This window comes from Streptomyces sp. NPDC058257 (genome assembly GCF_042881845.1).
GTDB lineage: Bacteria > Actinomycetota > Actinomycetes > Streptomycetales > Streptomycetaceae > Streptomyces.
On sequence record NZ_JBHVXJ010000002.1, the window covers coordinates 109,744 to 166,301 of the forward strand.

Sequence of the window (56,558 nt, forward strand, 5' to 3'; positions counted from 1 at the left end):
GAGGACGCGGAGATCGAGGTGCGTTTCAACTCTGCTGAGCTGGCCGACCTGGTGGCTCAGGGCAGGGCGGCGCAACTGACGCTTGCTCAACGTGCCCGCCGGGAAGCGGAGATGGCCGGCACGGTGGCCGAGGCCACGCAGCTCGCGCACGGAGGTGTGGCGCAGGACGACGCCGCGACGCTGGAGCGCGTGGTCGTGGGCTTGCGCGCGATGCCGGACGAGGCGCCGGCCAAAGACTCCTCGCAGCGCGGGGCGGCCCCCCGTGCCGGCGGGAGCGCGAACGGGAAGCCCGTGGGGGGTGACGAAGTTCGCGAGTACGTCCAGGAGACACCGCGAGTCTCCTGGACGTGCAAGCCGCCCTTGCCGCGCCGCCAGCCCGGCAAGGGCGGCCTATAGCTGCGGCGGAGGGGTTGAGACGCAGCAGGAGCGTTTTCACATCGACCTATTTGGGATGTGCGCCCCGGAGAAGTCCCCTTCCGCCGCTTTGACGGGTCCGGTCGGTGCTCTGCGCCGCGCCGGCCGGGCTCATTCATGGATGGAGATCAGCACGATGCAGCGACCGAGAAATGTAAGCGCTGGCACGGCAGTTTGTGCCCTCGCGGCGATTTTCGGCACGGCGATATTGGTTGGTCTCTTATCCGCTCTACGCGCGGCGGGATCGCACCAGGAATGGTGCCCCTGCCAGGTCGAGGCGGATGAATTCCTGGGCCCCGAGCCCGACACCAGACCCACCGTGCTTCCGCGCGGTGATGCAGGGCCCGCCACCGGCCCCGACCGGGAATGACGGCGGAAGGGCGGTGGGCGGCCCTAAGCAGGTCGTCCACCGCCGCACCGGCCCCCGGCCGCACAAGTGTCGGTGGGGGATCTCCTTCACATGGAGGGACAGCCGTGCAGAACGTACTCGTGACCGGAGGGGCCGGCTTCATCGGCTCCCATCTCGTCAAACACCTGCTCAAGCAAAGCGACATCGTCAAAGTGACTGTGCTCGACGCCCTGACATACGCAGGACACATCGAGCATCTCAGCGCCGAACTTCACGATCCCAAACTGGAGTTCGTCAAGGGCAACATCGTCGACCGGGACCTCGTGGACTATTACGTCCGACGCCACGACACCATCGTTCACCTGGCGGCCGAGTCGCACGTCGACCGGTCCTTCTTCGAGGCCGGCACCTTCGTCGTCACCAATGTCCTGGGGACACAGACTCTGCTCGACGCCGCCCAGCGGCTGGGCGTCGAGCGGTTCGTGCATGTCTCCACGGACGAGGTGTACGGGCCGCTGCACGAGGGCTACGCAAACGAGTCGTTTCCGCTGCGGCCTACCGTGCCGTACGCAGCTTCCAAAGCGTGCAGCGACCTGATGGCGCTGTCGTACCACCAGACCTTCGGGGTGCCCGTGTGCGTCACCCGCTCTAGCAACAACTACGGGCCCGCTCAGCATCCGGAGAAGATCATCCCGAAGTTCATCACCAGCCTGCTCCATCACGAGCTGGTCACCCTGCACGGCGAGGGCCAGCACGTACGCAACTGGCTGCACGTGGACGACAACTGCCGTGGCATCGAGGCCGTCATGCGTCACGGGGCAGCCGGCGAGATCTACAACGTCGGCGGCGGCACCGATCTCTCGAACAAGGACCTGACCGCACTGCTCCTGCGTGTGTGCGGCGCCGACTGGGACGCGGTCACCTACGTCGAGGATCGTCGCTGCAACGACATCCGCTACGCCATGGACTGGTCCAAGATCCGCGAACTCGGCTACGAGCCGGAGCGGGCCATGGAAGACGGCTTAGCGGAGACCGTGCAGTGGTACCGCGACCACCCCGCCTTCCGGCCTCCACTGCATCGCAATCCGGACGCAGAGATGCCGGAGATCACCGTCGCCAAAACTGCCGAGCGGGGAGCGGAACATGCCTGAGCACTGGCCCCAAGACGCGCTGGTTGTTCTCGGCGCTTCCGAAGAGATGATTCCGCTCTACCAGGAGGCGAGGCGTCGCGGAATCCCGACGATCGCGGTGGACATGCGGCCGGACGCTCCCGCGTTCGCCTTCGCGGACACCAGGCTCAAGGTCTCCACGCGAGACACCGAAGCCATCGTCAAGGATCTGGGCGACGTGCACCCCGCCGGGATCGTCGGCGGTGCAAGTGATGCCGCACTGGCCAGTTGGCACGACCTGGGTGTGCAGTACGGCGCCCGCTACGTGTACCCCAAGCGCGCGCTCACGGCAGGTGACAAGGCCGCGTTCCACGCGGTCGCCGCGTCCTGCGGCGTCACCGGTTACGGATGGACAGCATCTGACAATCCGGAGGAGGTGGCCGTGAAGGCGGCGCAGTTGCGCTTCCCGCTCGTGGTCAAGCCTGCGGACGGCTCCGGCAGCAAGGGCGTCACCCTCGTCACCGCCTCGGGTGACCTGTCCGCCGCCATCTCCTACGCCCACTCCTACTCCGTCTCTCAGATCGTGATCGCTGAGGAGTTCGTCCAAGGACGCCCACTGGCCATCGAAGTCTTCATGCGGAACGGCCAGGCCCTCTTGATCTGCATCAAGGACAAGGAGTTCATCGACGGGACCTTCGTCGTCAGGCGGCTGTGTACTGCGCAGTTGCTGCCGGAGACACACCGCAGGCTGGAGAGCACGGTCGAGCGCCTGTGCCGAGCCTTGGGCGTTGTCGACGGGCCGGCGAACTTCGACGCCGTCCTCGGAGCGGACGGTCGGGAGCGTGTCATCGAGGCCAATACGCGTCTTGGTGGTGACGGCGTTCCCCGGCTGCTCGCCGCCGCCTACGGCGTGGACGTCGTGCGCGCGCTCATCTCGCTCGCGCTCGGCGAACGGTTCGACAGCCACCTGGCGCCCACGCGCACCGCACATGCGGCGCTGGAGCTGCTCGGCTCTCCACTCGCCGTGGACGGCGAGCTGGTCGGGTGGGAGGGCGCTGCCGAAGCCCGCGCTATCCCTGGCGTCACCGATGTCGCGCTGTATGCCAGGCCAGGCGACGTTGTACGGCCGCATGACCAGTCAGGTCACAAGATCGGCCTCCTCGTAGCTGCCGGGCCGTCCCCTGCGGAGGCACGCTCGGCTCTGGACACGGCCCGCGCGTTGATTCGACCGGTCGTCCGACCGCTCATAGGCGTGAAGGAGGACTCGTGACCACTTCCCCCAGGCCGGATGCCGGACGCAACGCGAGCCCGTATCTGTACGGGCCCGAACAGGCTGCCATGGAGCAGGTTCTCGCCAGCGGGCACTTCGGGCACGGCCGCGCGACCGAGGACTTCGAGGCCGGCGTCGCCCGCTTCCTCGGCGTCAGGGACGCTGTCGCGGTCAGCTCGGGCACCTCCGCTCTGCACCTCGCGCTGCTCGCCGCCGACCTGGGCCCCGGCAGCGAGGTGATCGTGCCCTCGCTGACCTTCTGCGCCACGATTCAGGCGATCGTCGCCGCTGGCGCCCGCCCCCGCTTCGTGGAGGTCGACCCTCGAACCTTGTGCATCACGCCCGAGATCGTCGCCGAGGCCCTGACACCCGCGACCGGCGCCGTGCTGCCCGTCCTGTTCGGCGGCCGGGCCGTCGACCTGACGCCACTGCACGGCACTCTCGTGCAGCGCGGCGTCACGATCGTGGAGGACGCCGCCCACGCGTTCGGCTCCCGACAGGGTGCCCGATGGGTCGGCTCCACCGGTGATTTGACGTGCTTCTCGTTCGGGCCGATCAAGAACCTCACCTGCGGTCAGGGCGGCATGGTCATCCCGCGCAGCGCGGCAGAAGCCGAGCGACTGCGCAGCCTGCGTTCGCTGGGAGTGCCGGCGACAGCGGAGCGGCGCGCTGCCTCGACCAGCTACGAGGTGACCACCTTTGGATTCCGTGCGCACATGTCCACGCTCAATGCGGCGATCGGCATCGTGCAGTTGGCCCACTTTGCGGTCGCTGAGAGCAGCCGTAGGCACCTGTGGCGCGTCTACGAGCGGGCGCTGAACGACGTGCCCGGCGTCGAGCTTGTGGACGTGGACGCGGACAACTCCGTCCCCCACCTGGCGGTAGTGAGGGTCCCCGCCCGCGACCGCGTATGGCGGTTCATGCGTGAGCGCGGAGTCGGAGTGGGTGTGCACTATCCGCCCAACCACGATCAGCCGGCATTCGCCCCCTGGCACCGGCGCCTGCCGGTCACGGAGCGACTAGGGCAGCAGATCATGACCCTGCCGTTCCACCAGCACCTGACCGAGGACGACGTTCGCCATGTCGTCTCGGTGCTCCGGCAGGCGCTCCGCTAGCCGTCGACAACGGAGAGCAGAAGATCCACAAGCTGATCAGCGGCATCGGGACGGCCGAGCGCCTTGGCGCGTGCGGCCATTTCGATGCGCTGTTGCGGGTCGGCCAGCAGGGGCGCCACCGCGTCCTTCAGCCGCTGCGGCGTTACCTCGCCCACCAGTGCGCTCGCCGCCCCGGCCTGCTCCAGGTGCTGGGCATTGTGCACCTGCTCGTTGCCGGCCGAGGTGGCGAGCGGCACCAGGACGGCTGCTTTGCCCAGTGCGGTTAGCTCGGCAATGGTTCCGGCACCGCTGCGGGAGATCACCACATCGGCGAGGGCGAGCACGTCCGGCAGTTCGGCGCCGACGTAGTCGGTCAGGTGGTGCCGCCCCGCCAATTCCGGGGGAAGGCCGGCCGAGTCGCGGCGCAGGCCCGCTACGTGGTCGGGGCCGCACTGGTGGATCAGGTTCGCGTGGCCCAGCAGCCACGGCCGCAGAGCCGCGACGAGATCGTTGATCTGCTTGGAGCCCTGGGCGCCGCCTGTGACGTAGATCGTGGGAAGGCGGCGGTCGAAGCCGCTCAGCCCAAGTGTCGCGATGACTTTGTCAGGCTGCCCGGTGAGGATTTCGGGCCGTACCGGGTTGCCCGTGACCACGGTCCGGCTGCGGACGGCCTCGGGCAGCAGGGGCACCGTCGATTCCGACGACACCGCCACGCTGGTGGCGGCGCCGGCGAGCGTCCTGTTGGCCAGGCCCAGGCGCACGGTCTGCTCGTGCACCACCAGCGGGCGATGGCACAGCCGGGTCGTGGCGACCCCCACCGGGACCGCTACGTATCCGCCGGTGGCCAGTACGACGTCTGGCCGGAAGGCGTTGATGGCTTTACGCGCCTGAAGTACGCCGAGCGGCACCCGGGTCATGTCGGCCATGTTCGCGGGGGACGCCAGCTTGATCGGATTTTTTGAGCGGCGGATCTTCCCCACGGCGACGGCGGTGAACGCGATCCCCTCGCCGGCAGCGACGCGCTCCTCCAGGCTGTCGGCCGCGCCGACCCATAGGACGTCCAGGCCCCGACCCGCCTCAGCCAGACGGGCGCGCAGCGTGCGGACGGCGGTGAGCGCCGGGTAGGTGTGGCCGCCGGTTCCTCCTCCGGTGACGATCAGCCGCATGGCCCGCGTGGGGGCGCTGGAAGAGTGCGAACGGTTGCCGTGGTGGTCCACGCGGAGGCTCTCAATCACTCATGCTGCGCGGGTCTCACCCCGCCCCGGATGAACGGACGAACGGGACGATAGCAGTGTCATGCCCCCTGCCCGGCCGCGATGAGCGGGCCCGTGCGCAACGCGCTCCGACGCGCTCAGGTCGTGATCTGGCCACTCATGCGTTCGCGCACGGCCTGGAGGGTGGCCATGGCCATGTCCCATTCGCTGAGGTCGTCGGCGAGGTGTTCGGCCGGGTTCTCGGCGACACGCATCCCGTACCCCCAGATAGTGACGCTGTACTCGCGGGCCGCCTGCGGGGACATCTTGCTGATCCTGCGGCGGGCGTCGGCCAGGTAGGGATTGCTGGGGTCTCGTTTGCTGAACACGGCTAGTCATCCTGGGAGTTGCGGCGGTAGTTGGGCAGGAGCTGGCCGTCGGAGGCCAGGAGGGCGGCAGGGCGCGCTCCCAGGGCGTCGGTGAGGGCCTGGTGCTCGTCCTGGGCGCGGGAGGTCCAGCGGCCGACGACGAGGCCGCGTGTGCCGAGCCGGTAGACCGTGGCGGGTTCGGCCCTGCGGTACGGGGGCTCGGTCTCCTGGTAATAGGTGCTGTACCGCCAGGGCCACTCGCGCCGGCAGCGGGTGAAGGTGAAGAGGGGCATCGGGATCACCAGGTCGCGGGCGTGTAGGGCTTCCCATTCAGGACCCGGTTGACGTACCGGCCGGGCGACCAGTTGTCGCGGAACTTCGCCCACTCCTGCGGGGTGACGTTGTAGTACTCGTAGCCGACACCGTCCGCGTACTGCTCGGGCCCGGTCCGCTGCCCCCGGAAGCGGACGAACAGCGTCTGCGACTGGTCGTCGTAGCCGGCCGCGAGCGTGCGGGGCCGGGGCGGGTACGAGGTGTTCGTAGGCCGGGTCGTCAGGAGCTGCTCGTCGTCCCACAGCCACTGGGCCCTCTTGAGTGCCTCGCGCTTTTCCGGGCTGAGGTTCTGCGACGCCTCGTCGATCGCGGTGTGGATGTCGGCGCGGCTGTAGCCGGGGCGGGAGTCGACGTTCGGGGTGCGGGGCTGCTGGCCGGCGCCGTAGAACTCCTGCTCCTGGATTGTCCTGTACGGGGTTGTACCCGAATTCGGCGCCCGGTTCTTTGCTGCTCGGGGGTTTCGGGGTCCGATTCGCCTTCGCCTGGGCGGCATGAGAAAACCCTCCTCTGCTCGGTACGAAGACCGTAGGCAGGGAGGGTTTTCCCGCGATATTCGCCAGGCTCAGGCGGTCAGCCGCCAGAACTCGCGGCATTGGGCTGGGGTGCCCTGGACCGGGTTGTAGATGGGGTGCTTGAAGGTGTCCTTGGCGAAAGCGTCGTACTTCTGGTGGTCCTTGAGGGTGGCGTGCCCGAAGAAGACCATCGTGGTCTCCAGGGCGAGGCCGGGGATGGTGCGCGCCATGGTGATGGCCGTCTTGCGGCCGAGGTGGCTGTGGAAGTCGTGGGGGCGCACCTGGACGTCTGCGGTGAGGCGCTTGAGGATGTCGTCGATCCCGGTATCCGTCAGGTGTGCCTTCTCGCGGATGCCGTCGTCGGTGACGGTCCAGCGCGGCGAGGGAAGCAGGGCGCCGCGCGTGCGGTCGCCGGCCTGGAGGTGGACGGCGGCGGCCACGGGGACGGGGAGGTTGATGGTCTGCCAGTACCGGCCCTTGACCCGCCAGAACCTCAGCGTCGGGCCGAAGCTGTTGCGGCCGAGGTTCTCGACGCGGACGAGCCGTGCCTCTTCCTTGCGCATCCCGCATCCGACCAGGAGGGCGATCAGGGCGCCCTCGCGGTGGGAGCGCCTGCGGGCGCCGTTCCACAGGACGTGGGTCTCCTCCTCGGTGAGGTGGTCGATGTAGTCCGTGGCGGGGACGTAGACGGAGAGGCCGGTGCAGGGGTTTGCGGCCAGGGGGAGGCCGTTGGCGATGGCGTGGTCGTAGAACGCGCTCAGCACGTCGAGGCGGTGCTGTCGGGAAGAGGCTTCGTAGGGCAGGTGCTGGCATTCGTGCCAGCAGTCGCCGGGGTGGTCGGGGTGGACCTTGGAGGCGAGGTAGTCGAGGTACCGCAGGACGTGGGGCTGGGTTGGAGCTGCCGGGTCGGCGCCGAAGCGGCGCATGAAGTTGAAGAAGAAGCCGGTCTCTGCGCGGTAGCGCTCGGCGGTCTCAGGGTGCCGGTTGGCCTTGAGGTCGCGGAAGCCGTCGGCGAGCTGGTCGATGGTGCGCTGTTCCAGGCGGTCTGAGTTGAGCGCCGAGAGGTCGAAGAAGTCCCCGTTCATGGGTCGACTGTAGCCCTGTACTTGGCGTTAGGTCTGACGAACTGCCAAGTACGGGAACAACAGAGGATTATTGCTCCCATTTTGTCCGACTTTAGCTTCGGGCCATGGGGACTCCACTCGATGCCACGGACCACGAGCTGACCCTTGGCCTGCCCGAAGAGCCCGAGCCCGGAGTCGAGAGCGCCGGCATCGACCACGCCCTGGTCTCGGACATCATCGACAAGGTGGTCGTCGTCATTGACGAGCTGAGCGGCCACCCCCTGCGCCCCTATCAACTTCCGTTCGCACGACGGATCTTGGAGTCTTTGATCATCGAGGACTCCGCCAAGCTCACCGCGCTGTGGAGCCGCCAGTCCGGCAAGAGCGAGACCGTGGCCGACGTCGTCGCCGGCGCGGCCATCATGCTGCCGAGACTGGCCAAAGTTTTCCCCGACCTGCTCGGCAAATTCAAAGAAGGGCTGTGGATCGGCGTATTCGCCCCGACCGACGAAATGTCGGAGACTCTCTTCTCCCGCATCGTCGGCCGCCTGTCCTCCGAGCGCGCCCAGGACATTCTCGCGGACCCCGAGATCGACGAGAAGCTCGTCGCCCGGGGAAAAGTCCTCCACCTCAAGCGCTGCGGCAGCTTGATTCGGAAGCAAACGGCCCACCCGAAAGCGATGATCGAGGGGCAGACCTATCATCTCGTCGTCATTGACGAGGCCCAGGCCGCCGACGACAAAGTTCTGAACAAGTCCATCGGCCCCATGCTGGCGAGCACTGCCGGTCTCATGGTGATGACCGGCACCCCCACATACACGAAGTCGGGGTTCTACGAGCAAATCCAGAAGAACCGCCGGAACGCGAACCGCAAGGGCCGCAAGCAGGATCACTTCCAGGTGGACTGGAAGACCGTCTCGAAGCACGTCCCGAGGTACAAGAAGTTCGTCCAGAGCGAGATGGACCGCCTCGGCGAAGAGTCCGACGAATTCAAGCTGAGCTACCGCCTGATCTGGCTTCTCGACAAGGGAATGCTGGTTACCAGCGACCGGTTCGACGCCCTCGGTGACACCTCCATGCGCGTCGTCCAGGAATGGCACCGCTCCCCGGTCGTCGTGGGCATTGACCCCGCCCGTAAGACGGACTCGACGATCGTCACCGTCTGCTGGGTGAATTGGGATTATCCCGATGAGTACGGGAACTACGAGCACCGGGTTTTGAACTGGCTCGATTTGCAGGGCATGGACTGGGAGACGCAGTACTACCGCATCGTGGAGTTCCTGAACCACTATTCGGTCTTCGCGATAGGCATCGACTCCGGGGGGCTGGGTGATGTCGTCGCGAGCCGGCTGCGGGTGCTCATGCCGTACGCGCAGATCGTGGACCTCAAGTCCGACCGGACCAATCAGACGAAGCGCTGGGCGCACATGATGGACCTCATGTCCAAGTCGCTCGTCGTCTGGCCGGCGCACGCGAAGACCCGGCAGACGAAGAACTGGCGGAATTTTCGCCAGCAGATGGAGGACGCCGAGCTGAACTATCAGGGGCCGCACATCATCGTCGCCGCCCCAGAGGTCGACGCGGCACACGACGACTACGTGGACTCCCTCTCCAACGCCCTCTACTTGACGGCCGACCTCACGATGCCCGAGGTCGAAATGCACAACACCCCCTGGTAGCGAATTATCGGGCCGGAAAACCCCGCCTTTAGCGTCCTGGTGAGACGTCTCAATCACCGGGAGGAACACCATGGCGAACTCCCCTCTCGCCCCGGACCCCGAATTCCAGGAGAGCAGCGACCGCTTCTACGAGACCAAGCACGCGCAGAACACGTCCCGGCGCGGTCCGCTGCGGTTTCAGGAAGGCGTCGCCACCGACACCGACATCCCTTCGGAGTTCGGCACCGGCATCATGCAGGGCTACCGCACGCCGGCCGGCCGCATGAACCACAACGCGAACGTCTTCGAGAAGCCGCCGGAGGAGACGATGCGCGAGCGCGCGCACGTCGGTAGCGCGAGCTGGCCCGAGGCGCCGACGTTCATCTCGGAGATGGCGCAGGGCGCCTCCGAGCCCGAGCAGTCCTACGCCCAGGTCGACCGGGGCGAGGGACGCAAGCAGCGCCGGAACTACGCCCGGGTGGACTGACGTGACCGCTCCCGGCCAGTCGACGCCCTGGGGGAAGATCCCCATCCCCACCGAGGGCAAGGTCCCGGACGTCCCCGTGGACCTCGCGGCAGTGGCTGACCCCATCGACACGCTCCTCAAGAACGTGATCGGTGGGGCGACCGCGCCGTCCGGGCCGCTCAGCCCCACGCTCATCGAGGCGTCGGCCTCCATCGGCAGCCTGAACACCACGCAGTCGAGCCAGCAGGCCGCGATCACCACGATGCAGGGGCAGATCTCGGCTCTCAGCGCCGCGCCCTGGGCCATCGGGACCGCGCGGACGAGCCTGTTCTCCCTCGCCGGCAACGTGAAGACCCCCACCCTGGTCCACAGCTACCAGGTGCCGTCCTTCACCCAGCGCCGCCTCCTGATCGCCTGGGCCAACATCGCGGTCGGCTGGACGGACACGACGACGGCGGCCGTGCGCGCTCGCCTCCAGCTCCGCGCCGACGGTGCCACCACGTACGTAGATCGCAACCAGCACATCCAGACCGGGACGGACCAGTCCCACACGCTCTTCTTCATCGAGACCGTCGAGGCCGGCAAGTCCGTGCGCGTCGGTCTGTCTGTCGACATCTACGGCGCGGCCACCTCCTCGAAGGCCATTCAGACCCAGGAGGTCGACCCGCGCATGTACCTCATTGCCCTGCCCTGGAGCGGCGCCACGGTGCCTTATCTGCCGACCACCTGACAGGGATTTCCCTGCCGACTCAGAAAGGAGGTGATGCCTGATGTCCATCGCTTTCGCATCCCCGTCCATGCGCGCCGCCGCCAGCGACCTGACGATCTCTGTCAGCCCGCTCGGCCTGGTGGAGCTTTTACCTCGCTGACGAGGAATTCGAAGTCCATGGCCCTCGATTACGTCTGACACGCTACTCGAATCACTGGTCCTGGTACCTCGGATATCACTTACCACTGGGCCTACAAGCGAGAGGCCGGCGAGCCCAACGTCACCATCAACTACACGGGCGCGCTCTCTCGGTACATCACCAACTTCACTTTCGGCAGGGGCGTGCACTTCCAGTCCGAGAAGAAGTACGAGCACATCGTGCCCGCGCTCCTGGAACGGGTCTGGACCGTTGACAACGACAAGAAGTCGACTCTTTGGCAAATGGGCGAGAACGGGTCCGTAGCCGGGGATTGCTTCGTCAAGGTCGCTTATGAACCCGCCTGGAGCGACACCGCAGGAAACGCGCACCCTGGGCGGGTACGCATCCTTCCGTTGAATGCGGCCCAATGCTTTCCCGAGTACCACCCGCATGACCGGGATCGCCTACTCCGCTTCAAGATCAAATACAAGTTTTGGGGCACCTCTCTGGAGGGGACTCGGCAGGTCTACACGTACACCGAGATCATCACGGACGAGTACATCGAGGAGTACGTCAATGACGAGTTGCTCGATGCCCGGGAGAACCCCCTCGGCACCATTCCGATTGTGCACATCCGAAACATCGAGATCTCCGGCTCCCCTTGGGGCCTGTCCGACATCGTCGACCTGATCCCGCTGAACCGCGAGTACAACGAGAAGTGCACCGAGATCTCGGACATCGTCAACTACCACGCGGCTCCCGTCACCATCATCACCGGCGCCAAGGCGAGCCACTTGGAAAAGGGCGCCCGGAAAATCTGGGGTGGTTTGCCGAAAGACGCCAACGTTTTCAATTTGGAAAATGGCGTCGACCTCAACGGGCCACTCGCTTACCTGGAGCTGATCAAACGCTCCATGCACGAGCTGACCGGGGTTCCGGAAACGGCGCTCGGGCAGGCGCAGGCAATCTCGAACACCTCTGGTGTCGCGCTGTCCATTCAGTTCTTCCCGCTGATGCAGCGCTACGGCCTCAAGCAGACGAACTACACTCACGGGCTCCGCCGGATCAACGAGTTGGTCCTGCGCACGCTCTTTCTCTACGAGCCGGAATGCCGGGTCTACGATCCCACCACCCAGGGAATCCGGGTCTCCGAGGAACAGCCTCTCGTCATCGACCCGCGCGACCCCGAGGTCTACGACACCACCGTGGACTGGCCGCCGCCTCTCCCGGTCGACGTCCTGGTCAAGTTGAACGAGGTCCAGGCGAAGTTGGCCTTGGGGCTGGAATCCAAGCGCGGCGCTCTGCGCGACCTCGGGGAGACCTTCCCCGGGGAGAAGATGCAGGAGATTTTCGACGAGCAGCTCACCGAGGCAAAGGAAACGGGAGCCCTCGAATATATCAAGGCGCAAATTGCCTCAGCTATCTTGCGCACAACGGGATTGCCGCCGGAAGGCGTGGAAAGCCCACCCCCAGCCCCTGCCGCCTCTTCCGGTTCCGGAAGCGCCGGAGCGACAAACACCGGCCCCCTTCCAGGAGTTCCGGGCGTCGGGCAAGGCAAGGACACCGACTCGGTCCTCAGTGAACTCGTGACGCTGTCGAAGGGCACGAAACTCGCCCAGAGACGGAACCCGGAAAACGACTGAACCGTCCGCCACTCATTTCTATTCGTTCAGGCGGCCCCACCAGCCTGGAGTGAACCACCGTGGCAACAAACCCCGCACCCAACGGTCCGACCGAGACCCCCGCCGGCAACCCGGGCCCCGCGACGGGCACCGCCGTCACCCCCGAGGGAACGGTCACCGTGCAGGACCCTCCCAAGCCCTCCGAGCCGCAGAGCACCAGCCAGGAGTCCCGCTTCACGGCGGCCGACCTGGAGCGTGTGCGCCAGGAGGAGAAGGACAAGCTCTACTCGCGCCTCAGCAAGGTGGACGAGCGCAGCGCGGCTCTTGAGGCCGAGCTGAAGCGGCTCACCGAGGAGCGCCAGGCGCGCGAGGCCGAAGCGGCTGAGCGCGAGAAGGCGGAGGCGGACGCGGCCAAGCAGAAGGCCGAGTCCGAGATGAGCGCGAAGAAGCTCCTGGAGGAGCGCAGCTCCGAGTGGGAGGAGCGCTTCAAGCAGATCGAGCGGGAGCGGGAGCAGGAGCGGGCAGCGCTCGCGAAGGAGTCGGAGTACAACAAGCTCCGCGCCTATATCCAGGAGCGCGCCGGCGCCGAGCGTGAGGCCATCGCTCCGGAACTCGTGGATCTCATCTCTGGGAACACCCCGGAGGAGGTTGACGCGTCCATCGAGATGCTCAAGGACAAGACGTCGCAGATCTTCCAGTCCGTGCAGTCCGCGCAGGAGGCCGCGCGTTCGCAGATGCGCGGTGTGGCCGCTACCGGATACACGGGGAATGGCCCCACGGACGGCGATGCGGGGTCCCGTCAGCTTTCTGCTGACGACATCAAGAGCATGCCTATGGCGGAGTTCGCGAAGTACCGCTCGCAGCTTCTCGGCGCCGCTGCCAACAAGTCCAACAATCGCGGCCTCTTCGGCTGACCGCGTCCACCTGAAAGCTAGTCAGACCGCCTCTCATTCCCATTCATCTCGGCGGGTCCGTCACGGGATGAGAGGTACATCGTGGCAAGCGGAATCACTGGGACTCCGGTTCTGTCCCCCACTCCGACCGCCTACCAGGCGGCGAACTCCAGCATGCTCACTCCGGCAATCCAGCATATCTGGAGCAAAGAAATTCTGTTTCAGGCCATGCCGGTTCTGCGTTTCGAGCAGTTCATGGTCAAGAAGACCGAGCTGGGAACTGCCCCCGGGCTGAGCGTGTCGTTTATGCGCTACCGCTCGCTGGACGGTGCGCAGCAGCTCGTTGAAGGCGTGCGGATGGAAACCCACGCACTGTCGGCCGAGCAGATCACCATCACTGTCGCGGAGCACGGATTCGCCATCGCGGTGACCGAGCTTCTCCTCAATGCGTCGTTCGACGACGTAATGGCGAGCGGGGCTCGTCTTCTGGGGAGGAATCTTGCGACTTACCTGGACTCCATGTGCCGAGACACCCTCCTCGGCGCCCCGTCGGTCCTTTACGGATACGACAAGATGGCGTCCTGGTCGGCCGGTGCGTCGCGTACTCCGCTTTCTCCGTACGACCGGGGAATGTTTGCGGATTCGGAGGCGACGCTCGCTGCGAACGGTGGCTTCCACTTCACTGCGGCCCTGGTCAAGGACGCTGTGGAGACTCTGGCGACGAAGAACGTCCCCCGTCTGGGTGAGACATATGTCGCTTTTGTCCACCCGCATCAAAGCCGCCGGCTTCGCGACGATCCGGAATTCATCGAGGTCACAAAATATGCGGCCCCGGGGAATTTCATGCTCGGCGAAATCGGCCGGCTGAATGACGTCGTATTCATCGAGACGACCCAGGTCTTCCAGGGCAACACGACCCCTCCGGCCACCCCGCAGCTCGGCACGAACATTGCCGAGGGCGACGCCCAGAAGTGGGGCGGGCAGCCCGCCCGCAACGCATCCGGATCGACCCCGGCAATTCCGGCCGTGAATGCACAGCCGTCGAACCCGAGCGCCCCGTCGAACCCCATCTACCGTGCGCTGGTAATCGGCGACAATGCCGCCGGCCACGCCATCTCGCTGCCCGTCGAGCTTCGCGATGGCGGCGTGCTCGATTTCGGCCGCGAACACGCGCTTGCATGGTACAGCGTGTGGGGTCTCGGGCTGATCACGGACTACGCCGTAGTTCAGTGCGCCACGAATTGATCCCCCCGCAGGAAAGGGCGGTGGCAGCACCTACGCCACCGCCCCGAATTCAGCACCCGATTCGCTAGGAGAACACTCATGCCCGCCAACCCGCGCACCAAGCGCAATCCGAAGGATCACACCGGGAACAAGAAGGCCATCCTCGCCGAGCAGCACGCCGAAGACCTGGCGAAGCGCAAGGGCGAGATTGCCATGCACCAGGCAGAGCAGCGGGCCGGACTGGACGAGCCGATCGCCCTCGATGAAAAGGGCCGCACGCTCCAGAACGTGTCCGAGGAAGCTGCCGAGCAGGGCCCGGTCGAAATCCCCCCGGAGACCGTCAATATCCGGATCGCTTGCGACCTGGAAAAGGTGACGATCGGGCAGGGAACTCACTTCGATTTCAAGGAAGGCCAGGTCTATCAGGTGCCGCTGAATGTGGCGCAGCACCTGGACCGCCTCGGTTACGTGTGGCAGTGGCTCTGACGGAAGGGAAGTGGCCCTCTCATGGCGGCCTTGCGCAGCCTGAAGGATTCCGGTTCTTCCCCTCAGAAGGGGAATTGGTACCGACTGCTGTCCGACCACGGCGACGGCGTCGGGATGCTGACGAAGTCCTGGCACTACACCAGCCCCTCGGGTGAGGAGTACCGCGACAACCCCCGGCAGCTCTACGTCCTGGAGGTCGTCGAGCCGGCCACCTACGGCGTCGGGTACAGCCCGGAGGACTCGGTGCTGTGCATGTGGCTGAACGCGCCGTCCCCCGGCCGGATCACAGTGCACCACCTCTCCTTCCCCGTGCCCCAGTTCGTCGAGCTGGTGGCGGAGGGCGAAGAGCCCCCGGAGTACGCGGACCTGATGGCGCAGCAGAGCGGTGACGCCTGATGGCCGACAACGGATTCATCGCCGTGCAGGGAGCCGTCAGCGCCCTTGACCACCTGTCCGGCCGCTCCACCGTGCTGGAGGCGGAGTGGCTGGCCAAGACCCAGGGCGGCGACCCGCTGCCGAGGGCCACGTACCTGATGCTGCTCACCCAGACGGTCACCGACGCCCAGACGGACATGACCACGCTGGTCGGCATCGAGGCCGCCGGCACCGGCTACGCCCGCCAGCCCATCCCGTGGTCGGCAGCCACGAGCGCCACCAGGTCGGCCACGACGAGCGACCTCGTCCAGTTCGGGCCCTTCTCCGACCCCACCGGGCTCGCAGCGCCGGTGACCGGGGCGGCGCTGGTGACGCGCATGACCAGCTCGGCCGGCCAGCCCAGCGGGCTGTGCCTGATGGCGTGGAACCTGGCGACGCCCATCACCACCTCGCAGAACCAGGCGCTCCAACTCGCCCCCGGCAGCCTGACGATGACGCTGGCGGTGAGCTGACCATGGCGGAGCAGGCCAGCATCATCAAGCGCATCCGGGCCGAGATCGGGGACCTCCAGTCACCGTTCCTCGACACGTACCTGGGCGCGGACGAGCTGGCCTCCTACGACCTGTCGGAGACGGGCGTCTCCCAGGTCAGTGCCAAGGTCACCACCTCTGACCCGCCGGCCTCCGTCGACCTGGTCGCCGACGTCGACTACGTCCTGGACACCGGCCAGGGCCGCATCCTCCTCGTCAACCCCGCGTACTCGCCCCTGCACCACGGCCAGACCCTGATCGTGCGCGGGGTGGCTGAGGGGATGTTCACCGACGCGGACCTCGCCACCTACATCGGGGACGCGGTCGAGCAGCACGCCTACGGCCGCAGCAAGGTGACCCGCTACCGCGACGCGCACGGGTTCATCCGCTACGACCACGACCCCATCACCCTGGAGAACCTGCCGGCCATCGAGGAGCCGCTGGTCGCCTACCTCGCGGCCATCAACTGCCTGTGGACGCTCGCGACGGACGCGGCGACCGACATCGACATCTCCACGGCGGAGGGCACCTTCGTCCCGCGCACCCAGCGCTACCGGCAGCTCATGCAGCACATCGGGGACGCCACCTCCGGGCTCCAGGGCCGCTACAACCAGCTCGCGCAGCAGCTCAACGTCGGCCTAGGCAGGATCGAGATGTTCACCGCCCGCCGGGTCAGCCGCACCACGAACCGGCTCGTGCCGGTCTTCGCCGAGCGGGAGTACGACGACTCCTCGCGGCCCCAGCGGCTGCTCCCGCCGATCGACGGCGAGGAGTACGCGGACGAGTCGAACGTGCCGTCCCCCACCTACCCGGGCCTGTGGGGGTGAGTGGAGGTGCGCGGACGACTCGACTGGAAGCGCGGCCGGTGGAACATCAACGCCGAGACCACACTCATCCACCGGGGACTGCGCGGGTGGCAGCGCTCCACCGGCGACTCCTTCACCTACTTCCGCTGGCAGTACGGCGAGTCGGAGATGCACCCCGTCTACGACGAGGGGACCGGGGCCGGCCGGCAGTTCTACGGACGCTGGCAGCTCCCTGCGCTGCATGTGAATCACGCGGAGTCGGCTAACTCCGAGCCCCGTGACAGTGGCCTGTACATGGCCGACTCGCTGCATGTGACCTGCGAGTTCGACCAGCTCGCGAAGATCGGGCTGACCGACGTCAACATCCGGCACGGCGCCTATCAGCGTGACCGGATCGCGTACGACAACATCCTCTTCGCGGTCCAGCACGTCGACATCCGGGGCCAGATCCGGCGCCGGGACATCATCGTCACGATCGACGCCCAGCAGATCCGCGACGACGAGCTGGTCAACGACCCCTCCTTCGCGGCCTATCTGCGCGACTTCAGCCGCAACCCCGATCCGGTGCAGCCGCCCGATGCTGCGCACTCTTCCCAGGAGGGCGGCGTCGATGACCCCTACGCCTGACGCGGGTACCTACGCGCTGCCGGCCGGCGTTCCCTCGGTCCGCGTGACGGGCCGGTTCGTCGCAGCGGATGGCACACCCCTGACGGGGACGGTGACGTTCGCGCCGCCCATGGTCTTGACGCTGCCGGACGCCGACACCATCGCTCTCACCCCGGCCGTCGTCGAGATCACGAAAGAGGACCAGGGCTGTTTCGCGGTGACCCTGATCGCGACCGACGCCCCTGGAATGTCCCCGAGCGGCTGGACGTACCGGGTCACCGAGAAGCTCAAGGGCGCCCAGATCAGGCAGTACCACATCATGCTCGCCGAACGGCCCGGCGGCACCTCCGTCGACCTGGCCGACCTGGCGCCCGCATCGCCGTACTCCGGCCGCTACATCCCCGTGGTGGGGCCCACCGGCGCCACCGGCGCCCAGGGCCAGGCCGGCGAGGTGCAGCGCGTCGAGCTGGAGGCCCTCGAAGAGCGGGTGGCCCCGCGAGCGGTGACGTGGTCCCAAGGGAGCGCGAGCACGCTGTGGACCATCGACCACGACTTCCCCTACGCCCCCGCCGTGCGGACCTTCGACACCAGCGGCCGGGAGATCGGGGGCCTGGTCGCCAACCCCTCACCCACCACTGTGACCGTGCAATTCGCCTTCGCGGAGACCGGATCGGCGATTCTGAGCTAGCTAGGAGTGCCCGATGGCAGTAACTGATTTCCGCGACCCCCTGAGGCTCAACAAGCTCCCGGTGCGCGGCCTGGTCCCGGAGACCTCGTCCTCCGCTCCGGCTTCCCCGGCAGAGGGCCAGCTCTGGACCGACTCCGTCAACCACGTCCTGAAGTTCTGGAACCTGACCACGTGGAAGAACCCCCTGGACCGGGCGGACCACACAGGCACCCAGAGCGCGAGCACCATCAGCGACCTCGCGGCGACGGTCAAGAACTACCGCCTCGACGAGTTCGCGGCCCCCACCGCCGTGGTGTCGCTGAACGGGCAGCGAGCCGTGAACGGCGCGGACCCGACGGCGGGCAGCGACCTGGCCACCAAGGCGTACGTCGACAACGCCAGGGCCGGGATCGCGGGCGTCAAGGACCCCGTGCGGGCCGTGGCCACGACGAACGTCAACCTCGCCGCACTGCCCGCCAGCGTCGGTGGCGTCACGCTCGCCTCCGGTGACTCCTTCCTCGCCACGGCGCAGACCACCGGCACGCAGAACGGCATCTACAGCTACTCGGCCTCGGGCGGAGCGGCCACCCGCCGCCAGGACGCCGACGCCACCGGGGAAGTCCTCGACGGCACGATGGTGGCAGTGGCCGAGGGCACCGACGCCGGCTCCCAGTACATCCAGACCGCCGTCGCCTCCGGTGCGCCCGGCGCCTGGACCCAGACCTGGACGAAGTTCTCCACGGGCGGGCAGACGTACACGGCCGACGGTCAGGGCATCGAGCTGTCGGGGACCACCTTCTCCCTGGAGCTGGCCGACGCCACCCTCGCGAAGTCTGCGGCCGGCCTGACTATCGGGCTCGTCTCCGTGGCCAAGGGCGGCACCGGCGCGACCACAGCGGCCGGGGCCCGCACGGCACTGGGAACGGTCGGCAAGTACGCGGCGAACGTGCCCGCTGTCACCGCCGGCACCCCGCTGAACATCACCCATGGCCTGAACACCCTGGACATCAAGGAACCGACCTTGCGGGAGATCAGCACGGGCGAGCTGGTCGGCGGGAAGTTCATCGTGGTCGACGCCAACACCGTCTCTCTCACCCTTGCCGCGAGCTACGCCGCCAACACCTTCAGCGTGACGGTGATCGGCTGATGGCCGGCCGCCAGCTCGCCGCCCAGACCGTGCCGGCCACCGGCGGGAACGTGGTCACCACGGACAAGATCGCCGCTGCGAACGGTGTGGCCGCTCTGGACGCCACCGGCAAGGTTCCTCAGGCCCAACTCCCCACCCCCAAGATCACCGTCGGTGTCACCGCTCCTGCGTCGCCCGCCGTCGGGGACGTGTGGATCGACACGAACTGAGGCGCTCCTGTGGCCACTCGCTTCTGGCTGACCAGCTCCGCCGCGCCCTACACGCCCGCGACCAAACGCGGCACCTGGACGGACGGGACGTCAACCGTCACCGGCCTGCTCGGGCGCCAGCCCGCCGGCGCCTCGACGACCACGGCGAAGGCCGAGACCTCGGCCACCACGACGAACGTCCTGCTCGGCCGGTGGATCAGTGCTCCCGCCCGCGCGGCCGGCACGCTCTCGGGCACCGTCTCCTGGGTGCTGGGGCGTCTGGCCTCGGCGACGGCCGCCGCCATGGTCGTACGCATCCACGCCTTCGTGACGGTCGGCGACAGCGACACCGTGCGCGGCACCCTCCTGACGAACTACACCGGCGCCACCACCTGGCCCGCGACAGCGGCCGGAGGAACGGTGACCAACCAGGCCGTCACCTCCGTCGCGGTGCAGGCCGGGGACCGCCTCGTCATCGAGGTCGGCTACCAGGCGCAGAACGCCAGCGCCACCTCCTACACCGGCACCCTCTACTACGGCGCCACCGGCACCACCGACCTGGCCAACGGAGCGACGACCGTCACCACGGACCCCGGCTGGGTGGAACTCTCCACGGGAGACGGGCTGTTCAACGCCCCCACCGCCGAGATCGTCGACAAGTTCAGCACGGGCATCGGCAGCCGCTTCGTGTACTGGGGCGGCACCTTCTGGAACCCGACCTGGAAGCGCGCCGCCGTCCCCGCCAACGACCAGTACCCCGGGCTCATGGCCACCGACGTCGGCTACGAGATCGCGAACTCGACCCACTCCTTCGAGGTCGTGAACCTTCCCACCGGCGGTACCGGCACCAACTTCTCCGCGATCGTGCTCGGCCCGGCCGACGACGGCACCTTCGCCCGGACGAAATACACCCTGGCCACCGGCAACCTGACGTTCGAGAACTGCGTCGGCTACTTCGACGCGACACCGACCACCCTGGCTTTCGACCCGGTCGCCCACCGTTGGTGGAGGTTCCGCGAAACCGCCGGGACCTTTTACTGGGAGACCAGTCCCAACGCCTCGACCTGGACCGTCCGCCGGAGTATGGCCACTCCGCAGTGGCTGAAGTTCGGCACGTTGCGCACCAATTTCGAGGCGTATGCCGACACGGGCAGTACCACGACTCCGGCCGAGGTCGACAACGTGAACTCGGTTCTCACCACTATCCCCAAGGTGTGGACAGGCAGCGCCTGGACGCAGAAGCCGGTCAAGGTGTGGTCCGGGACAGCCTGGGTCACGAAGCCGGTGAAAACGTGGTCCGGGACAGCCTGGTTCTGAATTATTCCTGCGTATAAATCACGTGCCACGCTCAAATCCTGGACTGCCGCCCGCATTTCCCCAGGAGGAGATCTCATGGCGCGCTACGTGATGGTCAGCATCTACGAGTACGACAAGTACATCAAGGACGGTCCTTTCGAACTCGACGACCCGTCGCAGGAGATCGTCCTGGAGGGGCAGAAGATCATGCTGGAGGCCGACGCGCTCGCCGCCGGCTACCACTACGCAGAAGGCGGCGCCTTCGCCACCCCGGAGGACGGCGAGGACAAGCCGGACCACGGCCACCAGGGGCGCGGCCACCAAGAGCACCAGCAGCGCGGCCACGGCAAGCACGGAAAGCAGTAGCCGCCATGACCGTGGGACAGATCGTCGGAGTGGCACTGGTCATTCTCCTCGTGATCGTCATCCTGAAGATCACCGGCATCTTCTGACCTGCACGAGCAGTGCCCGAAATTAACCGGTCTCAAATAGCCGGAAGCATTCTGGTGGGGCGATCCACATGCGCCCATACCGGAGAGTTCCGTGCCCTTTCTTCTGAACGAAGACAAGGCCCTGAAGGCAAAGTTCCAGGGCCTGGTTGTGCATGACTCGACCTCCGGTATGGGCCGCAAAGTCACCGTCCGGTATAAGAACCCCGAGTACGAACTGGCCGACGCCACGTACCCGATGGCTCTGATATCGCACACCCGGATCTCGCGCGATCCCGAAAGGGAAAGCAGAGGTGTAGTCAATCTGCACTACGCCCCCGAAGGCTACGAGCCCTGGGCCGATATGACGGACCCGGCCCAGTCGCCGTACATGTCCCAGATGCCAATTCCGCTGAACGTGGACTACCAGATCGACGTCTACGCCCGGAAGGAATTGCACATCATCGAGCTGACCGGCTCCATGATGCAGTTCGACGTCCTTCCCCAGCGGTTCGGCTACCTCCCCGTCGGCGAGGACGGCACCGTACGGCGTCTCGACCTGCTCGGCGGCCCCGACTACACGGAATCCAGGGACGAGGTCGGAAAGCGGCTCTTCTGCGCGACCTGGGCCATCCGCGTCTCCAGCGAAATCTTCCCCGAGGAGATCCGCGACCTCACGCCCGTCCAGCGCGTCCTCATCGACTTCCTCGACAAGCAGGCATGGGACGAGGGCACCGTCCAGCCCCTGGCCCCCACGTACGAGGTCACCAAGACCCCGCTGTCGATCACCCCCACGACCCTGCCGGCCGCGACCGTCGAACAGCCCTACCGCTCGGTGCTGAACAGCACCGGAGGCCACGGCGAGGTGCGCTGGTCGCTCCCCGAGGGCTCCCGCCTCCCCGCCGGCCTGGCCCTGTCCCACACCGGCGCCGTCTTCGGCACGCCCACGGCACCCACGAGTTCGCCGGCCGCGTTCCAGGTCTGCGCCCGCGACTCCGACCTCGTGCCCCAGGTCGCCTCGGCCGCCCTGACGCTCACCGTCTCGCCCGCACCCCCTGGGAGCTGATGCCCCGATGACGACCCCCACGACATTCGCCTACAAGCGCCCGGGTGTGTACATCACCGAGTCGCTCAACCCGCTTCCGCAGCCCATATCCCCGCCCGGACTCGCCGTCGCCACCTTCGTCGGCACCCACGACGCCGGCCCCTCGAACCCGGTGAAGGTCACGTCGTGGGAGCAGTTCGTCAGCCTCTACGGCGGCTTCGGCAACGGCCTCAACTACCTCCCATTCCAGGTGTACTCGTACTTCGCGAACGGCGGGCAGCAGGCATGGATTCTGCGGGCCACGCCCACGGACTCCGCCGCCGCGCGCCTGATCGTGAAGAACCGCCCCCTGGCTCCGGCGGAGAACATCGTCGACACCCCTGATGGCACCGCGCCCAGCGGCACGGGCACCAAGCCGTCCAGCAAGGTCACCAACGTGACCCTGTCCGCCCCCGTCGCCCCGATCACGGCCAACCCCGAACAGGGCGCGTTCCAGATCGAGTGGGACCCCATCACCCCCGCCTCCTCGGTCGACGCCTACCAGGTCGTGATCACCCGCCCCGACGAGGGTTCCTTCGCCAAGGAGATCTGGGTCGCCCAGCCCGACACCGGCAAGCCGACGGCCGCGTTCACCGACCTCGCGCCGGACACCACCTACTCCGTCCAGATCACGCCGTTCAAGGGCGCGACGGCCGGCGACCCCATGACCAGCGCGGCCACCTTCAACACGGCCGCCGGCTACACCTCGGTCGACGCCCTCCAGTTCACCGCACGCGGCCGGGGCGCCTACGGCAACAAGGTCTTCGTCACCACGACGCCGTCCTGGACCAGCGGGCGCTTCCACGTCTTCGTGAAGTACGGCTCCACCGCCCAGTCCTCCCTCGTGGAGACCTGGCAGGACGTCTCCCTCCACCCGGGCGACCCCCGCTACGTGGTGGGCCTGATCAACTCCAGCACCGGCGGTTCCACGTACATCACCGTCCAGAACATGCTCCCCCCGACCTCCTCGACGCCCGGCACGAGCCCGACGCCGGACACGAGCTGGCAGCCGGAGTACGTCGCGGACGCCCCGCTGGAGAACGGTGCCGACGGCGTCCTGGCCGTGAACCTCGCCGAGCAGCTCGCCAACCAGTTCGGCAGCATCAGCGACGTCCTCCTGCTCAACTTGTGCGGGAACACCGGCATGACGGACCACATCCCGCCGCAGTCTCAGGTCAACTCCGTGCTGTCCTGGGTCGAGCAGCGCGGTGCCGCCTTCCTCGTGCTCGACGCGCCGCGCCAGCCCGCCCCGATCGACTCCGGGACCGCCGCGAACAAGTACGCGGAGACCATCGGAGGTTACGCCCCCCAGTCCTCGTACGCCGCGTTCTACGGCCCGTGGGTCCAGGTGGCCGACCCCGCCGGAGCCTCGCTCTCCTCGACGCGGCTGCTCCCTCCCGGCGGAGCGGTGATGGGCCAGTTCGCGCAGGCGGACGCGGCCGTGGGCCCCAACCGTTCCCCGGCCGGCACCGCCTACGGCCTGGTGGGCGCGGTGGGAGTCGAGCAGAACTTCACGCTCGACCAGCTCGACGCGCTCAACCAGATCGGCGGCAACGTGATCCGCCCGGTTCCGCAGTCCGGGTTCTGCATCATGGGCGCGCGCACGCTCCGGCAGGGCATGCCGGACCGGTACATCTCCGTGCGCCGGATGCTCACCTACCTGGAGAACCTGCTGGAGAACGCGACCCGCTTCGCGATCTTCGAGCCCAACGGGCCGGAACTGTGGCAGACGCTCAACGCGCTCGTCACCCAGCAGCTCCTCACTCTGACGCAGGCCGACCAGCTCCAGTCGAGCATTCCCGACCAGGCGTTCTTCGTGATCTGCGACGAGACCAACAACACCGCGCAGACCATCGCCAACGGCGAAATCCACATCTCTGTCGGTGTCGCGCTCGCGAGCCCGGCCGAATTCATCGTCATCGAGATCTCCCAGTACCAGGGCGGCCTCTCCAACGCCACGTCGTCTGTCGAATCCAGCGTCTGACCGACACACCACAGCCGTACCGCCTCTCATTCCCACTCATTTTCGGCGGCCTACTGACCGGGAATGAGAGGTGACCCGTGGGAGCCACGACCACCACACAGAAGCCGAGCCTCGCGCAACTCCAGACTGACCCCCTGAGGAATTTCAAGTTTCAGGTGATGATTCACCTGGCGAATTCCACGCTGGACTCCAGCAAGCGCACGAACCAGCTCGGTTTCATGTCCGTGAGCGGCCTGTCGATCACTACCGATGTGGTGGTCTACAGGCAGGGCGGCATGAACACGACAACGCAGAAAATGCCTGGTCAGAGCGACTTCGCACCCATCACGCTCTCGCGCGGACTCATCTGTGGCGACTCCGACATCTACGCCTGGCTCAAGCAGCTCTTCATGGTCATGCAGGGCACCGGCGGAAATGACGGTTCCTACAATTTCCGCGCCACGATGGACATCTTCCTCCTCGACCACCCGGTGACCACGTCGAGCGTCACCTATAAGGCGGGATGGCGCGTCTACAACTGCTGGCCCACCAGTATTGCCTTTGGCGATCTCGACAGCGGGGCAAACGGGGTCGAACTCCAGCAGATCACGCTCGCGCACGAAGGCTGGGATTTCAAGATCGCCAGTAAGTACGGGCCCGGCAGCGGTATTTCCCTGCCGTAATCCCGACCCCATTCAAAGGACGAAACGATCATGACTGAACCCGTGGTGCTCCCCGACTTCAACAGTTTCGGCGACCAGGCCATCAAGGGCTTGGACAATCCCGAGGAAGCCACTGCCGCCACCCAGGCGCTCCTCAAGGAAGACCGCAACTCCGGCGAACCCGAAATCCACGGCCCCGGGGAGAACTTCCTCACCCTGGAACGCGGGATCTGCCGGGAAGGCGTCTGGTACCGCGAGGCCGAAGTCAAGGAACTGACCGGCGCCGACGAAGAGGCCCTGGCCGCCGCCGGAACCAACGCCTTCCGGGTCTTCGAAACCCTGCTGCTGCGCGGCGTCCGCACGGTCGGCAACGAAGTCATGGACCGCAAGCTCGCCGGTGAACTCCTCATCGGCGACCGCGAGTACCTCGTCATGGCCATCCGCCGCGCGACGTTCGGAGACGACCTCGAATTCGAGGAACTCCCCTGCCCGCGCTGCGAAGAACTCGTCGACCTCACCGTGCCGCTCGGCGCCATCCCCTTCACCCACCTCGACGACCCCGAGCAGACCGAGTTCGAAGTCCCGCTGCGCACCGGGGACACGGCGATCGTGCGCCTGCCCACCGGCGAGGACCAGGCCGCCGTCATGGCCATCAAGAGCGACAACGTCGCGAAGAAGGACAGCGAGATCCTCAGCCGCTGCGTCCTGCGCATCCGGCACGCGGACGGGTCGGAGACCAGGCGCCCGCCGGCGACCAGCCTCGGAATGGCCTCACGCAAGACCGTCCTGCAATTCCTCACCGACACCCAGCCGGGCCCCCGCTACAACGACTTCTCCTTCACGCACGAAACGTGCGGAAAGGAGGTCGAGCTGCCGATCAACCTGGCCGTCCTGTTTCGCGGAATGTGACTACCCCCGGGCATTCCACGAGATCGAACTCCTCGCACAGGTCCACCCGTTCTGGGCTCTGTCGGAACTGAAGCACATGTCCATTCGCGAGCGGCGCCACTGGATTCGCCGAGCCGCCTGGGACGTAGAAAGGAGGGCGTAGATGGCCACACCGCCCCCGCCGTCAAATCCGCCCCCCAACCCTGGCGGCGGCCAGCTTTTCGGCAGTAACAATCTGGGCCACCAACTCGACGCCCTGACACGGGCCTTCACAGCGTTCACGAACCGCTTCGCCAGCTCTGCCGGCCTGGGAACCATGGGCATGAGCGCGTTTGGCCCCATGGGCGGCCAGAACCGTCAGGGCCAGCAACTCGGCCGGCTGCAACAGCAGTACGTTCAGGCCCAGGCGTCGCACAACGTTGCCCGACAGCGGATGCAAGACGACCTGGAGCGCCAGCAGCTCCAGTGGGACCGCCAGCTCCGCGCAGGCACTCGCACGATGAACAACATGGCGCTGCCGGCCTGGCAGCGCCAGGAGGCCCAGGACCGCCTCGACGAGCACGCCATCAACTTCGCCAACAACCAGCGCAACACCCGCAGCACCATGGCGCTGCGCGACAACCAGTTCACCGGCGCCATGACGCAGATGAACGCCGACATGGACCGGCTGCGCCGTCAGTCCTCGCAGCAGACCACGATGAACCGCATCGCGTTCGCCGGCCAGGTCACCGGCTCCGTGGTCGGAGCGGCGAAGTCCTACTACAGCGGCGGCTTCGAAGAGCAGCTCGGCCAATTCGAGCGGCGCATGTCGCTGCAACGCCCCTACTTCGACGGCAGCACCTCCGGCCAGCGCGCCCGCAGCTTCGGCAACGAGATGAAGCGCTACGGGTCGATCCTGTGGGGCACCTCGGTCGAGGACACGATGGGCGGCCAGACCGACATCCTCAACCAGAACCCGTACAACCAGTACGCGGTGCAGTCGCGGCGCGCGAGCGGGGCCGCGTACATCACGCCCGGTCTCGGCATTCAGGGCGCCGCCCAGATGCAGCAGGAACTCGGCACCGGGCAGGCGTTTTACGCGAGCCAGATGTTCGGCCTGTCCCCGACACGATTCGCCGGCGGGGCGCAGAACTCCTCGGGCGCCATGGCGCTGTCACTCGCGCAAAGGGTCAACGGCGGCGACTTCAAGAACCTGAGCAGTTCGGCCCTGCACGCGCAGCTCGCCCAGGGCGGGTCCCTGTCCATGTCGCTCGCCAACTGGGGTAAGGCAGCGGGGGTTTCGGGCCAGTCGCTGGAAGCGATGCGGAATCAGACGGAACTCCTTCGCGACCTGATGAACCCCGAGAAGGAGGGCCTGAAGGGGCTGTCGGAGAAGCGGTCCCTCAAGCTCATCGAGAATGCCGGCCGCCACGACGACGAGGGCGAAAGCGCGCGCAAGGAGATTCAGAAGTACTCCGACAGCGTCGGCAAGTCCTACCAGGATTCACAGCGCTTTCTCCAGGGCGTCAGCCGTGAGGGCCACCTGCCGGCCTCCGCGTCGTACCTGGACGCGGCGCGCGCCAGCGCCGACACCCTCGCGGACATCAAGACGCTGCTCCAGAAGACGCTCGAACCGTTCGCCGACGCGATAGGCAAGGTGGCCGGCGGTGCCAAGGGCGGCGGCTTCTGGGGCAGCCTGGGCGCGGGCTTCAAGAACGGCTGGAACTCCGGACCGAACATCCTCTTCGGCGACTCGGGGGAGGGCACCGACCAGTCGTCCTGGGCGAAGTCGGCCTGGAAGGGGATAACCGGCCTCTTCGGCGGCGACTCGGGCACACCGGAATCGAAGCAGGGCGGCTCGGGCGCCAAGAAGAGCGACGGGGCCGGCTCCGCCAGCGGAGGCATCGCCAGCGCGATCAACTTCGCGCGGGCGCAGGTCGGTGACCGCTACATTCTGGGCGCCACCGGCCCCGACGCCTGGGACTGCTCCAGCCTCATGCAGGCCGCGTACAAGAAGGCCGGGGTCTCCCTGCCGCGTGTCACCTACGACCAGATCAAAAAGGGCGTCGAGGTCCCTATCGACAAGGTCAAGCCCGGTGACCTGGTCTTCTACAAGGACTTGAGCCACGTCGGCATGTACGCCGGCGGCGGCAAGGTCATCGAGGCCGCCAACCCCGGCAAGGGGGTGGTCGAGGGCCCGATGTACTCCAAGTTCAAGCGGGCCAAGCGGATCATGGCCGGCGGCATGGAGGCCACGGCCAGCCTCTCCGGGAAGGAAGAGGACCCCACCTCCAGCCAGTCTGGCGGCGGTGCCAGCGCCACGGGCGCCTACGGGTCCGTCGAGGAGGTCGACGCCCTGGCCGCCGCCCTCTCCGGCGGCGGGGGAGGCAGTGCCCAGGCCGTTAGCCGCACCCCGAGCGCCTCGCAGAACGAGGAAGCCGACAGCGGCGACAGCGACGCGGGCAAGGACGCACCGCACAACGTCCAGAAGAACGTGGCGCTGGGCAAAAAGATGGCCGCTGCCTACGGCTGGACCGGCAGCAACTGGACCTCGCTCTACAAGCTGTGGATGGGTGAATCCGGCTGGCGGCACTGGGCGGACAACCCGAACTCCGATGCCTACGGCATTCCTCAAGCAATGTCGAATATCCACAAAGAGACCGCGACCTCCGCCTGGCGCAACTCCCCTGAAAAACAAATCGCTTGGGGCCTGAAGTACATCAAGGGCCGCTACGGAACCCCGTCCAGGGCCTGGTCCTTCTGGAATTCCAAGTCGCCGCACTGGTACGCGGACGGCGCGTGGGAGGTGCCCGGCGGACCCGGCGAGGGCCTGGACGCGAAGCTCCACGGCGGCGAGATGGTCCTGGACCGCAACAGTGCGCACACCGTGCGCCAGGCCCTGCTCAACCAGGGCCTGAACCCGAGCCCCGGGCAGGGCTCCGGCACCGGCGGCACCGGGTCGGTGACCCTCTCGTTCGGTGCGGGGTCGGTGGTCGTGCAGATGCCGTCTGCGACTGCCGAGGGCGCCAAGTCGGCCGCGTCGTCGTTCGTCACCTCCGTGGCCGCAGACGACCGGATCAAGTCCCTGATGGGGGGCTGGTGATGGCGGACAAGAAGAACGACGGCCCGGTCACGCGGCCCGCCAAGGGGATCTACGACAACAGCTTCGACCCCCGCATCCAAAGCATCCCTTCCTACCTCCCCGGGGAGAAGGGCAGCAGCTTCGGGCTCATGCGCGGGTACATGGTGTCCGCGTTCCCGAAGGACAGCAAGGCCAAGGAAAATCGTTTCTACATGCTGAATTTCCTGTACAACCCGTCGCAGGTCAGCGTGAACCACAGCACCGACGCGGCGAATCAGGTCATGCCGCCGTACACCCGCTCGGACCTGGACGACGGAGTCCCGCTGGTCGCAGCCGGCGGCACCCTTTCCTTCGCCCTGCTTTTCGACCGTACCTACGAGATGTCGGACCCCTCGAAATTCGACACCGTCGAGGGCACCTACGGCGTCATGGCCGATATCCACGTCCTTTACAACCTGGTCGGCATCAACACGACGCAGGAGGCACAGTCCACGGACAGCGACGACAAATCCACCTCGGGGAACGTTCTCGGCATCATGCAGATGAGCCCCCTGTGGTGTCGCTTCGGACAGGCCCGGACTTCCTTCAAGGACAAGCTGCCGTCGCTATCCCGCATGGAGTACTTCGGGTACATCAACAACGTCGGAATTACCTACACACATTTCTCGCAGCGTATGACGCCGGTACGGTGCGCCGTCGATATCAGCATGACGCTCATGTCGTCCTACGGGTGGGTGTGAGGAGAAGCAGTGGCCATATCCCGGACCTCGCGATACCAGCGCAATGCGACAGCCCTCGTCCCCGACCGCCACGGCCAGCTCCAGCTCGCGGTCATGCAGCGGGCGCCCGTCGACCAGTCGCTGCGGGTCTCCGACTACCGGTGGCGGGCAAACGAACGGGTCGACGCAGTGGCCGCCCAGTACTACGGCTCGGAGTCGAGCTGGTGGATGTACGCGGAGGCCAACCCGCAAGTGCTGGACTGGACGCAGCCGCCGGCCGGGCTTCAGATCATGGTGCCCCGTGGCGTGGCGTAACACCTACCGGCCCCACCTGACGGCCGCGCGGCCGGACCTAGAGCGCGGCGCGTGGGTATCGCGCTTCGCGCTGTACCAGGCCGAGCAGGCGCACCAGGTCGCCGAGCTGACCGTCATGCACACCTACAACCCCGCGATGCCGTCGCAGCAGTGGCGCACCCCGGCCGGGTCGGTGTGGGCCGAGAACACACCGGTCCACTTGAAGTTCGGGTGGTGGGCGGACGACAGCATGGACTGGTACGGCTACGTGGCCTCGTCCCGCGTGCTCGCTTCGGAGACCGACCCTCGCTACGGGCACGCGGTGCAGATCCCCGTGGTGTACACGCTCACCGGCACCAGCATGCTGATGCAGACGCGCCGCAACCGGACCTGGCGCGACACGAGCGCGAGCGCCATTGCCCGGACAGTGGCCGGCGAGTACAACCTCCAGCCGCGCGTCGATCCCTCCGGCGTCGTCCTTGCGCAGCAGATGCAGAGTCTCTCCGACTGGCAGTTCCTCAGCGATGTCTCAGATCAGGTCGGCTACCGCGTCTACGTGGACGGCACGGTGCTGTGGTTCGTCGACCGCGAGACGGTCATGCCGGCCGCCGACGGCAGCGTGCCCACCTTCCGGATGACGAAGACTCCCGGTGCCATCGACTCCATCCGGGAGTTCTCCGCCGTCCTGGGCGACACCGATCCGGCAGGCGGGGTCCGTGCCCGTTACCAGGCAGTGGCCTACAACCGCACCTCGTCCGTCCTGACTCCGGCCACCTACTCCCAGACCCGGACCACACTGCACGGCCAGCAGGTGGCCGCCGTCCTGGACCGGCAGTACGGCGATCGGCCGGCCGCCTCCTACAACCAGGCGGGACGTCTGCTGGCCGCCGAGTCGGACTGGCTGTGGGTCGAGGCCCGCGCCGTCACCAACGGTGATCCCCGGCTGCGGCCAGGCTCCCTCGTCGACCTCCAGGGCACGGCGATCGGGGAGAACAACCTGGGTCTGTGGATGGTGCGTTCCGCTGTCCACAAGGTCGATGTGAACCTGCTGTACCCGCAGAAGACGGAGTACACGACAACCCTCGTGCTCGGCCGGAACGACGCCAGAAAGCTGGACCTGAAGGTGCAGCAGCCGCCGGTGAACACGGCCCCCACCGTGCTCGTCAACGGCCGCTGGCGGGCCGCGTACACCGGAGGTCTGTCATGACTCCCCTGTTCGGCACCTACAGCGGCATCGTGGTCTCCGCCCAGGACCCGCAGAACCGGGGCCGGGCCCGGCTGCGTATCCCACAGATCATGGGCACAGCCGTCAGCGGCTGGGCCGAGCCGGTCGCACTGGGCGCCACGCTCCCCGGAGACCAGGTCTACGTCAGCTTCGACGGCGGCGACCGGAACTTCCCTGTCTTCTGGCCCAAGGTCCGCACAGGAGTGCAGGGGTGGATTCCGCTGTCCCTGGAGAGCGGCTGGTCGGAGGCCACGATGGGGCCGCCGATGGCCCGACTTGGGGCAGACGGAGTGATCGAGCTGGCCGGGTCGGTACAGCCGGCGACCGTCTCCCTGGGCGTGACGACGAAGTTCTCGACCATGCCGCAGGGCCTGGTCCCCCTCCATCGCGTCTTGCAGCCAGTCGGCACCTACTACCGCTCCTCCTTCACCGCGAAGACGGTCATGGGCGAGTACCGCGTCACCTCCACCACATCTTCGACGTCGTTCGTCACCGACGCCAACGGTCCGACCGTGGGCTTCGTCGCCCCGGGCAGTGGCCAGGTGGTGATCAACTTCGGGATGTTCTGCCAGAACGACACTGCCGACGGGCGGGGCCTGATGGGCGTCCAGGTCAAGGATGGCTCCACGGTCGTCACCGGCCCCGACGACAACCGCTCGGCCGAACTCCAGTCTCCGAACAACGGCACGGTGGCCATGGCATTCACGGTGACCGGCCTGACCCCCGGGCACACGTACACGGCTGTCGCGATGTACCGCACCGACAACGCGGCGAACACAGCGAGCATGGACAACAAATGGATTCAGGTGACGCCAGTGGGGCCGTTCAGCGCGCCTATCGCCCGGGTCACCATCGAGCCGAACGGCGACCTCAAAATGCTCTATCCCGACGGGCAGAGCAGTCCGTACGAGGCGTCCCTGGCCGGAGTCCGCGTCCGAGCCGCGTGAGAGGAGAGCCCCATGGCCTACCAGAATTTCCGCTACCTGTCCGCCGACAGGACCCTCGGCATCGACTACGACATCAAGAACCGCTACGGCTCGGGCACCTACTTGCTGCACGCCGCGATCCACGGCGGCGGCATCGAGCCGCCCACGTCCCAGCTCGCCGCGTACGCGGCCGGGGACACGGGGGCTTGGTACTCCTTCGAGGCCCTGAACGACCTCACCGCCGACAGCCTCGCTCTGCCGTCGACCGTGTTCGACGAACCGTTCTGCGTCGTGAACGCGGCCAACTCCAGCAGGACCGTGGTCTGGCACGGCGTGGGCGACCAGCGCGAGGCCGAACAGGTCACCTACATCAGCGGCGCCGACACGGTCCTGGCCTCCCTGATCGTCCAGGAACTCAACGACGCCGGCTTCGCCACCGACCGCGCACCGGTGAGCTTCGAGGGTGAGGCGCCCCAGAACATCTGCAACCGCAACAAGCCCCGCGCCGGCGTGCAGCTCGACCTCTCCTACTCCCTGCGCAAGTCCCTCTACGCCAGCGGCGACTTGTCCTCGACCGCCATCGCCGCGCCGGAGAACCGCCTGCCTGCGTTCTTCGCCTACGGCGACGCCATCCGCCGAGCCTGCGCCCTGGTCCCCCTGGACGACGGCACCGACGACGTCCTCCCGGGCATCACCCAGCCGCGCACCCTGAGCGACCAGGCCGTTTCCACCGCGATGCGCACCCCGTTCGCCATCGACCACTCCGGCGGCGTCTCGGCCACCACCGACGAGCGCGAGCAGCTCCTGGACCGGGTGCACTCCCTGGTGGGCACGCTGCCCGGCGAGCGCGTCATGCGCGCCACCTACGGTGTGCCGACCTCGGCCTCCCTCTTCGCGATCAATTCGGAGGTGGCCAACGACCAGCTCCAGCGCGCGGTCCTGGACGCCGTCGCGCAGTTCGAGCCGTCGGCCGTGGTCTCCGCCATCGTCGCCGACGTGAACGAGGCCCTGGGCGCCGTCAACGTCAACGTCCAGGTGAGCCGGGCCGACGTCCCCGGCGCGGAGCTGGACAACACGCGCAATGTCGGCGTCCTGGTCGGCGGCACCGTGATTTCCACCCCGGAGTAATTATCGGGGCCCCGGCCCGGCTCCGTAGAATCCACATATTGGCCCAGCACTCATTTCCCACTCGGTTCCGCTGGAGGTACCGGAAGGGAAGTGTGTGCCGTGGCAGTCGACAGCGGGGCCGTTGCGCAGATCGACTACACCTCGCGTGATTTCACGGGGTATCGCGACTCTCTGCTCCAGTACGCGACGCAGATTCTGCCCGAATGGACATCGCGGAGCCCCGCCGATTTCGGCGTGGTCATGGTGGAACTCTTCGCCTACCTGGGCGACATCATCAGCTTCTACCAGGACCGCATCGCGGACGAGTCTTTCCTGGCCACGGCGACCCAGCGGTCCTCCGTCGTCGCCATCGCGCAGCAGCTCGGCTACCAGCCCCACCCGGCAATCCCGGCCAGTGGCCAGGTGGCGTTCTCTCCCGCGCCTGGACTGGTGTCCCCGGTCACGCTGGAGGCCGGAACCCAGGTCATCACGGAGTACATCCCGAGCCTGGACCGGCCGCTCACCTATGAGCTGTCGGCCCCCGTCGTCGTGCCGGCCTACACCACTCCTGTGCCGCAGGTCGTCGGCCTGGCCGTCGAGGGTGTCACCCAGGGCGAGCGGAGTCTGGTGCTCTATCCCTCGACGTCGGGCGACCCGGGCTCCACGGTTCGGGTCGAGGACATCGGCACGTCGGACGGCACCAAGAGCCAGGTCTTCGCGCTCGCGCAGTCTCCGGTCCTTCTGGACACCGTGCGGGTCTTCCTCGACGACGGGGTGGGCGGCACCGAGTGGACCCGCGTGCGCGACTTCCTCCTGGTCCGCGACAGTGACCTCGTCTTCACCGCCGAGACCGACGACCAGGGCGTCACCCGGGTCACCTTCGGCGACGGCACCAACGGGGCGATGCCCCCCGCCGGCATCAAGCTGACGGCCGCCTACCGCACCGGCGGCGGGGCCTTCGGCAACATCCCGCAGGGCAGCATCACCGACCTGGCCGGCGCCCTGCCCGGGGTCGTGGTCTCCGGGTCGGCGCCGATGGCTGGAGGCGCTGACGAGGAGCCGATCGACCAGGTGCGGGCAAACGCGCCGAGACTCTTCCGCACCCAGGGACGAGCGGTTTCCGCCCAGGACTATGCGGACCTCGCCCTGGCCGTCGCCGGCGTCGCGGATGCCCGCGCCGTCGTCCGCTCCAGCTCGGCCGTCACGATCTACATCATCGGCCCGAACAACATCCTCCCCTCGGAGGGGCAGCGCGACGCCGTCGCCCAGTACGTGCAGGAACGGGCCCTGTCCGGCGTCGTCGTCAACGTGGTGAACGGCTCCCTGATCCCGGTGAACATCGGCTCCTCGACGCTCCCGGTCCTGCTTTCCGTCCTGCCGCGTTATCGCCGCGACACCGTCAAGCTCGCCGTCCAGCAGGCCATTCAAGAAGTGTTCACGCCGCCGGAAACAACGCTCTCTTCCCGGATTTCCCTGTCGCACCTTTACAAGGCCATTCAGGAAGTCGCCGGCGTCGATTGGGTCGTCATTCAGCTCATGGCCCGCGCGGACCTTCCGCAGAGCGGCACCGCAGACGTGGTCAGCCGCGACAACGAAATTCCCATCGTGGGAAATATGGTCGTCACCGCCAGCGGCGGAGTATAGGAGCCAAGCTATGCCTGCCGTGTATCCGCTGTCGGTCAAGTCGTGGACCCCGAAGGTTGACCAGGTCGACACGATCTGGGCCGCTCATGTCAACGACATCCAGAACGAGTTGGGCGCCATCGAGAAGACCGTTGGCGTCAATCCGCATGTGTGGGGCGGCTGGTGGCCCCCGGGCAATACGTCGTGGCCGCCCAAGGTCGGCACGATGACGGTGAAGACTCCGCCGCCCGTCTCCAATTTCGGGGCACCCAAGACTTATACATCCATCGGCGACCGCATCAAGTACATGCAGCAGCAGACGACTTGGCTGACGCTGATGACCTCGCTCCTGGCCGGCCAGTCGGGGCAGAAGCCGGCACCGCCCCCGGCCGCTGTGATCCGCGCACCGGGCATCAAGGTGCCCACCGGGGAAGGTGCCTGGACGCCCATGCGGTGGGGTGCGGCCGATTACGACCCGAACAAGATGTACCACGGCGGCAGCAGCATCTACCCGACCCAGACGGGGTTCTGGGACGTCACCGTCAACATCTGGGCCGACTCCACCGTCCGGAAAGCAAACGATCTGCATTTCTTCCATGTCCGACTCATGCGCGGAAACGACGAAGTCGCGGGCCAGGACTCCATGGTGGAAACGCAGACGTGGATTCGCCACCGCATCAACCTGGCGTGGCAGGGGCGTTGGAACTCGGGTGTACCGATGCAGGTGCAGGTGAGCCAGCACGGCGCCGTCGACAAGACCGTGGACGCCAACTGCTCGATTTCGCTGTCTTTCGTTCGCTCGACGTGAGGTAGCTCATGGGTGTCTACGAACTCGACATTTACGCCAAGACCCTCTATGGCGCTCCTCTTTTCGTCGCCTTTGAGTCCAACGTCGCTGTGGAGCAGCGGGGTTACAGCGCGCTTGAGGTCACCTGGGACACTCCGATCCAGGCTGCGGCCTCCCAGGCACTTGCCGGCGTGAAAGCGTGGACCAAGCTCCGCCTGGTCCGCAACAGCTACGGAATCCCGGACACCGAGGACGACGGCTGGGTCATTCTGGAGACTCCCGCCGGCTCCGACGTCAACACGTTCCTCGATGACACCGTGGTTGCCGGACAGGTCTACTACTACGGCGTCTACGTTTCCACGGCGCCGGACACCTGGGATTCGACCGTCACCTATTACCCGGGGGACGTGGTCTCCTACAACTCCAGCATTTACACCGCGATTCAGGCCGGTCCCAGCGCGGCCCCGGATGTGAGCCCGACCTACTGGAGTCTGTCGTCCATCACCGAGCAGTGGATGCGCTGCGGCGGTGGCGTCGGGCTGGCCGTGCGCGACTTCCAGAACAGCGTTCTCCTGTACGACAACATCCCCCGGCCGTACAAGGTCGAGATGGTCGAATCAACGGCGTCGAGCATTCCTGTCAACGAGCAGCTCTGGCGCTTCTGCTCTTTGTTCGGCTACTTCTTCGACGTCATGAAGTGCGAGAACGATCAACTTCTGCGTCTCAATGACGTGTTGCGCTGCACGGATCGTCAAATCACTCTGCTGGCACAGCAGATGGGGATTGCAGACCGCCTGCCCACTCTGCCTGAGCTTCGGCGCACTTATGTGCGCGACGCAGCGCTCATTCAGCGCGACCGTGGCAGCACGGACTCAACTGCCGCTCTCATCAAGGCGATTACCGGCTGGGACGCGGACGTATCCGTCGGCTACAACGAGCTGCACGACCTGGACGAGGCTGCCTTCGCTTCCCCCTCCTACCCGGTCTGGCAGCGCGACACCGTGTACTCCACGACGGCCGGCAGCCAGCTCTACTCCGACATCGTCCAGTACAACGGAGATCTGTACGCGGCTGTCGGCACTCCGCGCCGGGAATCGGCCTACCTCTCGTACACCGGCACCAACCCGACGCGCACCGGCACAGGGACCATCGTGCGCGACCCCGACCGGGTCGCCGATCCGTACCCGGGCTATGTCCACCTCGACGGCGCCTCCGTCGGTGACACCCTGACGTTCACGTTCAGCGCCGCGTCGGGCGGAGCGGGCTACTACAACGTGCTCCTGGTGGCGGTCGCCGACCCGGCCGGCGGCATCGTCACCGCCAAGGTCAACGGCACCTCCGCGACCATGGCGCCCCTCGACCTGTACAGCCCCTCACGCCAGCTCATCCCGATTCAGCTCGTCGGCAACTTCAACCTGACCGCGACCGGCAACACCCTCGCCCTCACCGTGACCGGGAAGAACGCGCTCTCCACGGGCTACGGCGTCACCGCGTGCTACTGGATGATCCAGGGCGGTGGCATCAACCTCAACGTGCGGCCCACCGGCGACGCTCTGTCCACCACGTACTGGCAGCCGCTCACCCCCAACACCCTCCAGGACACCCTCACCGAGCAGAACCCGCTCACCGCCGGGTACGGCTCCTGGAACATCAGCCTGCCCACCGGCGCCATCAACCCGGACGTCTCCTCGGGCGTGAGCCCTGACTGGTGGATCTCGCCTCAAGGAGCACGCTCAGGCACCGCCAGCCCCGGCACGGGCAACTCCCTGAACTACACGGCGAAGACGACCGCAGGCACACGTGAGGTCTTCCTGGCCGGCCCGGTGCGCGCCCTCGCGTGGGACGCCACGAACACGTACTTCCCCGGGCAAGCGGTCACGTGGAATCCGCTGGGCTGGAGCAAGCCGCCTGTGTACGTGGCCAAGGCCCAGTCGGTCGGCAAGCAGCCCGACCTCAGTCCGACCAAGTGGGAGTTCACCTGCTACTCGCCGGGCGTCTCTCCGGAGCCGAGCCGGGTCATCACCGACTGCGTGTACACGCCCAAGGTCATCTCGTGGTCCTCGACGCGCGCCTACCAGAAGGGCGACCGCGTCGCCTGGCGCGGCCACCTCTACGAGGCGGCCCTTCCCTCCCTGGGAATCTTCCCGAGCGGCTACAGCACCGACAGCCAGTGGTGGCGCTGGTGCGGCCTGAATTCGCAGCGCTACACCTACAGCGTCTACCACAATCGGACCGCCACGGCGGCCGGCGAGGACGTCCGTCTGTTCATCAACTTCTACAATTCCAACGGTGCTTGGGGCGGTACTGGATTCCTCGGGTCGGACGCGCAACTCCTTTACGACCGCTTCGAATTGCCGGACCAGACGTACCCCGCAGGAACAGGGAGTCCCCCCACCGGTTACGTGAAGCCTGCGGCCGGACAGATGGGCGTTCCCATCCCGTGGAATCTCTCGCGGGGCACCTGGGCCAACGCTCGCGGCGTCGTACGCCCGACGAGCTGGAGTTCCACCGCACCCCTGGAGCGCAAGGTCGGCCGCGCCCTGTGGTTCAACCGCTCCTGGGTCTACGACCCCTGGACCGCCGGCCAGTCCGGCGAGCAGGTGTACGTGACGTTTATGTCCGCCCCCGACAACAGCGAAGGGGTGCTGGAGCACGGCGTGGTCCTGCGCTACGGCGCCAACGCCTACTGGCTCGCCAGCCGCGACCGGCTGACCTACACCACCTTCACCGTGACTTCCGGGGCCGTCAGCGACGTCACGGCCACCGTGCTCGCCACGTGGACGCCGGTGCAGTCCGGCGAGCGTTTCCGCGTCACCAACCGCACCGCAACTATCACCGTGGAATCCCGAATCCCAGGCCAGGGCTGGCGCACGCTCGCGACCGTCAGCGACACGAGGAACAACGCGTCCACCGGCTGGGGCCTTCTGGAAAGGGTCCGCCCATGACCGTTCCCATCCCCCTCACGCTCACGGGAACAAGCGCGTCCAACGGCGCCTTCACCCCCGCGCTGCGCCTCATCACCCGCATCTCCCTGGCCGGCACCAGCGTCGGCAACGGCGCGGCCACCGTGACGCAGTCCATGGTGCCCGGGGCCTTCGCGGACTTCGCGCTGATTCCATACGGCCCCTCCGTCTACCCGGACCCCGCCTTCACGCATGTCACCTCGGCTGTGTACCGGCCCGGAACCGGAGACACCGCCGGCCAGTGGAAGCGCCTGTCCCTGTCGCTGACCGTGCCCAACTCCGAGTACATCCCGGGGCCGCTGGGCCGCATCTACGGAGTCTTCGAACAGGCCCGGCTCGGTGTCACCTCCTCCAACATGGCGGTCAACGAGACGCAGCAACTGGCCTACGCGCAGTTCGAGAAGACCCCGCCCGGCCTGGACACCGACACCAATCAGTTCGGCTCCAACCTGTTCACCCTGGAGCAGGCGTCCTACGAGGGCCGCATGCTCTACGAGCCGGCCGGCGGCGGCGGAGAGACCAGCTACATGACGTTCGCCCGCAGCACCGAGCGGGCCTCCTGCGGCGCTTACGCGGGCAAGTTCGTCTACCAGTCGCCCCCGCCGACGAACTCGTACACGGCCGTGCAGAACTTCGGCACCTACCCCAACCTGCGCGGGCGCCGGCAGACGTACGCGGACGTCAAGTACAACGCCTTCACCACAGACGACGCGCTGCCCGGCACCACCCCGAGCACCGACGTCGGCGGCACCCCCGTCGCCGCGCCGGCCATCTTGACCCTGAAGCCGCTGCAAGCCGCCCTCGTTCGCGTCGAGCCCGGCGTCACCTACCAGGCCCAGATCTCCGTCGCGTCCGAAACCGCCGGCTCCCAGTTCACCTGCGCCGTACTGCGCTATGACGCGAACTTCAACCTGATCGGCACCTACGCCACCGGGACGGCCGTCACGACCGCCGGCGGGTTCAAATGGCAGCAGGCATCCGCTCAGCTCCTCATGGAGGACAACGCGGTGTGGGCAGCCGTCGTCCCCCGGATCACCAGCGGCGGGGCGTCACGGTTCGTCTTCTACGCCGACGAGCACCGCATCTGGATTCCCTCCACCCTGGCCACCAAGAAGGCCAGCGCAAGCCCCGCGCGTGCCTGGCAGCCGCCCCGCCAGCTCACGCTCAAGCTCCGCGCCACGCGCGTGAACTACGTCAAGAACCCGTCCTTCCAGAACTCGGTGTGGGGCTGGAACCAGGTCAAGGACGCGAGCCTGAGCGCCACCGTCTCCCTGGTCACCGGAGGCGGCATCGTCGGCAATGCCGCCTCCTTCAGCATGGCCACCGCGCCAGCCGCCACGCTGATCAACGGTCTGTCCCCGCGCACCGGCGTCACGACGGCGACCGGACAGAGCGCCCTCATTCCCCGGCTCAAGCCCTCGACGATCTACACCGCGTCGCTGTACGTGAAGCCCGTGCTGTGCCCGGTGCCCATCACGATCTGGGCGCACAACGGCGACCAGCTCGTGAGGGGGACGTCCAGCCCGCTCTTCGACCCGTGGCAGAACCAGGACTGGTTCCGGCTCTCGGTGACCTTCAAGACGAGCCCCACGTTCGGCGGCGACGGGGCGATCAGCCTCGGCTATGCGGCCGACGACGTCGCGAGCGTCTACCAGGCCGTCGTGCCGGACAACAGCCCGAGCGTGTGGAGCCAGCTCGACGACGACCCGGCCGGCTACACCGACTGGAGCCAGACCGCCACGTACGACGTCGGAAATCGCGCCGTCTACAACGGGGTGCTGTACCAGGCCCTCGTGAAGCACGGGCCGTTCGCAAACGTCGGACCGCTCACCTTTTCCTGGGACCACTTCCTCCTCGAAGAGGCCGACAAGGTCGCCCCCTATTTCGACGGCAATAACCCGAGCGCCGACTACGTGTGGGAGGGGGCTCCGGGGGATTCCCGCTCTCACTATTACCGAGGGAAAAGGGTCAATCAGTACCGTCTCGATCAGATCATCCAGCGCCAGCTCGGCGTGGGCGCCTCGTACCGGATCGTGTACGCGAGCGCCCCCTGACAAGGGGCCTTCATGACATATCTGATCGTGCTCGCGCTTTCGACCTTCTTCGCGTGGGATTGCTTCCTGCGTCCCCTCATCGCTCCGGCCTGCGACCTGCTTCGTCTGCCGGATGTCGCGGCCGGGTACCTCAAGGCGCTCAGCGCCCTCGCCGCAGCCGGCGCGCTCGACCATTGGGTGGACAGGCATTTCCTTCTGCCGATCGCCGCCGCTTCTCTCGCCGGGACACTCGCGATGCTGCGCCGTTCGAGTGAGACACAAAACATTTCCGCTGTCGTCCGTGGCGGGGCCAGACGAGGTATGCCAATGCCGGGTCCTTAGAGGTCAGAGGGGGTGTCTCACCCTCTCGGAGGCATTTACGCCGCCGGAGTGCATTCGACAGAAACGGTCACAACACCCCTATTTTCCGGCAGACACAGAAGGCAATATCACTGCCGTCCGGCACATCAACCCATGTGAGGAAAATATGGCTGGCAAGCGCCCAGTAACACTCGGCATCTTCGGGTCGGGAGATGTGTCCCCGAACCTGGTCTGCGATGCGCTCAACGACCAGTTCGCGTTCGGGGCCGAAGACAGCGAGGGCTATTTCGCCCCCTCCGAGGAATACGACCTCACGGTGTTCCTCCCCGCCGGGGGAACCGCCACCTCCGCCGCCGTTCACCGGGTGTGGGAGTGGGCGGTCCGCTGCGAGCTGGCGTACCAGGTGCTCTGGGACGAGACCGGCAATGAGCTGACGGTCGACGTCCTCGGCAACGCGGACAAGCCCGAGGACATCCACATCGTGGACGACGTCCCGTCCGCCCTCGTCGAGCAGCTCGCGAAGGCCGAGAACCCCCTGCTGCTCGTCATCAGCGAGAACGAGCAGTTCGACGAGGCCACCGCTCAGGTTGCCGCCGCCGCGCTGCGCGACGGCATCCCGGTGCACGACCTGTCCCGCGCGCTGCTGGAGATCACCTGGCGGCACCTGCCCGACCACGAGCCGCCCGAGACGCCGGCCGCGCTGCCGGACGGTGAAGGCCCTTCCGCTCTCTCGGTCGTCAGCGACGCTCCCGACGTGACGCTCAGCGGCCAGGAGGCCGCCGCGCTCACCGAGTCGCTGGCGAAGGCCGAAGACCTGCTGGACCACATCGGCACGGGGTTGCTGGAGCGCATCGCCGAGACGCGCGAGTCCCTGGTTCACGGCCGCTCGCTGCTGGCTCCCAAGCCCGAGACGCCGGCCGAGGGCGAGCAGCCGAAGAAGACCCGCCTGGAGATCTTCGACGCCGAGCGCAACGCGTGGGTGCCTGCCGGCCGGGGCCGCCCGCCGAAGGGGGTCCAAAAGCGCCGAGTTCCCGCGTGACAGGAAACAGAAAGGCCCCGGCGGACCTTGACCGAATTCCGCCGGGGCCATGTTCCGGATGGCCGCCACGCCATTACAACTGCATTCCTCGGGAGAATAGCATGTCTGGCGACACTTTTAATGGAACGGAATACGGGCGCGAACTCCCCGTCTCCGTCGAAGACATCCTCAGCAGGCTCCCGATTCGTGCGCGCATGGCCTACACGAATTTGGTGACGAACGCCGAGTCCCGGTACGACGCGGACTCGGGCTGGTCCTGCGCCTACATCACCCAGCAGGCCCTCGCGGACGAGATGTTCGTCTGCCTGCGCACCGCCACGCGGGCGGTAAAAGACCTGCGAACTCACGGCCTGGTGCGCGTACTTGCGTGGCCCGGTTCCTGCACCGAGACGCAGGTACGCATTGCCGCCATCGACGTCTCCTCGCCCTTCGGGCCGATTCAGGCCGCCCTCGTGCGCGCGCCGAAGCAGCACCTCATCGACACCGCAGTAGCCCAACTCCTGGCCCAGAACCGGCAATTGGAGGAACTGGCTGCCGGGCTGTGAGGGAGTAACTGCCCTGACGCAGCAACTGACACATCGAGCGCATGCATACGCGCTAGAGCACAAGCCCTAGCTCAAGCAAATAGCTAGGCAAATAGAAACCTACGGTTTCTATTAGCTGCCCACGAACATTCGTTCGCGTGCAGTTCTGGCCCGCCACACAGCCAGGAGAACCACATGGCACGCAAAAGCATTCACGACCCCGACGCCGAACTCGACGCCACGGCCATCGTCCAGAACCTGCTCCAGGGCCATCAGGAAAGCCCCGCAGCGCCTCAGCCTTCCTGGGCCCCGCCCGAGTCCGGCGAGCGCCGTGTACGTCGCTCCAGGGGCCGCCAGTACGGCGCGGACTCAATCCCCGGCCTCGCGGACTACTTCGCCTCCTCCTGCCCGCCGCTGAGCTGGTCCGGCGGCCTCGAAATCGGCAACCGCCAGGCCCTCATGCAGGTGTTCGGCGAACTGCGCCGCGACGTTGGCTTGACCCCTGACGACTGCCGCGCCCTGGTCGACCTCTACATCAGCCGCCTCGCTGGCAAGGCCCCCTCCAAGCCGTACGTCTGGGACTTCAAGTGGCGCCGCTACCAACTCCTGCGCGACCTGCGCGCCACCGGCGTCACCGTCAGCGCCGAGGAGTACGCGTCCTGGGAGCAGACCGCCCAGAACAACCCGGCCGCTGGCGACACCTTCGCGGCCTCCTGGGGGAACGTCTGATGATCACCACCCGCATGGACCCCGAAAAGGCCCGTTGGGTCGGGACCGGAATCCCCCCGCGTCTGCGCGGTCTGACCCTCAACGATGTGGAGCAACTCGGCGGCCAGCCGGACGCCGTGAAGAAGGCCCGCCACTACGTGGAGGGCTACCGCGCCCAGCAGTCACGCAACTGGCGCGGCCTGCCCGTCAGCCCGAACGTCTACGGACGCGGCCTCCTCTTCGCCGGCCAACCCGGCACCGGCAAGACGACCCTCGCCGCCGCGATCTTGTGCGAGCTGCGCCGCCGCTGGGGTATCACCGTCTACTGCTCGCGCTACAGCGAGCACATCGAGCGGGAACGCAAGCTCGTCCGGGCGGATCAAAACGTGGACCTGGAGCAGATCTCCCGCTGGCAGTACGCCGTCGAACGCGTCCAGTGGGCCGATGTCGTCCTCCTCGACGACGTCGGCCACGAGCACACCACCGACTCGAAGTTCGCCGAGGACACCCTGGAGCGGCTGCTGCGCCAGCGCTACGACGAGGGCCGCCCCACTCTGATCACCACGAACCTTGCGGGTGACGACTGGGCGGCCCGCTACTCCAAGGCGCTGCGCAGCTTCATGGACCAGTGCACCCGCCGGGAGATCTTCACCGGCGAATCGTTCCGCCGGGGCGACCTGTGATCGGCGGTGACCTCGACGCCGCGCCGCTGCCGGCCGAGGTCTACGTGGTCTGGGAAAGGCTGCTCGCCGTCCCCACCACCCGGTACAGCGAGAAGCGCTTCCACAGCCGGCTGCGCTGGCACCGGCCCCGCAGGGCCCTGGCCCTCTACGAGACCAACCCGCCGGCCGTCCAAGCCTTGTGGGACCTGTGGGAGGCGGACCAGCGCGTCGCGGTCGTCACCTACCTGCCGGTCGCCGCCGTCGGCGCCCTCGCGGAGCGTCTGGACCGGGAGCACGTCCCCCACACCCGGTTGGTCGTCTCACAGCCCCGGGACATGAGCCGCAGCATCGCGTTCCTGGACGACGTCGCCCGGATCTTCCACAGCATCCCCGAGCACAACCTGCTCTACGGCCCCAAGGGCTTCCTCGTCCCGGCGCAATCCCCCGAACTCATGCGAGAGGTCCTGTAAATGGCCACCGACGTCATCCCCCTGGTATTTCCCGAGACCAATAAGCGGGTCCGGGTCCTCATCATCGACGGCGCCCCGTGGTGGGTCGCCCGCGACGTGTGCAACGTCCTCGAAATGGAGAGGCCGGACGCGGCTCTGCGCGGACTCGACGACGACGAGAAGGGTGCTCAGAGTGTGAGCACCCCCGGCGGCGAGCAGCGCATGTCCGTCATCAACGAGTCCGGCCTCTACTCCATGATCCTGCGCAGCCGGAAATCGGAGGCGAAGGCGTTCAAGAAGTGGATCACCGGAGAGGTTCTCCCCGAGATCCGGCGCACCGGCGGCTACGGAGCGGACAAGCACCGCTTCGACACCCCGCAGACGTTCGGCGACGCGCTGCTCCTGGCCGCGCAGCAGTGGGAGGAACTGGAGGCCGCGAAGAAGGAACTCGCCGCCGCCGCGCCCAAGGTCGAGGCAGCCGACACCTATTTCGCCTCGGAAAACTTCCTCCTGGTCCGCGAGGCCGCCAAGCTCCTCGGTCTCAAGGAGAAGCAGTTGCGCAGCCTGCTCCTGGAGCGCGGCTTCATCTTCCGGCACAAGAACGCGTACGGGGACAGCTACTACGACGTGGCCGCGCGGTACGCGGATGCCGGCCTGTTCGTCACCAAGGTCTACACCCGCATGCAGGACGACGGCGGGGCCCGCACCACCTACACCGTCTACGTCACGCCCAAGGGCGTCGAGGCCATCCGGAAGATCCTCCGTGATCTCGCCGACAGGGGAAACGTTCCTGCGGTCCGCCACGGCCCGCCGACCATGGTCGCCCGCCCGCTCCCGAAGGGCGGCACCCGATGACCGACTACGAGCCGGCGGGTGCCTTCCGCCGCGAGACCGTCCAGCTCATCCCCGACAAGGTCGGCAAGACCGCACGCTTCACCTCGGAGATCGGAGTGCAGGGGTACGACTGCCTGCCGCTGGTCGGCTGGGCCGTCGTCGTGACGTTCGCCCCCGACGAGCTGCCCCGCATCACCGTCGAGCCGGTCGTGGACGACGACTGCATGGGCCCCGTCGCGCTCGGCGACCTCGAAGAGGAAGTCGGCCCGCTGACGCTGCTGGAGATCGTGTGAGCAGCATCGAAGAGGAAGTCATCTCCTACATCGCCCTGACCGGCGACCTGGACACCGTCGTCGGCCAGGTCGGCGGCATCACCGCCGAACACTTCCTGGACCCCGAGACCCGCAAGGTCTTCTCCTCCATCCTCGCGTTCCGCGCCGACTTCGGAGAACCCCCGACCCCCGAGGTGATCGCCCGCGACCACCCAAACTTCCCGTTCAGCGAGGAGAGTTCGGGCCCCATCGAGTACCTGCTGCGCGAGCTGCACGAGCAGCGCCGGCGCACCATCATCGACCTCGGCATGGGCGCGGTGGGCGAGGCCCTGGACAAGGGCGGCTCGGACGCGGCTCTGCCGCTGCTGCGGATGATGCTCGCGCAGGCCACCACCGCCACGGCCGGCTCGCGCGAGGTCGATTACGCGGCCACCGGCGCCCAGCGCCTGGACGTCTACCGCCAGGCCCGCGACAACCCCGGCGAATTGCTGGGTATCCCGACGGGATTCCAGTTCCTGGACCAGGTCACCCTCGGAATCCAGCCGCAGCAGATGATCGTTCTGACCGGCCTCGCCAAGTCGTGCAAGACGACGATCATGCTCGGGATGACCCGCAGCGCCTACGACTACGGCGCCAAGCCGCTGCTGGTGAGCTTCGAGATGCCCTACGCGGAGGTCGCCCGGCGTCTCGACGGGTTCCTGGCCAAGGTCAACCCGCGCAGCCTCCAGACCGGGCAGCTCACCGCGAAGGAGTGGCGCCAGCTCGAAGCGGCGCTGAGTGACCCGCTCGGCGAGCAGCCCTACATCGTCACCGAGGACCGCGCCGGCGCCATGACCATCGCCGGCCTCCAGACCAAAATCGACCAGCTCTCCCCGAGCGTGGTGTTCATCGACGGCGCCTACTTCCTGTTCGACGAGATCAGCCGGGAATCCCAGACGCCGATCGCGATGACGAACATCTCCCGGGGCCTGAAAAAGCTCGCCCTGACCAACGACATCCCCGTGGTGGTCACCACGCAGAGCCTCTCCCACAAGGTCGGCGCGAAAGGGCTGACCGTGAACAGCCTCGGCTACACGAGCGCGTGGGGGCAGGACGCGGACCTGGTCGTCGGCATGGAGGCCACCGACGAAGACCTCTTCTACCGGATGAAAGTCCTCGCGAGCCGGAATGCGGCACCCCAGGAACATCTCATCTCGATCTCCTGGGACCCGCCACAGTTCGAGGAGGCGGAAATTGAAGCCGACCTCCCCTACTGACTTCTGGGACGACCTCTCCGCGTACGCCAACCCCGTGCCGGCCGACGTCCCCGGCACCCTGCGTGCTCTCGGCATCGACGTGCTGCGGGAGTTGAGCAAGGCCGACTCAGCGGAGTATCTCGCTCACTGTCCCGCCCACCTCGCGCTCACCGGCAAACGTGACCGCACGCCGTCGTTCTCCGTGAACGGGACCAGCGGTCTCTTCCACTGCTTCAGTTGCGGATACGCAGGCCCGTTCATCCAACTCGTGGAGGACGAACGCGGCTACAGCCGCATCGACGCCTTCCGCTGGATTGCCCGTCGCGGGACGTATCGCACGGCCGAGGACGACACACCCGCCGCGCCCGCCGACGACAGCATCCGCATCAACGAAGCCTCCCTGGCCCTGTTCACGGCCCCGCCCCCCGAGGCGTGCGCACGACGCGGCGTCACCGACCAGGCGTGCGCCGACTTCGGCGTCCTGTGGAATCCCGAGAAGCGCCGGTGGATTCTCCCCATCCGCGACCCGTTCACCGGCGAACTGTGGGGCTGGCAGGAGAAGGGCAAGCGGTTCTTCCGCAACTACCCGCCCGGCGTCCACAAGTCGCGCACGCTCTTCGGCGACCTGTCCTGGACCGGCGACACCGCGCTGCTGCTGGAGTCCCCACTGGACGCGGTCCGCGCCCACAGCCTGGGGATAACCGGAGCCTTCGCGAGCTACGGCGCGCACGTCTCCGAGGCCCAGATGCGCCTCCTCAAGGCCCGCTGCCACTGCCTCGTCCTCGGCCTGGACAACGACACGGCCGGCCACACCTCCCGCGACAAGATCCACAGCCGCTGGAGGCCGCGCGGCCTGGCCATGAAATTCCTCGACTACAGCCACACCCCGGCCAAAGACCTGGGCGACATGAGCGACGCCGACGCGCAAGCCGCGTACCAGGGCGCGCACCACCCCTGGCGCAGGAGGCGTTGATGTTCACCGGCACCCTCTTCCCCTACCAGCACGAGGCCGTCGACCGCGTCCTGTCCGACCGGCGCATCCTCGTCGCGTACTCGATGGGCACGGGCAAAACCGTGCTGACCATCGCGGCCCTGGAGGAGCTGTTCGGCCAGGGCGACATTCGCTGCTGCGTCGTCATGGTCCCCTCCAGCCTGAAGTGGCAATGGGCCCAGGCCCTGGCCCAGTTCACCGACGCCCCCACCCGCACCGTCACGCTGCGCGGGCAGGAACTCACCGTCCCGGCCGAGGAGGTGTGCACCGTCATCAACGGCACACCGAAGAAGCGCCGGCAGCAGTGGGCCCTCGCCCAGCACGCGGACTACGTGATCGTGTCCTACGGCGCGGTGCTGCACGACTGGAAAGAACTGTGCGCGCTGCCGGGCGACGCCCTGGTTCTTGACGAGGCCACAGCCATCAAGAATTTCTCAGCACAAACCACCAAGCGCGTCAAGAAACTCAAACCGCCCATCCGCGTCGCCCTCACCGGCACCCCGGTGGAGAACCGGCCCGAGGAAGTCTTCTCCATCATGGAGTGGGTCAATTCCAAGATTCTCGGACGCTGGGACCTTTTCGAGAAGAGCTACATCAACCGCAATTTCTTCGGCGGAGTCTCCAGCTACAAGAACCTGGGGCTCCTGCACAAGAACCTGTCGCGGTCGATGATCCGGAAGTCCCGGCTGGACCCGGAAGTCGCGAAGTACCTCCCCGAGGTCACCGAAACGACCCGGCACGTGAGTCTCGACAAAACAACCCGGTCCATCTACAAGGCCATCCTCGCCGACGTCCAGGCCGCGATGGACGAGCTTGCCGAGGCCGGCGCCGACTTCGACCTCGCCGCCTACTACGCGGGCATCAAACCCGACGGCGCCTTCGGTGCGCAGGGCAAACTCATGGCCCGTCTCCAGGCCGCCCGCCTGCTGCTCGACCACCCGCAGCTCCTGATGGACTCGGCCGTGGCCTTCCACGAGGGCACCGGCGGCTCGCAGTACGCGGCGGAGTTCGCCGCCTCCCGCTACGACCTCCCGGACCTGCACACCGCCCCCAAGCTCGCGGTCCTGGACGAGCTGGTCGCCACCATGCTCGCCGAGCCCGGCACCAAGGCGGCCGTCTTCACCGACTACCGCAAGATGCTGCCCTACCTCGCCGAACGACTGGACAAGCACGGCGATCTCGCCCTCTTCCACGGGCAGCTCACCTCGGACGAGAAGGCCAGCGTTCTGGCCCGCTTCAAGCACGACCCGGAGTGCCGCCTGTTCCTCTCGACGAACGCTGGCGGTTACGGGCTGGACCTCCCCGAGGCCCAGTACCTGGTGAACTACGACCTCCCGTACAGCAATGGCGTCCTCGCCCAGCGCAACAGCCGGCACGTGCGTGCCTCGTCGACCTTCGAGCGCGTCCACGTCACCAACCTCGTCGTCGAGGAGACCGTCGAGGAGCGCGTGCAGGCCACTCTCCGGCTGCGCCAGAAACTGTCCCAGGCCGTGGTCGACGGAATGGGGTCCGGCGCTCTGGACATGGACGTCGAGTCCCTCGCCGAGCACATCGAAAATGCAATTTGAGGCACCCTTTTGGCCTATTGGCCGCAATTTTTCGGACTCGTAGGGTTTTCGGACCGGAGCATTCCGAGTAGCTCCTTCCCGTAAGCACCACCCTGGGAGCAATACGTGCCCGAGGACCCCGCCAACAGCACGGCCTCACCGGAAAGCGAACCCCGACCAGTCCCGTTCGACCCGGTCATTCCGACCTTCCGGGAATGGGCGAAGCTCAAAGCTCAGCAGACCGAACTCACCTCGCGGATGAACAAACTCCGCGACAAGGTCGCCGCCGCCGTCCAGGCGCGCGGATACGCCGACCACAAGGGGTCGCAGTACATCGACCTCCCCTTTCCCATCCCGGTCGGCGAAAGCGAATACGTCCGCATCAAGCGGGAGCGGCGCGTGTCCATCGTGGCCGACACCGAAGCGGCCGAGCGCATCACCCGCGACCGGGGCGAGAACGTCTACCGCCGCGCCTTCCCGCCCGTTCCGACTCTGGACGCCGACGAGCTGTACGTCCTGCTCCAGGAAGGCGTGCTAACCGAGGACGACATGGACCAGATCATGGTCCAGAAGGAGACCTTCGCGTTCCGGGGCCTGACGTCGTGAACGGCATCGGCCGGCCGCGACAGCCCCTGGACGTCTACCCCGGGACGGCCCGCCCGCTCGGCGTCGCGCACCCCACCCAGGGCTACCAGGGCGACGGTGCCAGCCGCTGGGACGACGACCCGGTCTACAAGAAGATCAGCGGCTACTACCGCGAGTTCTTCGCCATCTCCCACCTGGCCACCGCGCTCGGCCGCGCCCCCAAGACGATCTACAAGTGGGAGGCAGGCGGCCTCTTCCCCCGCGCGACGTGGATCTACAACTCGGACTCCAAGAACGGCCGCAGGCGCCTGTACACGCGCCGCCAGATCGAAGGCGTGGTCCTGATCGCCTTCGAAGAGGGCGTTCTCTCCGGGACCCAGCGCTTCATCTCGCAGACCAAATTCCCCGAGCGCTGCCGCGAACTCTTCGTCAAGACGCGCGCCGCCCTTCCCGAACCCATTCCGGACTGGAGCTAAGTCATGCCCGAAACCCGTACGTACGGCCGTCGTCGTCGCCAACTGCCCACCACCTCCAGCACCGAGCAGGCCGGGTTCGAGGTCGGCAAGCGCGAAGCGGTCTCCGGACGCGTCGTGTCCACCGGCTCCGGCGGCCAGACCCAGATGGCCGGCTGGGACGCCATGGAGAAGACCGCGTCGGCCTCCGGCTCCGACATGTACCTCAAGGTCGACGACAAGCCTCTCGTCATCAAGATCGTCGGCGACGGTCCGTTCGACGTCTACAACTCGCACTGGATCGACGAGATCGAGGACGGCTCCAAGAGCGTGCGCTGCTGGGGCACGCCCGACTGCCCGCTCTGCCAGATCGGCGACAAGGCCAAGCGGTTCAGCGCGTGCTTCGACGTGATCTCCATGGAGGACCCCGCCACCCCGGTCCTGAAGGTGTGGGAGGCCGGAATCAAGATCGCACGGCAGCTCAAGGACATCGCGACCGACGGCAAGCGCGGCCCGCTGAACAGGGCGGACCTCTACTTCACGATCAAGAAGGAACAGAAGAAGAAGAGCGTGGAATACACGTTGGAGCGCGTCAAGGAGCGCGATCTGTACGAGGAGTACGACGTCGAGCCGCTGACCGAGGAGGCCCTGGACGCCTTCGTGGCCGAGGCCCACCAGTGGGGCGACGTCGTCAAGGAGAAGCTCGACGAGGAAGCGATGGCCGAGGTCGTCGACCTCGTCATGGAGGACTGACCCCGTCCCCACCGACCGCCCGCCCCGGGTGTCGACCTACACCCCGGGGCGGGCTGCTTCTCGAATCCAGGGGACGTCCCGTGCACCAGCTCGTCACCACGCTCGACCAACTCCAAGACGTCGTCGACTACTTCGAGGCCCGCGACGGGTTCGCGTTCGACGTCGAGACCACCGGGCCTCACCGGGGCGTGCCGGCCGTCAACGAAGTCACGTGGCTGTCTCTGGCCACCGACGGGGCCTGCTCAGTCATCCCGCTCGGCCACCCCAACGGGTACAACCTGCTGCGGAAGGCGACCCGGCGGAAGAACAAGGCCACCGGGGAATGGGAGCACGTCCCCTACCTCTACGACGAGCCGCCCAAGCAGCTCCGCCCCAGCCAGGTATTCGACGTCCTGGAGCCGCTCTTCTTCAGCGACCGCACGAAGGTCGCCCACAACGCTCCCTTCGACCTCTTGAGCGTGGCCAAGTACTTCCCGGGCCGGGGCTTTCCGCCTCCGCCCTACGGGGACACCATCGTCGCCGCGTGGATGCTCAACGAGAACCGGCTGCTCGGCCTCAAGCCCCTGGACAAAGAGCGCTACGGACTCGACTACGACCACGACAACACCGGCAAGTGCGTCGAGAAGTGGCCCTTCGGCCAGGTCCATGAATACGCGTGGCTCGACGGCCGCACCACCTGGCTGCACTGGAAAGACATGCGGCCCAAGCTCACGGCCGAGGGCCTGGACGACATGTGGGCCCTGGAGATGGACGTCCTCCACTGTCTCCTGCACATGGGCCAGGGCGTGCCGATCGACATCAACGCCCTGAAGGAACTGCGCACCCGGCTGCGCGGCGAAATGGAGCACGCCGAAGCCGAGGTCTACCGCGCCGCAGGCCGTGTCTTCAACATCGGCTCTGTCCCCCAGAAGCAGAAAATCCTCTATGAGGAACAGGGCCTCAAACCAAGGAAGTTGACGAAGAAGGGGGCTCCCTCAACCGACGCCGAGGCCCTGGAGCCCTACAAGGGCCGCAACGACTTCGTCTCCGCCCTTCTCGGCTATCAGGACGTCTCCAAAATCCTTTCGACGTACGTCGAGGGTTACCTGGGCGACGGCGAGGACAAACCGACCCAGATCTTCAACGGCCGCATCTACCCGATGCTCAAGCAATACGGGACCGTGACCGGAAGGTTCAGTTGCTCCACCCCGAACGTGCAGAACTGGCCGAGGCCGGACACGGTGTGGGGACGGGCCATCCGGGACCTGGTCGACCCTATCCCCGGGTTCAAGCTCCTGGTCGCGGACTACGCGCAGATCGAGCAGAGGATTTTGGCGCACTTCGCCGGCAAGGGCGCTTTGTGGCAGGGCTTTTGGGACAACATCGACGCCCACACCGCGACCGCGAGCGCGGTATTCGGCGTCGCCCCCGAGGACGTCACCAAGCAAATGCGGCAGGTCGCGAAAGCCATCGCTTTCGCCATCAATTACGGCGCCGGGCCACAGAAGGTCGCCGACATGTCGCACACCACGCTGCGCCGGGCCAAGCAGATCCTCGCCACCCACGAGCGGCAGTTCCCCGAGGTGTACAGGTACAAGGCCAAGCTACTGCGCACCGTGCGCTCGCGTCGGCCGGAGCCATACCTGCGCACCCTCCTTGGTCGTAAGCGCCGTCTTCCCGACCTGCTCTCACACGACCGGGGGCGGCGCGCGAAGGCCGAACGCCAGGTCGTCAACTCCCACATTCAGGGGAGCAACGCGGACATGACGAAGCTCGCCCTGGTGCGCCTGCACAAGAGCCTGCTGCCGGATATGCAAATCCTGCTCACCGTCCACGACGAAATCGCGGCCATGTGCCCGGCCGATATCGCCGAGGAGGGAGCGAAGGTTCTCCAGGAGGCCATGGCGGGCGCGGAAATGCAGCTCCTTTCCGTCCCGGTCACCACGGACGTAAAAATCTGCGACCGCTGGTCTGAAGCGAAATAATTCCCCCACCTAGGCTGGAAGCATGCCTGATATCGAGACCACAGGACCCGCCATCTTCCGAGGAATGCTCCGGGACATTGTCGCGTGCAGCGATTACGACGAAGTGTGCCTGCTGCTCGGACTGGTACCGGCCGGCCCCGAGGTCGACGAGAGCGAGCACCTCGCGTCCCACAACAGGATCGAACGCTTCATGCCGGTAGCCGCTCAGGCACTCAACCACGCCGATGTCGCGGCGAATGTTCTGTGCCGGCTGACGCAACTGAGCGGAGACGAGCGGGAAGTCGACGAGCGCTCTCTGGCGATGTTCCATTTCGTCACCCGCACCGCGTGCACCGCCGTCATCTCTCAGCTTCTGGAATCCGGAACTCTGGAAATCGGAGACGACTCATGAGCAGTGAATTCTGGCTGAAGAAGTTCACCGAGGCCCAGGGCGGACCGCCCCCGCCGCGTCCGCAAGCCGGCCTGACCCCGAGCGGCGCCCCATGGTGGGCCCACCCCACCTACACCCGCCCCGAGACGGCGCCGGCCGAGCCCGCGAGCACCCCCGAGCAGCTCCAGCGCGAGTACCAGACCGAGCGGGCCCAGTCCGCCAAGCACTCCGAGCTGTGCCCGTCCTGCTCCAGCGAGCACTACTGGCGCCCCACCCCCAACAGCCAGGCGACCTGCTTCGACTGCGGCTGGCCCGTCCAGAACTCGACGCAGGGCGTCGCCGTGGCCAACAACTCCTCGGCCCCCACCAAGGTCTCGCTCCACCAGGCCGAAGGCTCCGGCTACAACCCGAAGACCATCGTCGGCCGTCTCTGACTCCCTCCACCAACACTCGACTCATTCATGGAGACCCGCATGCCCGTCCTTCGTGCCGCCCTGCTCATTTCCGCTATTACCTGCATCGCCGTCGGCTTCTATCTGATCGTCGCCTCGCAAAGCAGCGGCAGCACTCATCGGGAAACGCCCCGCACCCCGGCCGCCAGCATCGGACCGGACGGCGCAGAACCGGCATGGACGCACGTCTGCCTCGGCGATGACGACGAACCGAAATGGTGCAAGGACATCTGAAAATAGGCCACCCATTTGGCCCTGTGCGGTATTTTTTCCGTTTCATACGGTTCATGAATGCCGCTCAGTGATGAGACCCGCGCTCTCATGGCGCGGATCAACAAAAAGTACGGCGCCGGATCGGTCGTTCTCGCATCGAAGATGCCCACCGTCCCCCGGTTCACCTCGGGTTCCCTCTCCCTCGACGTCATGCTCGGCGGAGGGTGGCCCGGCAATCAGTGGAACGAGATTCTCGGCGCCGAATCGTCGGGCAAGACCACCATCGTCCACAAAACCATCGCCGCCAATCAGCAGCAGGACCCGGACTTCACCACATTCTGGGTCGCCGCAGAAGGCTATGACCACGAATGGGCCATGACCCTCGGGGTCGACGTGGATCGCGTCATTGTTTTCGAGACGAACGCCATGGAAACCGCCTACACCGAGATGATCAAGGCCGCCGAATCCCGCGCCGTGGACGCGATCGTTCTCGACTCCTATCCCGCCCTGGTCGCCGACGACGAGGACGCCAAGAACATGGACGAGGCGACCATGGCCGGCGGCGCCCGCGTCACAGGGAAATTCTTCCGCAAGGTCGGGCAGGCCACCCGCCGGTCCCTCGTCGAGCAGGAACGGCCGCTCCTCGCTCTGATCGTCAATCAATTCCGCGACCAGATCGGCGGCTGGGCACCGAACGGCGCCACCCCCAAAACCTCCCCCGGCGGCAAGGCAAAGAATTACGCCTACTACACCCGCGTCGAGGTGAGCCGTACCGAATGGATCGACGAGAAGCGCCCCGGCGGCTCGGTGCGCGTCGGACAGGTCATCAAGCTGAAGACCCTCAAGTCCAAGTCGGCCGCACCCCAACAGGTCTCCACGCTTCGCTTTTATTTCGCGAACAGCTCGACGGGGATCTGCGCCGGTGAATACGACCTGGCCTCCCAGCTCATAACCCAGGGCATCTACCACGGCCTCATTCGCCTCGACGGCAGTTGGTACAAGTACGGCGACTACATGTGGCAGGGCGACAAGAAGATGGCCGCCGCCATGCGGGAAGACCTCGACCTCCAGCAGCAGCTCAGCGCCGACGTGATGGCCGCGATCCGGGTGAGCGAGGACTGATGGACCGGCGCATCAAAGCCTCCCGCAGCCAGGAGAAGAAGCTCGCCAAGGAGATCGGCGGCATCACCGTCGCCGGTAGCGGAAACGGCTGGGCGGTCAAGAACGACATCAGGAACGACCACTGGTCGATCGAGTGCAAGACCACCACCGCCGCCCGCTTTTCCCTGACTCACCGCGACCTGGTCAACACCGAGACCAACGCCCTCCTCGACCTGCGCGACATGGCTTTCGCCGTCGAGATGCAAGGCCGTACCTGGGTCGTCGTCTCCAAGGAAACGTTCCTGCGCCTCATCGAACGCGAGGAGGACACGTGATGGGAATCCGCGCTGTCGTCAACGCACCCAACTGGTCCGAGACACACCACCGGGGCGAGGCGAAATGCCGCGACGCCTCACTCACCCCCACCAGAAACCGCGACGTGTTCTTCGAGGACGAATCCCTCGCACTCGATATCTGCAACGGCACCTACGACGGCCGGGTCTGTCCACGCCGTACCGAGTGCCTCCGCGTCGCCATGTTCAACAAGGAGAACTTCGGCGTCTGGGGCGGCATGAACGCCAAGGACCGCCTGGAAATGCGGATGCGCAACCCCGGAATGCCCGAGCGATGGATCTGGCACGCCCCCGGAGAGACAGAGAACCCGACCAACGAGGAGACCCCGTGGCAAGCCGCGTCGTAAAGGGCGGGCCGGCGCTCACCGAGTACCTGAACGCAGCCAAGAGCGCAGAGCCCCTCTTCGGGGATCTCCAAAAGCACGTCCTGGAAAAGGCCCTCAAGCCCTCCGGGCGCCGTCAGGACGTCCTCCACCCCAGCGAGATGGTGAAGCCGGACTGGTGCCATCTCGCGGCTTTCCACCGCCTGCGCCTGGAGCAGGAGCCCGCCGAGCGCAAGAAGACCAACTTCACCCGCGAGAACATCTTCCAGGAGGGGCACCAAACTCACGCGAAGTGGCAGCGCTGGCTCGCGGAAATGGGCCGCCTCGCCGGTGACTGGCTGTGCCACTTCTGCGGCACCGAATTCTGGGCCGAAACAACCCCCGACAGGTGCACCGACTGCTCGGCACCCGCCGAGTGCATCGAGTACCGCGAAGTGCCCCTCAACGCCCACCCCTTGCGCATCGGCGGCAAGGCCGACGGCTACAGCCCGCACGACAACGCGCTGATCGAGATCAAGACTCTCGGCCTCGGCTCCCTGCGCTACGAGCGCCCCGAGTTCCTGGAGCGCTACATGGTCGAGACCGACACGTTCGGCAAGCTCCCCGACCTCACGCGCCTGTGGCGGGACTTCCGCCGGCCGCTGCCCAGCGCGGTCCGCCAGACCCAGCTCTACATGTACCTCGGTGTCCACTTCGAGGATCTCGACATCGACCGCACCGTCTTCTTCTACGACTTCAAGTCGACCCAGGAGACGAAGAGTTTCACCGCGACCTACGACGAGTCGTACTCCGAGCCGCTCATCGACGCCGCCCAGGCCATCGTCGACTGCATCGCCGCCGACACCGCCCCGTTCTGCAACGTCAACGGCCGCGCCGGCTGCACCTCGTGCCTGGAATTCAAGGAGACCCGATGACAGCCGCAGACCGGCTCTGGGACGAACTCGAATCCCAGGGCTTCGACAAGGAGGAACGCCCCGATGGCTACCTCCCGCCGCTGCCGCACGACATCACCCACCTCACCGACCAAGAACTCATGGTCCTGTACGGCCAGTACGTCTCCTGGACCGCGTACGCCGCCATGCGCCTGGTCGAGGCCCGCGCCAACGAGCGCGCCGCCAAACAGAACCTG

Annotated in this window: 62 protein-coding genes (2 of these 62 only partly in view); 57 read left to right on the forward strand and 5 right to left on the reverse strand. The window is 66.8% G+C overall.

Annotated features, from left to right (window positions below; genetic code table 11):
- The 4 genes from ACFVXC_RS05680 to ACFVXC_RS05695 all read left to right on the forward strand — a co-directional run.
- On the forward strand, positions 1 to 396 hold the 3' portion of the coding sequence (locus ACFVXC_RS05680) for a hypothetical protein (RefSeq protein ID WP_389901794.1). The gene continues 114 nt to the left of window position 1, outside the view; the window shows 396 of its 510 coding nt (coding positions 115–510); its start codon lies off the left edge, out of view; its stop codon occupies positions 394 to 396.
- A gap of 492 nt (positions 397 to 888) precedes the next feature.
- Positions 889 to 1,914: a dTDP-glucose 4,6-dehydratase gene (rfbB, locus tag ACFVXC_RS05685; RefSeq protein ID WP_389901796.1), complete on the forward strand. Its 1,026-nt coding sequence runs from the start codon at positions 889 to 891 to the stop codon at positions 1,912 to 1,914.
- Positions 1,907 to 3,142 carry an ATP-grasp domain-containing protein gene (locus tag ACFVXC_RS05690; protein ID WP_389901798.1) on the forward strand — a complete coding sequence of 412 codons (1,236 nt, stop codon included), beginning with the start codon at positions 1,907 to 1,909 and terminating at the stop codon, positions 3,140 to 3,142. Before rfbB ends, ACFVXC_RS05690 begins: the two co-directional genes overlap by 8 nt.
- Positions 3,139 to 4,257, forward strand: coding sequence for a DegT/DnrJ/EryC1/StrS family aminotransferase (locus ACFVXC_RS05695; RefSeq protein WP_389901799.1), 1,119 nt, complete (start codon positions 3,139 to 3,141; stop codon positions 4,255 to 4,257). Before ACFVXC_RS05690 ends, ACFVXC_RS05695 begins: the two co-directional genes overlap by 4 nt.
- Here ACFVXC_RS05695 and ACFVXC_RS05700 read toward each other — a convergent pair.
- From ACFVXC_RS05700 to ACFVXC_RS05720, 5 genes are all read right to left on the reverse strand, one after another.
- A complete protein-coding gene (locus ACFVXC_RS05700) occupies positions 4,254 to 5,402 on the reverse strand; it encodes a glycosyltransferase (protein WP_389901802.1) in 1,149 nt (382 codons plus the stop codon). The genes ACFVXC_RS05695 and ACFVXC_RS05700 overlap by 4 nt on opposite strands.
- Before the next feature lie 185 nt (positions 5,403 to 5,587).
- On the reverse strand, positions 5,588 to 5,818 hold the full coding sequence (locus tag ACFVXC_RS05705; protein WP_389901805.1) for a hypothetical protein: 231 nt from the start codon (positions 5,816 to 5,818) through the stop codon (positions 5,588 to 5,590).
- A 2-nt stretch (positions 5,819 to 5,820) separates the two neighbouring features.
- The gene (locus tag ACFVXC_RS05710) at positions 5,821 to 6,090 is read right to left on the reverse strand and encodes a hypothetical protein (RefSeq protein WP_389901807.1); all 270 of its coding nucleotides are present in this window, start codon (positions 6,088 to 6,090) and stop codon (positions 5,821 to 5,823) included.
- Between the two features lie 5 nt (positions 6,091 to 6,095).
- Positions 6,096 to 6,623 (reverse strand): KTSC domain-containing protein, encoded by a 528-nt coding sequence (locus ACFVXC_RS05715; protein WP_389901809.1) that lies wholly within the window; start codon positions 6,621 to 6,623, stop codon positions 6,096 to 6,098.
- Between the two features lie 69 nt (positions 6,624 to 6,692).
- Positions 6,693 to 7,727 carry a tyrosine-type recombinase/integrase gene (locus ACFVXC_RS05720; RefSeq protein ID WP_389901810.1) on the reverse strand — a complete coding sequence of 345 codons (1,035 nt, stop codon included), beginning with the start codon at positions 7,725 to 7,727 and terminating at the stop codon, positions 6,693 to 6,695.
- Positions 7,728 to 7,831: 104 nt separating this feature from the next.
- Here ACFVXC_RS05720 and ACFVXC_RS05725 point away from each other — a divergent pair, with 104 nt between their 5' ends.
- The 53 genes from ACFVXC_RS05725 to ACFVXC_RS05985 all read left to right on the forward strand — a co-directional run.
- Positions 7,832 to 9,385, forward strand: a complete 1,554-nt coding sequence (locus ACFVXC_RS05725) for a terminase large subunit domain-containing protein (protein WP_389901811.1) — start codon at positions 7,832 to 7,834, stop codon at positions 9,383 to 9,385.
- 70 nt (positions 9,386 to 9,455) lie between these two features.
- Entirely contained in the window at positions 9,456 to 9,851 is a 396-nt protein-coding gene (locus tag ACFVXC_RS05730) for a hypothetical protein (RefSeq protein WP_389901814.1), read from the forward strand.
- 1 nt (position 9,852) lies between these two features.
- Positions 9,853 to 10,560 (forward strand): hypothetical protein, encoded by a 708-nt coding sequence (locus ACFVXC_RS05735; RefSeq protein ID WP_389901816.1) that lies wholly within the window; start codon positions 9,853 to 9,855, stop codon positions 10,558 to 10,560.
- 264 nt (positions 10,561 to 10,824) lie between these two features.
- On the forward strand, positions 10,825 to 12,321 hold the full coding sequence (locus ACFVXC_RS05740; RefSeq protein ID WP_389902982.1) for a phage portal protein: 1,497 nt from the start codon (positions 10,825 to 10,827) through the stop codon (positions 12,319 to 12,321).
- Between the two features lie 59 nt (positions 12,322 to 12,380).
- Positions 12,381 to 13,214 carry a hypothetical protein gene (locus tag ACFVXC_RS05745; RefSeq protein ID WP_389901817.1) on the forward strand — a complete coding sequence of 278 codons (834 nt, stop codon included), beginning with the start codon at positions 12,381 to 12,383 and terminating at the stop codon, positions 13,212 to 13,214.
- 81 nt (positions 13,215 to 13,295) lie between these two features.
- A complete protein-coding gene (locus ACFVXC_RS05750; RefSeq protein WP_389901818.1) occupies positions 13,296 to 14,438 on the forward strand; it encodes a N4-gp56 family major capsid protein in 1,143 nt (380 codons plus the stop codon).
- A 78-nt stretch (positions 14,439 to 14,516) separates the two neighbouring features.
- A complete protein-coding gene (locus ACFVXC_RS05755; protein WP_389901819.1) occupies positions 14,517 to 14,903 on the forward strand; it encodes a hypothetical protein in 387 nt (128 codons plus the stop codon).
- Positions 14,904 to 14,933: 30 nt separating this feature from the next.
- Positions 14,934 to 15,299: a hypothetical protein gene (locus ACFVXC_RS05760; protein ID WP_389901822.1), complete on the forward strand. Its 366-nt coding sequence runs from the start codon at positions 14,934 to 14,936 to the stop codon at positions 15,297 to 15,299.
- Entirely contained in the window at positions 15,299 to 15,790 is a 492-nt protein-coding gene (locus tag ACFVXC_RS05765; protein ID WP_389901824.1) for a hypothetical protein, read from the forward strand. The genes ACFVXC_RS05760 and ACFVXC_RS05765 overlap by 1 nt, the downstream gene beginning before the upstream one ends.
- A gap of 2 nt (positions 15,791 to 15,792) precedes the next feature.
- Positions 15,793 to 16,635, forward strand: coding sequence for a hypothetical protein (locus ACFVXC_RS05770; protein ID WP_389901826.1), 843 nt, complete (start codon positions 15,793 to 15,795; stop codon positions 16,633 to 16,635).
- Positions 16,636 to 16,641: 6 nt separating this feature from the next.
- On the forward strand, positions 16,642 to 17,241 hold the full coding sequence (locus ACFVXC_RS05775; protein ID WP_389901827.1) for a hypothetical protein: 600 nt from the start codon (positions 16,642 to 16,644) through the stop codon (positions 17,239 to 17,241).
- Positions 17,225 to 17,908, forward strand: coding sequence for a hypothetical protein (locus tag ACFVXC_RS05780; RefSeq protein WP_389901830.1), 684 nt, complete (start codon positions 17,225 to 17,227; stop codon positions 17,906 to 17,908). The genes ACFVXC_RS05775 and ACFVXC_RS05780 overlap by 17 nt, the downstream gene beginning before the upstream one ends.
- A 13-nt stretch (positions 17,909 to 17,921) precedes the next feature.
- The gene (locus tag ACFVXC_RS05785) at positions 17,922 to 19,034 is read left to right on the forward strand and encodes a hypothetical protein (RefSeq protein WP_389901832.1); all 1,113 of its coding nucleotides are present in this window, start codon (positions 17,922 to 17,924) and stop codon (positions 19,032 to 19,034) included.
- A complete protein-coding gene (locus ACFVXC_RS05790; protein ID WP_389901834.1) occupies positions 19,034 to 19,243 on the forward strand; it encodes a hypothetical protein in 210 nt (69 codons plus the stop codon). The genes ACFVXC_RS05785 and ACFVXC_RS05790 overlap by 1 nt, the downstream gene beginning before the upstream one ends.
- A 9-nt stretch (positions 19,244 to 19,252) precedes the next feature.
- Complete coding sequence (locus ACFVXC_RS05795; protein WP_389901836.1) at positions 19,253 to 20,539, forward strand: hypothetical protein; 1,287 nt, start codon at positions 19,253 to 19,255, stop codon at positions 20,537 to 20,539.
- 75 nt (positions 20,540 to 20,614) lie between these two features.
- The gene (locus ACFVXC_RS05800) at positions 20,615 to 20,884 is read left to right on the forward strand and encodes a hypothetical protein (protein WP_389901838.1); all 270 of its coding nucleotides are present in this window, start codon (positions 20,615 to 20,617) and stop codon (positions 20,882 to 20,884) included.
- Positions 20,885 to 21,061: 177 nt separating this feature from the next.
- A complete protein-coding gene (locus tag ACFVXC_RS05805) occupies positions 21,062 to 22,012 on the forward strand; it encodes an Ig domain-containing protein (protein WP_389901839.1) in 951 nt (316 codons plus the stop codon).
- A gap of 7 nt (positions 22,013 to 22,019) precedes the next feature.
- On the forward strand, positions 22,020 to 24,014 hold the full coding sequence (locus tag ACFVXC_RS05810) for a hypothetical protein (protein WP_389901841.1): 1,995 nt from the start codon (positions 22,020 to 22,022) through the stop codon (positions 24,012 to 24,014).
- A gap of 77 nt (positions 24,015 to 24,091) precedes the next feature.
- Positions 24,092 to 24,676, forward strand: coding sequence for a phage tail protein (locus ACFVXC_RS05815; protein ID WP_389901842.1), 585 nt, complete (start codon positions 24,092 to 24,094; stop codon positions 24,674 to 24,676).
- A 30-nt stretch (positions 24,677 to 24,706) separates the two neighbouring features.
- Positions 24,707 to 25,564: a hypothetical protein gene (locus ACFVXC_RS05820; protein WP_389901844.1), complete on the forward strand. Its 858-nt coding sequence runs from the start codon at positions 24,707 to 24,709 to the stop codon at positions 25,562 to 25,564.
- Between the two features lie 301 nt (positions 25,565 to 25,865).
- Positions 25,866 to 28,625 carry a C40 family peptidase gene (locus ACFVXC_RS05825; RefSeq protein WP_389901846.1) on the forward strand — a complete coding sequence of 920 codons (2,760 nt, stop codon included), beginning with the start codon at positions 25,866 to 25,868 and terminating at the stop codon, positions 28,623 to 28,625.
- Positions 28,625 to 29,344: a hypothetical protein gene (locus tag ACFVXC_RS05830; RefSeq protein WP_389901847.1), complete on the forward strand. Its 720-nt coding sequence runs from the start codon at positions 28,625 to 28,627 to the stop codon at positions 29,342 to 29,344. The genes ACFVXC_RS05825 and ACFVXC_RS05830 overlap by 1 nt, the downstream gene beginning before the upstream one ends.
- A gap of 9 nt (positions 29,345 to 29,353) precedes the next feature.
- Positions 29,354 to 29,638, forward strand: coding sequence for a hypothetical protein (locus tag ACFVXC_RS05835; protein WP_389901848.1), 285 nt, complete (start codon positions 29,354 to 29,356; stop codon positions 29,636 to 29,638).
- Positions 29,625 to 30,824: a phage late control D family protein gene (locus ACFVXC_RS05840; RefSeq protein ID WP_389901850.1), complete on the forward strand. Its 1,200-nt coding sequence runs from the start codon at positions 29,625 to 29,627 to the stop codon at positions 30,822 to 30,824. The genes ACFVXC_RS05835 and ACFVXC_RS05840 overlap by 14 nt, the downstream gene beginning before the upstream one ends.
- Positions 30,821 to 31,789 (forward strand): phage baseplate assembly protein V, encoded by a 969-nt coding sequence (locus ACFVXC_RS05845; protein WP_389901852.1) that lies wholly within the window; start codon positions 30,821 to 30,823, stop codon positions 31,787 to 31,789. The genes ACFVXC_RS05840 and ACFVXC_RS05845 overlap by 4 nt, the downstream gene beginning before the upstream one ends.
- 12 nt (positions 31,790 to 31,801) lie before the next feature.
- Positions 31,802 to 32,896 carry a poly-gamma-glutamate hydrolase family protein gene (locus ACFVXC_RS05850; RefSeq protein ID WP_389901854.1) on the forward strand — a complete coding sequence of 365 codons (1,095 nt, stop codon included), beginning with the start codon at positions 31,802 to 31,804 and terminating at the stop codon, positions 32,894 to 32,896.
- Between the two features lie 99 nt (positions 32,897 to 32,995).
- Entirely contained in the window at positions 32,996 to 34,519 is a 1,524-nt protein-coding gene (locus ACFVXC_RS05855; RefSeq protein ID WP_389901856.1) for a baseplate J/gp47 family protein, read from the forward strand.
- A gap of 10 nt (positions 34,520 to 34,529) precedes the next feature.
- Positions 34,530 to 35,306 carry a hypothetical protein gene (locus tag ACFVXC_RS05860; RefSeq protein WP_389901858.1) on the forward strand — a complete coding sequence of 259 codons (777 nt, stop codon included), beginning with the start codon at positions 34,530 to 34,532 and terminating at the stop codon, positions 35,304 to 35,306.
- A gap of 8 nt (positions 35,307 to 35,314) precedes the next feature.
- Positions 35,315 to 38,230 (forward strand): hypothetical protein, encoded by a 2,916-nt coding sequence (locus ACFVXC_RS05865; RefSeq protein WP_389901860.1) that lies wholly within the window; start codon positions 35,315 to 35,317, stop codon positions 38,228 to 38,230.
- Positions 38,227 to 40,302 carry a hypothetical protein gene (locus tag ACFVXC_RS05870; RefSeq protein WP_389901862.1) on the forward strand — a complete coding sequence of 692 codons (2,076 nt, stop codon included), beginning with the start codon at positions 38,227 to 38,229 and terminating at the stop codon, positions 40,300 to 40,302. The genes ACFVXC_RS05865 and ACFVXC_RS05870 overlap by 4 nt, the downstream gene beginning before the upstream one ends.
- A gap of 12 nt (positions 40,303 to 40,314) precedes the next feature.
- Complete coding sequence (locus ACFVXC_RS05875; RefSeq protein ID WP_389901863.1) at positions 40,315 to 40,623, forward strand: hypothetical protein; 309 nt, start codon at positions 40,315 to 40,317, stop codon at positions 40,621 to 40,623.
- Between the two features lie 145 nt (positions 40,624 to 40,768).
- A complete protein-coding gene (locus tag ACFVXC_RS05880; protein WP_389901866.1) occupies positions 40,769 to 41,641 on the forward strand; it encodes a hypothetical protein in 873 nt (290 codons plus the stop codon).
- A gap of 101 nt (positions 41,642 to 41,742) precedes the next feature.
- Entirely contained in the window at positions 41,743 to 42,186 is a 444-nt protein-coding gene (locus ACFVXC_RS05885) for a hypothetical protein (protein WP_389901867.1), read from the forward strand.
- A gap of 174 nt (positions 42,187 to 42,360) precedes the next feature.
- The gene (locus ACFVXC_RS05890; protein WP_389901869.1) at positions 42,361 to 42,894 is read left to right on the forward strand and encodes a hypothetical protein; all 534 of its coding nucleotides are present in this window, start codon (positions 42,361 to 42,363) and stop codon (positions 42,892 to 42,894) included.
- Complete coding sequence (locus tag ACFVXC_RS05895) at positions 42,894 to 43,556, forward strand: ATP-binding protein (protein ID WP_389901870.1); 663 nt, start codon at positions 42,894 to 42,896, stop codon at positions 43,554 to 43,556. Before ACFVXC_RS05890 ends, ACFVXC_RS05895 begins: the two co-directional genes overlap by 1 nt.
- Complete coding sequence (locus ACFVXC_RS05900) at positions 43,553 to 44,005, forward strand: hypothetical protein (protein WP_389901872.1); 453 nt, start codon at positions 43,553 to 43,555, stop codon at positions 44,003 to 44,005. The genes ACFVXC_RS05895 and ACFVXC_RS05900 overlap by 4 nt, the downstream gene beginning before the upstream one ends.
- Positions 44,006 to 44,839: a phage antirepressor gene (locus tag ACFVXC_RS05905; RefSeq protein ID WP_389901873.1), complete on the forward strand. Its 834-nt coding sequence runs from the start codon at positions 44,006 to 44,008 to the stop codon at positions 44,837 to 44,839.
- Positions 44,836 to 45,111, forward strand: a complete 276-nt coding sequence (locus ACFVXC_RS05910) for a hypothetical protein (protein ID WP_389901875.1) — start codon at positions 44,836 to 44,838, stop codon at positions 45,109 to 45,111. The genes ACFVXC_RS05905 and ACFVXC_RS05910 overlap by 4 nt, the downstream gene beginning before the upstream one ends.
- Positions 45,108 to 46,346 carry a DnaB-like helicase C-terminal domain-containing protein gene (locus ACFVXC_RS05915; RefSeq protein ID WP_389901878.1) on the forward strand — a complete coding sequence of 413 codons (1,239 nt, stop codon included), beginning with the start codon at positions 45,108 to 45,110 and terminating at the stop codon, positions 46,344 to 46,346. The genes ACFVXC_RS05910 and ACFVXC_RS05915 overlap by 4 nt, the downstream gene beginning before the upstream one ends.
- Complete coding sequence (locus tag ACFVXC_RS05920) at positions 46,324 to 47,298, forward strand: CHC2 zinc finger domain-containing protein (protein WP_389901881.1); 975 nt, start codon at positions 46,324 to 46,326, stop codon at positions 47,296 to 47,298. The genes ACFVXC_RS05915 and ACFVXC_RS05920 overlap by 23 nt, the downstream gene beginning before the upstream one ends.
- Positions 47,298 to 48,884 (forward strand): DEAD/DEAH box helicase, encoded by a 1,587-nt coding sequence (locus ACFVXC_RS05925; RefSeq protein WP_389901882.1) that lies wholly within the window; start codon positions 47,298 to 47,300, stop codon positions 48,882 to 48,884. The genes ACFVXC_RS05920 and ACFVXC_RS05925 overlap by 1 nt, the downstream gene beginning before the upstream one ends.
- Before the next feature lie 105 nt (positions 48,885 to 48,989).
- Positions 48,990 to 49,469, forward strand: a complete 480-nt coding sequence (locus ACFVXC_RS05930) for a hypothetical protein (protein ID WP_389901885.1) — start codon at positions 48,990 to 48,992, stop codon at positions 49,467 to 49,469.
- Positions 49,466 to 49,924, forward strand: coding sequence for a hypothetical protein (locus tag ACFVXC_RS05935; protein WP_389901886.1), 459 nt, complete (start codon positions 49,466 to 49,468; stop codon positions 49,922 to 49,924). Before ACFVXC_RS05930 ends, ACFVXC_RS05935 begins: the two co-directional genes overlap by 4 nt.
- A 3-nt stretch (positions 49,925 to 49,927) precedes the next feature.
- A complete protein-coding gene (locus ACFVXC_RS05940; protein WP_389901888.1) occupies positions 49,928 to 50,653 on the forward strand; it encodes a hypothetical protein in 726 nt (241 codons plus the stop codon).
- 80 nt (positions 50,654 to 50,733) lie between these two features.
- Positions 50,734 to 52,617, forward strand: a complete 1,884-nt coding sequence (locus ACFVXC_RS05945) for a DNA polymerase (RefSeq protein WP_389901890.1) — start codon at positions 50,734 to 50,736, stop codon at positions 52,615 to 52,617.
- A 22-nt stretch (positions 52,618 to 52,639) separates the two neighbouring features.
- On the forward strand, positions 52,640 to 53,008 hold the full coding sequence (locus tag ACFVXC_RS05950; RefSeq protein WP_389901892.1) for a hypothetical protein: 369 nt from the start codon (positions 52,640 to 52,642) through the stop codon (positions 53,006 to 53,008).
- Positions 53,005 to 53,421 carry a hypothetical protein gene (locus ACFVXC_RS05955; RefSeq protein ID WP_389901894.1) on the forward strand — a complete coding sequence of 139 codons (417 nt, stop codon included), beginning with the start codon at positions 53,005 to 53,007 and terminating at the stop codon, positions 53,419 to 53,421. Before ACFVXC_RS05950 ends, ACFVXC_RS05955 begins: the two co-directional genes overlap by 4 nt.
- 27 nt (positions 53,422 to 53,448) lie before the next feature.
- A complete protein-coding gene (locus tag ACFVXC_RS05960; protein ID WP_389901897.1) occupies positions 53,449 to 53,673 on the forward strand; it encodes a hypothetical protein in 225 nt (74 codons plus the stop codon).
- A gap of 87 nt (positions 53,674 to 53,760) precedes the next feature.
- A complete protein-coding gene (locus ACFVXC_RS05965) occupies positions 53,761 to 54,774 on the forward strand; it encodes a hypothetical protein (RefSeq protein ID WP_389901899.1) in 1,014 nt (337 codons plus the stop codon).
- A complete protein-coding gene (locus ACFVXC_RS05970) occupies positions 54,774 to 55,088 on the forward strand; it encodes a hypothetical protein (RefSeq protein WP_389901901.1) in 315 nt (104 codons plus the stop codon). Before ACFVXC_RS05965 ends, ACFVXC_RS05970 begins: the two co-directional genes overlap by 1 nt.
- Positions 55,088 to 55,453, forward strand: coding sequence for a WhiB family transcriptional regulator (locus tag ACFVXC_RS05975; protein ID WP_389901903.1), 366 nt, complete (start codon positions 55,088 to 55,090; stop codon positions 55,451 to 55,453). The genes ACFVXC_RS05970 and ACFVXC_RS05975 overlap by 1 nt, the downstream gene beginning before the upstream one ends.
- The gene (locus ACFVXC_RS05980) at positions 55,435 to 56,343 is read left to right on the forward strand and encodes a hypothetical protein (protein ID WP_389901905.1); all 909 of its coding nucleotides are present in this window, start codon (positions 55,435 to 55,437) and stop codon (positions 56,341 to 56,343) included. The genes ACFVXC_RS05975 and ACFVXC_RS05980 overlap by 19 nt, the downstream gene beginning before the upstream one ends.
- Positions 56,340 to 56,558 carry the 5' end (the start) of a hypothetical protein gene (locus ACFVXC_RS05985; RefSeq protein WP_389901908.1) on the forward strand. Its footprint extends 252 nt past the window's final position, so only the first 219 of its 471 coding nucleotides appear in the window; it begins with the start codon at positions 56,340 to 56,342; its stop codon lies off the right edge, out of view. Before ACFVXC_RS05980 ends, ACFVXC_RS05985 begins: the two co-directional genes overlap by 4 nt.

Bases quoted from the DNA above. Each gene is read 5' to 3' on its own strand.
- ACFVXC_RS05690 (WP_389901798.1), top strand. From the start codon at position 1,907: ATGCCTGAGCACTGGCCCCAAGACGCGCTGGTTGTTCTCGGCGCTTCC.
- ACFVXC_RS05700 (WP_389901802.1), bottom strand. From the start codon at position 5,402: ATGCGGCTGATCGTCACCGGAGGAGGAACCGGCGGCCACACCTACCCG.
- ACFVXC_RS05710 (WP_389901807.1), bottom strand. From the start codon at position 6,090: ATGCCCCTCTTCACCTTCACCCGCTGCCGGCGCGAGTGGCCCTGGCGG.
- ACFVXC_RS05715 (WP_389901809.1), bottom strand. From the start codon at position 6,623: ATGCCGCCCAGGCGAAGGCGAATCGGACCCCGAAACCCCCGAGCAGCA.
- ACFVXC_RS05720 (WP_389901810.1), bottom strand. From the start codon at position 7,727: ATGAACGGGGACTTCTTCGACCTCTCGGCGCTCAACTCAGACCGCCTG.
- ACFVXC_RS05725 (WP_389901811.1), top strand. From the start codon at position 7,832: ATGGGGACTCCACTCGATGCCACGGACCACGAGCTGACCCTTGGCCTG.
- ACFVXC_RS05730 (WP_389901814.1), top strand. From the start codon at position 9,456: ATGGCGAACTCCCCTCTCGCCCCGGACCCCGAATTCCAGGAGAGCAGC.
- ACFVXC_RS05755 (WP_389901819.1), top strand. From the start codon at position 14,517: ATGCCCGCCAACCCGCGCACCAAGCGCAATCCGAAGGATCACACCGGG.
- ACFVXC_RS05765 (WP_389901824.1), top strand. From the start codon at position 15,299: ATGGCCGACAACGGATTCATCGCCGTGCAGGGAGCCGTCAGCGCCCTT.
- ACFVXC_RS05770 (WP_389901826.1), top strand. From the start codon at position 15,793: ATGGCGGAGCAGGCCAGCATCATCAAGCGCATCCGGGCCGAGATCGGG.
- ACFVXC_RS05780 (WP_389901830.1), top strand. From the start codon at position 17,225: ATGACCCCTACGCCTGACGCGGGTACCTACGCGCTGCCGGCCGGCGTT.
- ACFVXC_RS05785 (WP_389901832.1), top strand. From the start codon at position 17,922: ATGGCAGTAACTGATTTCCGCGACCCCCTGAGGCTCAACAAGCTCCCG.
- ACFVXC_RS05790 (WP_389901834.1), top strand. From the start codon at position 19,034: ATGGCCGGCCGCCAGCTCGCCGCCCAGACCGTGCCGGCCACCGGCGGG.
- ACFVXC_RS05800 (WP_389901838.1), top strand. From the start codon at position 20,615: ATGGCGCGCTACGTGATGGTCAGCATCTACGAGTACGACAAGTACATC.
- ACFVXC_RS05810 (WP_389901841.1), top strand. From the start codon at position 22,020: ATGACGACCCCCACGACATTCGCCTACAAGCGCCCGGGTGTGTACATC.
- ACFVXC_RS05820 (WP_389901844.1), top strand. From the start codon at position 24,707: ATGACTGAACCCGTGGTGCTCCCCGACTTCAACAGTTTCGGCGACCAG.
- ACFVXC_RS05825 (WP_389901846.1), top strand. From the start codon at position 25,866: ATGAGCGCGTTTGGCCCCATGGGCGGCCAGAACCGTCAGGGCCAGCAA.
- ACFVXC_RS05830 (WP_389901847.1), top strand. From the start codon at position 28,625: ATGGCGGACAAGAAGAACGACGGCCCGGTCACGCGGCCCGCCAAGGGG.
- ACFVXC_RS05845 (WP_389901852.1), top strand. From the start codon at position 30,821: ATGACTCCCCTGTTCGGCACCTACAGCGGCATCGTGGTCTCCGCCCAG.
- ACFVXC_RS05850 (WP_389901854.1), top strand. From the start codon at position 31,802: ATGGCCTACCAGAATTTCCGCTACCTGTCCGCCGACAGGACCCTCGGC.
- ACFVXC_RS05860 (WP_389901858.1), top strand. From the start codon at position 34,530: ATGCCTGCCGTGTATCCGCTGTCGGTCAAGTCGTGGACCCCGAAGGTT.
- ACFVXC_RS05865 (WP_389901860.1), top strand. From the start codon at position 35,315: ATGGGTGTCTACGAACTCGACATTTACGCCAAGACCCTCTATGGCGCT.
- ACFVXC_RS05870 (WP_389901862.1), top strand. From the start codon at position 38,227: ATGACCGTTCCCATCCCCCTCACGCTCACGGGAACAAGCGCGTCCAAC.
- ACFVXC_RS05875 (WP_389901863.1), top strand. From the start codon at position 40,315: ATGACATATCTGATCGTGCTCGCGCTTTCGACCTTCTTCGCGTGGGAT.
- ACFVXC_RS05880 (WP_389901866.1), top strand. From the start codon at position 40,769: ATGGCTGGCAAGCGCCCAGTAACACTCGGCATCTTCGGGTCGGGAGAT.
- ACFVXC_RS05885 (WP_389901867.1), top strand. From the start codon at position 41,743: ATGTCTGGCGACACTTTTAATGGAACGGAATACGGGCGCGAACTCCCC.
- ACFVXC_RS05890 (WP_389901869.1), top strand. From the start codon at position 42,361: ATGGCACGCAAAAGCATTCACGACCCCGACGCCGAACTCGACGCCACG.
- ACFVXC_RS05895 (WP_389901870.1), top strand. From the start codon at position 42,894: ATGATCACCACCCGCATGGACCCCGAAAAGGCCCGTTGGGTCGGGACC.
- ACFVXC_RS05905 (WP_389901873.1), top strand. From the start codon at position 44,006: ATGGCCACCGACGTCATCCCCCTGGTATTTCCCGAGACCAATAAGCGG.
- ACFVXC_RS05910 (WP_389901875.1), top strand. From the start codon at position 44,836: ATGACCGACTACGAGCCGGCGGGTGCCTTCCGCCGCGAGACCGTCCAG.
- ACFVXC_RS05925 (WP_389901882.1), top strand. From the start codon at position 47,298: ATGTTCACCGGCACCCTCTTCCCCTACCAGCACGAGGCCGTCGACCGC.
- ACFVXC_RS05940 (WP_389901888.1), top strand. From the start codon at position 49,928: ATGCCCGAAACCCGTACGTACGGCCGTCGTCGTCGCCAACTGCCCACC.
- ACFVXC_RS05950 (WP_389901892.1), top strand. From the start codon at position 52,640: ATGCCTGATATCGAGACCACAGGACCCGCCATCTTCCGAGGAATGCTC.
- ACFVXC_RS05955 (WP_389901894.1), top strand. From the start codon at position 53,005: ATGAGCAGTGAATTCTGGCTGAAGAAGTTCACCGAGGCCCAGGGCGGA.
- ACFVXC_RS05960 (WP_389901897.1), top strand. From the start codon at position 53,449: ATGGAGACCCGCATGCCCGTCCTTCGTGCCGCCCTGCTCATTTCCGCT.
- ACFVXC_RS05965 (WP_389901899.1), top strand. From the start codon at position 53,761: ATGGCGCGGATCAACAAAAAGTACGGCGCCGGATCGGTCGTTCTCGCA.
- ACFVXC_RS05970 (WP_389901901.1), top strand. From the start codon at position 54,774: ATGGACCGGCGCATCAAAGCCTCCCGCAGCCAGGAGAAGAAGCTCGCC.
- ACFVXC_RS05975 (WP_389901903.1), top strand. From the start codon at position 55,088: ATGGGAATCCGCGCTGTCGTCAACGCACCCAACTGGTCCGAGACACAC.